Genomic DNA, 56,635 nt, shown 5'->3' on the forward strand with positions numbered 1-56,635 from the left:
ATTCCGGTTCTTAAAACTAGGCCACTGGCCTGGTCCGCGTTCGCTCGCCACTACTAACGGAATCTCGGTTGATGTCTTTTCCTCCGGCTACTTAGATGTTTCAGTTCGCCGGGTTTGCCTCGTTACCCTATGTATTCAGGTAACGATAACCCTAAAGGGTTGGGTCTCCCCATTCAGAAATCCACGGATCAAAGGTTGCTCTCACCTCCCCGTAGCTTATCGCAGAGTGCTACGTCTTTCATCGCCTCTATACGCCAAGGCATCCACCAGATGCTCTTAAAGCGCTTGATCGAAATCACCCTAACACACGCAGAGATAAATCAATGATTTACCGCTACACGCGCTAAAGATCAGATCGTATTCAAGACCAAATTCATACATATCAACAATGTCAAACAACAACCTGCTAGGCAGGTATTCTCTAAAAGAGAATTCTTGATCTTTCCAGATAATATAAGTCGCTAAACGAACCGTCACTTAAGGTGAGTGGTGGAGGCAGAGGGGATCGAACCCACGACCTGAAGCTTGCAAAGCTACCGCTCTCCCAACTGAGCTATGCCCCCGTTATCACGCTGCGCGTTTGTTATGCTTCGTACTCCGTACTCGCTACCTCGCATAAGCTCGGACGGCCACTTGGCCTTGCCTCACTGCGTTCGGTGCGCGCTGTACTAACTAAAGCTACTTACCGCTGGTAAGTGGTGGGCCTGGGAAGACTTGAACTTCCGACCTCACGCTTATCAAGCGCGCGCTCTAACCAACTGAGCTACAAGCCCGAAAAACTACCGCTCTCTTTACCAATTTTCTGCGCTCAAAAAAGAACGCAGCCAACTGGCTGCTTGCGACATTATCTGGAAAGGATGCGAGAACGGCAGTTCGCCGTAATAGCTTGGTATTTTTTAAGTAATTTCAAAAAGTTGCCTCTTCGAAATCCTTAGAAAGGAGGTGATCCAGCCGCAGGTTCCCCTACGGCTACCTTGTTACGACTTCACCCCAGTCGCTGACCCTACCGTGGTCGGCTGCCTCCTTGCGGTTAGCGCACCGGCTTCGGGTAGAACCAACTCCCATGGTGTGACGGGCGGTGTGTACAAGGCCCGGGAACGTATTCACCGTAGCATGCTGATCTACGATTACTAGCGATTCCACCTTCATGCTCTCGAGTTGCAGAGAACAATCCGAACTGAGATAACTTTTGGAGATTAGCTTCGCCTCGCGACGTCGCTGCCCACTGTAGTTACCATTGTAGTACGTGTGTAGCCCAGCCCATAAGGGCCATGAGGACTTGACGTCATCCCCGCCTTCCTCCGGCTTATCACCGGCAGTCCCTCTAGAGTGCCCAACTAAATGCTGGCAACTAAAGGCAGGGGTTGCGCTCGTTGCGGGACTTAACCCAACATCTCACGACACGAGCTGACGACAGCCATGCAGCACCTGTATCCAATCCAGCCGAGCTGAAGGAAACCGTCTCCGGTAACCGCGATTGGTATGTCAAGGGCTGGTAAGGTTCTGCGCGTTGCTTCGAATTAAACCACATACTCCACCGCTTGTGCGGGCCCCCGTCAATTCCTTTGAGTTTTAATCTTGCGACCGTACTCCCCAGGCGGTGAACTTAATACGTTAGCTCCGTCACCAAGATGCAAGCATCCTGACGACTAGTTCACATCGTTTACGGCGTGGACTACCAGGGTATCTAATCCTGTTTGCTCCCCACGCTTTCGCGCCTCAGCGTCAGTATCGAGCCAGATAGCCGCCTTCGCCACTGGTGTTCTTCCTAATATCTACGAATTTCACCTCTACACTAGGAATTCCGCTATCCTCTCTCGATCTCTAGACTGCAAGTTATAAAGGCAGTTCCCAGGTTGAGCCCAGGCCTTTCACCTCTATCTTTGCAATCCGCCTACACGCCCTTTACGCCCAGTAATTCCGAACAACGCTCGCACCCTTCGTATTACCGCGGCTGCTGGCACGAAGTTAGCCGGTGCTTCTTCTACTGCTACTGTCATCATCCTCACAGTTGAAAGAGTTTTACAACCCTAAGGCCTTCTTCACTCACGCGGCATGGCTGGATCAGGCTTGCGCCCATTGTCCAATATTCCCCACTGCTGCCTCCCGTAGGAGTCTGGGCCGTGTCTCAGTCCCAGTGTGGCTGATCATCCTCTCAGACCAGCTATAGATCGTAGACTTGGTGAGCCATTACCTCACCAACTATCTAATCTAACGCGGGCTCATCATAGAGCAATAAATCTTTCCCCCGTAGGGCGTATGCGGTATTAGCATTCGTTTCCAAATGTTATCCCCCACTCCATGGTAGATTCCCACGCGTTACTCACCCGTGCGCCACTGTCCAGTTCCCGAAAGAACCTTCTCGTTCGACTTGCATGTGTTAAGCCTGCCGCCAGCGTTCGTTCTGAGCCAGGATCAAACTCTCAAGTTGACCTGACTTCTGTCTTAAAACAGAACTCAAATTTATTACTGACTAGGTATAGTGTAACTTATTTCGAATAAGATACATAAACTAGCTAGCTCGTTGCTAAAACCAACAAACCGCCGTTCACGCATCCTTTCCATCTGATCTACAATGTCAAACAACAAACCCGTAAGGGCCAAATAATAATTAACAAATTAGAACCAAGCGAACCCGGCCCCGAAAAGCTAGACGATATATATAGTCTTTTTCCCTATCGTCAAGGAACATCTCAAAACTTTTTGTAAAAACTTTTCATAAGACCGAAGCCTTAAATCAACAATCAACAAATAATCGCTAACTGCCTGTTTTTACTCTGTCTTTCCGATGCCCCGAAGAAGCGTGCGCCCCGTCGGTGAGCGGTGTTATAGGCCTCACACCCACACCTGTCAAAGGCCTTTATGAAAAAAATACACATTTTTGCAATATTTCTAAAACACACCACCAAACTTACCGATTATTACTCAAATTCACCCCGTTTGAGGTCGAATCAGATCCTAAAGGATTCCCCAAACAAACAAATCCAACGCTTTCACAGCGAATCACGCAAAATCAATCAAGAATCGATCAACAAAATGGCCAAGATTCGCGAAATAATCGTCAAAAAATTTCGAACTACAGATTATTCAATCGAAACCGCTTCATTCATATAGGCGACCATCATCTACGGCTCGAAGGTGCTCAGTAAATGCTGGTGACGACATCAGCCTCTTACAACGATCAAAACGCCCTATGCTATAAGCCCAGAAATCTTCGGCAGGATTCTGATTGCCATACTGGATCAATCCCCACAGGGTCCAGAGCAGATCACACATCGCCTTATAGATAACCATTCTACCCAAGATTTCTGCTGGAGGCTCTCCACCCCAATAAGCCGAGAGCAATTCTAGATCCTGTTCTTCGGTAAACTCGGCTTCGACAGAAAGATCGCCGAGATCCCAGAGCGGATCATTCATCCCGGAATATTCCCAGTCCACAATCCACATCTTTTCCCCATCATCTAGGAAGTTTTCCGACAAGGGATCACAATGACAGGGGACAAGGGGCAAGCTCTTCTTCGAGGCCAAAATCTCTCGAATGTTTTGCGCCTCTTTAACGACCTCATGATAACCATCAGGTAAAACCACACCCAGATCACCCAGAACCCTTAGGTATTCATCAATCATGGCAAAGAGCTCGAAACGGAAGCCGAATTCTTTTCCCGAGTTATGCAACAAAGCCAATGCTTGTCCTGCTCGGCCCGGTGATCCCGTTCTGGACTTAAAGGCAGCGGGGCTCATGGTTTCTGTGCCGCCAAGGAAGCGAGACACCATCACGCCCTCAGCCGGATCACTATAGAGCACCTCTGCAGAGACCTTTATGTCTGCAGCAACCCGTGCATTATGAGATTCAACCGAGCGATCAATATACCATTCGGTTCCCTCTCCTGGAATTCGAACGATATAACTGTCCCCTCCCCGCGACACCTTAAAGACAAGGTTGGTCAAGCCACCGAGGCGCTCAATTGAATAACTCTCGGGCTCCCACCCCTTTAACTCAGGCACCTGCGCCAAAGCTGTTGCGATTTGCTGATGCTCCATATTCATAGCCCCTTCTTTGTCCATCATACCTTTAATCGTTCATTCATGGGATCATACAGCGCCCCATCAACCCGCGTTGCCGGATAGCGCTTCCCGAAAGCTTCTATTTCGAACCCCTGCAAATCTGCAATCGACTTGGGGAGATACCCCAACGCAATCTGCTTATCTATGGTATGGCCGTGATTAGCAGAGGTGGTTAGGCCGACAACATCCTCACCAAGGAATATCGTCTCCGCGCCGTAGAGAGAAACGTCGGCCTCTATAGTAAAGGTCGACAGCTTTTGGCTCGGCCCCTTTTCCTTAGTACCCTGGAGTGCGTCACGACCGATAAAGTCGGCTTTTGATTTCAAGGCCACCTTAAATCCCAAGCCGGCATCATAAGGAGTGTAATCAGGCGTCACTTCTGAGCTCCAGTAAACATAGCCCTTTTCCAGTCTCAGGCTATCAATAGCGCGATAACCGACATTGGCAATATCATAATCCTGTCCGGCCGCCCAAAGCAGCTCATAAACGTGTGCGGCAAACTCTGTTGGGATGTGCAGCTCCCAGCCTAGCTCCCCCACATACCCAATACGCAGAGCCCAGAGGGTCGCTGCGCCAATTTCGATTTGCTGACAGGAGGAAAAAGGGAAAGCTTTATTCGTGAGATCATTATTCGTAACCGCCTGTAAAACCGATCTCGAATTCGGGCCACAGATATTGATCACTGCTTTGGCAGAGGTCACTTCAAAAGCATGAACAGAGCCATCGTTTGGCAAATGCGCCTTGATCCAGTGAAAGTCATGGGTCGCAAAACCACTGCCGGTAACGACATAAAAATGCTGCGGACCGAGACGGCAGATGGTTAAATCGGCCTCAATCCCGCCCTTCTCATTACAAAGTTGGGTATAGATCACCGACCCTTCAGGCTTATCAATGTTAGAGATCGCGAGCCTCTGCAAAGCACCCAACGCCCCCGGGCCGACAATCTCCATTTTGGCAAACGACGACTGATCTATCAGGGCCACATTTTCCCGCACAGCCTTACATTCCTGTGTAACAGGCGAGAACCAGTTTGTCTTGGTGCGGTCAAAATCCAGCTGATCCCGGGGCTCCATACCAGCTGGGACAAACCAGTTCGGGCGCTCCCACCCCGCTTTACTGCCATAACAGGCACCCTTTTCCTTTAATATCGTATAAAGCGGACTACGCCTTATGCCTCGGGCAGCTTCTGCCTCTTCGCCAGGCTTATGTAATAGGTAGTGCCCACCGTAGTGTTCCACCGCCCGATTATACATGAAGTAGTTGGTATTATGATGTTCGCTAAAGCGGCGAATATCCAAGGGCCAGAGATCTAGACTTGGCGCCTCATCAACAATCCATTCCGCCATCATCTGGCCCGCACCACCGCCTGCCGCAATCCCGTAGAGGAAACCACTGGCGACAAAGTAGTTATCAAGCTCAGCCGCCTTCCCCATAACAAAGTCACCATCGGCTGAATAAGGAATGGGACCATTGATAAGTTCGCGGATGCCGACGGTGTTAATAACCGGAGTGATTTCGGCGGCCAGGCAGGCAAGTTGTTCAAAGCGATCAAAATTACCGCCTAACAGTTCACGCCCGAAACCTTGTGGAATACCCTTGTCGCCAAAGGGAAGCGTTCCCTTTTCATATCCGCCGACAACCATGCCCCGGACTTCTGGTTTGTAATATATCAGCCGGTCAGGATCACGCATGGTTGGCATATCCTTGGGCACATCAGGTATAGGGTCCGTGATCATATATTGATGCTCCAAAGCACAGGCGGGAACTCTGACATTACTGAGCGCCCCGAGTTCTCGAGACCACATACCGCCCGCATTCACCAATATATCAAAGGTCCAGGTTCCCTCAGACGTAACAATTTCTGTGGCGCGACGACCATCCCGGCGCACTTCAAGAACTTCGACGCCTTGATGAATTTTTGCGCCCTTGTCTCGTGCCCCTTTGGCCAGTGCCTGACAAACAGAGCTTGGATCAATATAACCATCGCTGGGAATATAGGCTGCCCCCTCGACACCCTCAGTGGTCATGATCGGGAAGAGTTCTTGTGCTTCCCGAGCACTTAGAATTTGCATCTCGAGACCAAAGCTCTTGGAGGTCGTTGCCAAGCGCTTTACCTCAAGCATGCGATCTTTGGAACTTGCCAACCGGAGACTTCCGACTTTCTTCCAATCCAGCGCCTGCCCGGTTTCTGCCCCTAATCTGTCGTATAATTCAACGGATTTCTGCAACATACGGGTCGTATTTCGCGATGACCTTAACTGACCGACCAAGCCTGCAGCATGCCATGTTGCTCCGTGGGTCAACTGGTTCTTTTCCAGAACAGCCACATCCTGCTTTCCCATACGGGTTAGATGATAGGCTATCGAACACCCAATAATCCCTCCCCCAATGACAAGGACTTCCACGTGATGTCGTTCAGACATTTAACCCTCCCAGAAACAACCCATAACCATATAATTCCACAATAACCACAGAAAATCACTTAATTTGGAGTCGAGTCAATGACATATTTTGCATTCTTGAGGGTATTACGAGTTTATTTCGTGGATTTAATGATGTACTAGTAGAAACAACAACACCAAACCCACGAAATGAAAGCCAATGAACCCTTCAAAACGCCAACTCGATATCCTCAAAAACGTTCGATTTAATGGCTTCTGCACGACCGCAGCGCTCGCAGAAACGCTGCAGGTTTCGATGGAAACTATCCGTCGCAATGTGAATAGCCTTGTCACCGAAGGCCTGTTGGAAAAAGTACATGGCGGCGTTTCACTCCCGGAAAGCCTTCCTGAACCCTCATTCTCCCGACGCCTGATGGAAGGGAAAGAAAGCAAACAACAAATTGCCGCTCTGGTGGCCGCACAAATTCGCAACGGAGAATCTCTCTTTCTCGACAACAGCTCGACCACAGCTTACGTCGCCATGGCCCTGAGCGATCACAGCAACCTGTTCATCGTCACCAACTCGGCCTCAATCGCCAACATTCTGGTGAGCCGAAACGGCAACAGAGTATTTTTGGCCGGGGGAGAGCTTAGAGAACACGATGCCGGCGCATTTGGTCCTGAGGCCCTGGAATTCGTCGGCCGGTTTGAGTTGGATCACGCCATATTATCCGCTTCAGCCGTTCACAGCGAAAAAGGCTTTATGGTCAATCACCTTTGCGAAGCGGTATTTTCTCAAACCCTTATCAGCCATTCACAGCAATCGATTATGGTTCTCGACCATAGTAAGTTCGACAAAATGGCCCCTGTAAAGCAGTGCGAATTCTCTCAAATAATTCAATTTGTCTCTGACAAGACACCCTCAAAATCCCTACTCGAGGCTATCAAGCTTGCGGGTTGCGACATACTGACGGCGGAAGAACAGACGTTTTCACAGTAAAGATCAGTAAAGACCCGTAGATATAGCAATCGCTGATCATCAGATCTTGCCTAATGTTAATTCCTCTGTGATCTTAGCTGCTTACTATATTAGGGGAACAATCAAGAATGAATGCGGGTGGAGTTCCAGAAAACGGCCAAGTCGTTATCGGACTGAATGCTGTTATTGTGGCAATCATAGAAGAACAGCCAAAGGTATTGATCGTTCAACATACGCCGGAAACGCTAACCGCCCAGCACGAAACCCTGACCGACCGTGCACTTCCTCATGACGATCGTCACGAAGCACTGCCTTTTGGCCCGTTTTACCCCCTAAAGCACCGCACCCTGGAAAGCGGCCTTCGGTCCTGGGTGGAGGAGCAAACCAATCATGAAATTGGTTATGTTGAGCAACTCTATACCTTTGGCAACCAGGGACGCGACCCCAGAGAAGAAGCTGGTGGACCGAGACTGGTATCCGTCAGCTATCTGGCGTTGGTACAAGACACAGCCCCAACAGCTATTGAAACCGCAATTTGGCACGACTGGTACCGCTACTTCCCCTGGGAAGACTGGAGAGAGGATACACCCGCCCTCCTCGAAAGTGACATCATACCAGCGTTACGCCAATGGATCGAAACATCCAGTGATGCAGCAGAGCGACAAGATCGTTATGAACGCGCCTGCATTACCTTTGGATTAGATGATACACCCTGGAACGATGAATTGGTTCTCGAGCGGTACGAACTACTTTATGAAGCCAACCTCGTTGCCGAAGCCCAAGATCATCTTTCTGACCCTATACAAATTGGCTTTAGAGGCACAGCAATGGCGCTTGATCACAGGCGTATTCTTGCAACGGCCATTGGACGACTTCGGGGAAAAATCAAATACCGCCCAGTAGTATTTGAGCTCATGCCTCCGACTTTTACACTGTTGCAGCTCCAAAAAGTCGTCGAAGCTCTTTCGGGCTCACGACTCCATAAGCAGAATTTCCGCCGCCTCATCGAGAAAAAAGGGCTGGTAGAAGCAACAGGAAAAATCGAAAGCCAAACCGGTGGCCGACCAGCGAGTCAATTCCGTTTTCGTCGAGAAGTTCTTATGGAAAAACAGGCGCTTGGCGTTCGTCAAAACTAACCATCCCATAACAAACTTTAGCAACAACAAGCTAATAATAGCTGTACAAAATACATTTATGCTCACTTGAAGCATAAATAAGCTTGACCAGAGTAATACTCATTTGTAGCATAAGTGAAATAGGGGCTTCCCGTCTTTTTTTATAGCCCCCTTATACTCAAATAGAGCACAAGAGGTAACCATGCCTGCCAACACTGCAGTCATTGCGACAGAAGAACTCACCTACACCCCTGAAGTAGCGGAACGCACAGCGGAAATCTTTCAGCGCGTTGCTCCGGCAATTAGCGCAGAAGAGTGGCCAGACTTTGCTCCATATGTGGATGAGATCGTACGCCTTAAAAAAGAACGCAATGCTGTCATCCTCGCGCACAACTACCAAACCCGGGATATCTACCACTGCGTATCAGATATTGTAGGGGACTCTCTTGCGCTCGCACAAAAAGCCGTTGAGGTCGAAGCTGATGTAATCGTCATGGCTGGCGTACATTTCATGGCAGAAACCACCAAGCTTATGAACCCTTCCAAAACGGTTCTCATCCCCGACCCCAAAGCAGGTTGTTCTCTTGCGGATTCAATCACAGGTGAAGACGTCAGGAATCTACGCAAAAAATACCCTGGTGTGCCAATTGTCACCTATGTGAACACATCTGTAGAGGTCAAAGCAGAATCAGATATCTGTTGCACATCCGGCAATGCCGTGAAGATTGTAGAATCACTTGGCGTTGATCGTGTTCTGCTTATCCCCGATCGCTTCCTTGCCGCCAACGTTGCCGCAGAGACCAATGTCGAAATCCTGACCTGGGCTGGCGAATGTGAAGTCCATGAACGCTTTACCGCACAACAGGTAACCAAGCTTCGTGAAGCCCACCCTGACGTTACCGTGCTTGCTCACCCTGAGTGCCCACCAGAAGTCGTAGAAGCAGCAGATTATTCCGGGTCAACAGCGGGTATGATCAGCTTTGTCTCAGAGCAAAAACCCAAAGAAGTTGCTTTGATTACCGAATGCTCTATGGGGGATAACATTGCTTCAGAAAATCCGGATACGACCTTCATCCGATCCTGCAACCTTTGCCCCCATATGCAACGTATTAACCTGATGAACATCTGTGATTCGTTAAAGACCATGACCCACGAAGTCACAATTGATCCTGAACATGCCGACAGAGCACGTTTGGCAGTACAGCGGATGCTTGACGCAAGCTAAGGAGTTCAGAGCCTGATGGATATCTTTGCACATCGTGTTCAAAAAACAGACGTATTGGTGATTGGGGCCGGTCTTGCAGGCCTTATGACTGCGCTCACCCTTGCACCAAAGTCTGTTACCCTTCTTTCCAAAGGTCCTCTTGGCGAAGAAGCCTCGAGCACTTGGGCGCAAGGGGGAATATCCGCAGCTCTGTCACCCGAAGACAGCCCAACCAACCACCTCCGCGATACCATTGCTGTGGCCGGCGGCATCGCAGATGAAGATATTGCCGCCCTGGTAACACAGCTGGGGCCGGAAAGAATCCAAGATCTGATCGATCTCGGTGTTATTTTTGACAGGGACGAAAACGGTCTCAGTTTGAGTAGAGAGGCGGCCCACAGCCACCGACGCGTTGTTCATGCCAATGGCGACTCAACCGGGCGAGAAGTCATGCGCGCGTTGCGCCTTCGCACCCTTGAAGCCAATCACATTTCCGTCTTGGAAAATGCCGAAGCTCTTAACCTAATCACTGAAGAAAAAACAGTGTACGGCGCAACTGTTGTTCAAGACCAACAACACATTGCCGTTCAAGCCAATGCCGTTGTGTTGGCAACTGGCGGCATTGGTCAACTTTACAGCGCAACCACAAACCCCTTTGCCGCTTGTGGTGATGGCCTTGCCATGGCAGCACGGGCGGGCGCCACTTTGAAAGATCTGGAGTTCGTTCAATTCCACCCCACGGCCATTGATGTCGATGCCACACCGCGACCTCTAGCCACAGAAGCTCTTCGTGGGGATGGTGCCTGGTTGGTCAATGATCACGGCGAACGCTTTATGCAGGCGGAACATCCTCTTGGCGAGCTTGCCCCGCGCGACATTGTTGCCAGAGGAATTTGGCGGCAGAGAGAAGCTGGACAACAATGCTATCTTGATACCAGAGCCAGCGTGGGCCAGGCTTTTCCAGAGCACTTCCCCACGGTATTTAAGCATTGCCAAGATCACGGCATTAACCCTAGAAAAGATTTGATCCCTGTTATCCCCGCTGCGCACTACCACATGGGTGGCATAGAAACAGATAGCCGTGGCCGCACCGATATCTCGGGACTTTGGGCTTGCGGAGAAGTGGCCTGCACCGGATTACATGGCGCCAATCGACTTGCGAGTAACTCGTTGCTTGAAGCCCTGGTTTTTGCTCCACTTGTGAGCAAGGACATCAAAGAAAGCACGTTGGATCAGACTTCATCTAAGAGTCTCTTTGAGTACAATGAAAAACAAGTACCACTCATCGATGACCACAGCGGTGCAATCTCTGAGCTGCAAACCTTGAACTACCGCTACATTGGTCTTTGCCGTAACAAACAAGGACTGGAAACTCTTCTCTGTCATCTCGATGATTTAGAGAAAAAATATCCCGAGCCTTCAGCAAGACTGCGGAACTTAATGACAGTTAGCAGATTAGTCGCGGTATCAGCATTAGCACGTCAAGAAAGCCGCGGTGGTCATTACCGAAGTGATTATCCTGAGGCACAAGATGAATATAAGAGCCACACGCGCTTAACCCTTGAAGATACTCTCAAACCAGGATTTGGGTTTAAAGAAAATTCATCCCTGAAGATGGCCTCCTAAGTTTTAAAAAGACCGATATCATGACATCCAACATTACCCCGCTTCCCCGCCCTCTTATCGTAAAAGCTGTTAAAGATGCCCTTCTCGAAGATTTGGGATCTACTGGTGATCTGACCAGCGACAGTACCATCCCAGAAGATGCTATGCTTTTGGCCTCTGTCGTCAGTCGACAAAACGGCACCATTGCAGGAACAGACTTTCTGGTCGTCGCAATGGCAGAGTTATCAGAGGATGTCAGTGTTGAAATTCTGGTAAAAGACGGCTCCAAAGTTACGCCCGGAACGGTTATTGCCAATATATCAGGGCCTGCGCGGGCGATCCTCAGTGGAGAACGGGTTGGGTTGAATTATATGGGCCACCTTTCGGGAATCGCCACAGCAACACGCAACATCGTTGATCTCGTCGAAGGCTTGCCTGTACGTGTCACCTGTACGCGTAAAACCACCCCGGGTTTGCGCGCCTTTGAAAAGTATGCGGTTCGTTCCGGTGGCGGTCATAACCATCGCTTCGGTCTTTATGATGGCGTAATGCTCAAAGATAATCATATCGCTGCCGTGGGTGGCAAAATAGGCAAGGCAATTGATCAGGCCCGCGCCAACATCGGCCACATGGTCAAAATCGAAGTTGAAGTCGATACTCTTGAGCAATTAAGAGAAGCGTTACCTCACAAACCGGATATCATCCTTCTCGACAACATGAGCCTCGAAGAACTCAAAGAAGCCGTCTCCATGATTGACGGTAAAGCCATCGCAGAGGCCTCCGGCGGCATTACCTACGAAACCGCCCGCACCATTGCCGAAACCGGGGTGGATGTGATCTCGCTTGGTTGGCTGACACACAGTGCGCCTTGTTTGGATCTAGGGCTGGATATTCTCTGAGGTATCAACAAAAGAAGGCCCGGAGCATATCTCCGGGCCTTCTTATAAACTATAGCCTAACAAAGGAATAACCTTCTTACCCAGCTTCAACAGCCGAGTAGTCATTCCAGCTCGACACCGGTACGATCTCTTCCCGTGGCGAAACATTCGGTCGGGTAACGGGGCGATAACCATCCGCCGCTTTTTTGCGAAGAGCCCGGTCTATTTTAGCAGTTTCCTCTGATGACTTCCCACCGTGGATCAGGATTTTCTGACCGTCTTGATGCACCGGGAAACCTTCCTCAATGGTTTGGCTGCTTTCAACATAACAAACACCGTCAACGAGGTCGGAGACCGTATCATCAGTAAAATCATGCTCTTCAGAGTACTCTAAGAGTAGCGGAACCGAAGATCCCAATTCGATCAAAGCATGTCGGGCTGACGCCAGTTGAGCACGCGCATGCTCTAGGCCGGAAACAGGATTGAAACACAGGGCATCAACACCACCAGAAACAAGCCCTTGAACTTGAATATAGGCATCATTGCGCAGCTCATTATCGCCACCTTGCGGTGAAGACTGATCAACCACACCGATCACAAAGCGTCTGCGATCTCCGCCTGCGAGAGAGTCAACGGCCTGGCAGGCTGCTTCTGCAGCAAGGTGATTGATAACAAAAGCCTCATCCTTCATGCCATGCTTATCCAGAACATCAGGAGAAGCCCCTGTTGTATTGGTTCGAATGACATCAGCACCCGCCTCGAGGTAGGCTTTATGAATTTCAGTAATAGCATCAGGACGAGATATATTTAGGGCTGCAAGGCAATCCGCATGACCAAAAGTTGCTCGCTCTATATCCACATTCAACTTGGATAGCAGTGGCGCAACGTCACCATCAGTCAGTAAAACCCGAGAATTCAAAGCATCGATAAAATTACGCATTATGCAGCTTCCTTCTGTTCCGTCTGCAACGCCAACAAACGGCATACAGCTTCAGTTAGTGGTGAGCGATTGAGTGTATAAAAATGGAAAGCATCCACACCGCCCTCAATTAGGACTCGACAAAGATCTAGGCAAAGCGATACCGCTACAGCGGCTGACGTTTCAGGATTATCTTCCAAACCTTCAAAAGCCTTGATCACCCACTCTGGGATTGTCGCTCCGCAACGATCCGCAAAGCGTTTGAGTTGAGAGATATTATTGATCGGCAATATCCCGGGAACGATCGGAATGGTGATCCCTGCCTTACGTGCCGCCTCAACAAAGTTAAAATAACTTTCCGCTTCGAAAAAGAACTGGGTAATTGCTGTTGTGGCACCCGCGTCCTGTTTACGCTTTAGAAATTCAAGGTCAGCGGCCAGTGACTGACTATCCGGATGGGGATCCGGGTAAGCCGCAACTGCGATATCAAAATCGCCGAGTTCCCTTAAAGCTGCGATGAGCTCCACCGAATCCTGAAAACCATCGGTATGGGGAACAAAAGCTTCCCCGGGTACAGCACCATCACCGCGTAAGGCTACCAGGCGCTTAATGCCAAGAGATTTCCAGGATTTTACTGTATCAGTAATTTCCTGGCGAGATGCACCGGCGAGGGTAATGTGAGCCGCCAGTGTCAAATCACTGTCTTCAGCCAACTTGGCGATAAGCTCATTTGACTTCTGCTGGCCAGAGCCTCCAGCGCCATAGGTTATTGAGTAATATTGGGGATCAAATCCCTTCAGGCGTTCAACCGCCTGTCCTAAATTATCCAAGCCATTCGCCGATGCCGGCGGAAATAGCTCAAAACTGATGTCAGGTCTTTTCATCTTTTCCTTGCTCCGTTTCGGGATCGCGACGCGCTGTCCATATGCAGACCGTCAGCGGATCTCCGGGAAGATGTTCTGGCTTCGACAGACTTAAACCTGCATCGGCACAAAACTCTTCAATTTGTAAATCGTCAAAACCTAACCAATGATGCGCGTGATCATCACGAAGGCTATCCATACGGTGGGGCGCGAAATCCACCAAAATCAAACGACCGCCGGGCTTAATAACGCGGGCAGCCTCGCGCAGACACATTCGTGGATCTAAAGCGTAATGGAGAACCATGTTGAGACAGACCGCATCAAAGCGGGCATTGCCAAAGGGGATCTGGTACATATCTCCCTGTCGAACCTGACAGTTATTCAAACCCGCACGATCGATATTGTTTCGGGCAATCGCCAACATTTCACGAGAGATATCAAGACCTACTACCGAGCCAACCTCGCTTGATACCAGTTCAAGAACACGTCCTGTTCCAGTACCAACATCAAGCAGTTCCTCAACAGGCTCCTCAAGGAGTTTTTGTTGAAAGGCCGTTTCGATCTGAGCCGTATCTATGTGCAAGGATCTAATTTCATGCCAATCGGATGCATTTTTGCGGAAGTATTCCTGCGCTTTACGTGCACGCTCCGCCTTAATGTCTTCCAAACGCTGAAAATCGAGGGCCAACTTGGGATCATCAATTGGAATCAAGTCGATAATCAATCGCCCCAGTTCAGAACAAGGCTGATTGTCAGACAATCTGAAATACGCCCAGTTGCCTTCCTGATGGCGCTCAAGGAGACCTGCTTCCATGAGAAGTTTTAAGTGACGAGATACACGTGGCTGACTTTGTCCAAGAATCTGCACGAGCTCGCTAACTGTTAATTCAGCGTGTGCACATAGCCCCAACACCCTTAGGCGTGTTGGTTCGGCAATTGATTGTAAACCCTTCAACAATACTTCCACGTGACTTCTCCTTTTGACAACCATCTGGCCGTCCGAATTGACATAACAATATCTTTATATCGTAATTTAGCAAGATAAAAAATGACCTAATTACGTACATTTTTTATCTAATCACGACCATACTAACGTTAACTTGTTGATATTATTTAGATTTACATATCACTCTCACTACTGCTTTTTCATCTCTAAAACTTCATGGAGAATCTAGGGTTGTTATAGGGGAATAACTTGCTGGCAAAGATGAGGATCAATCCACCTCATCAAAAAGAAGAAAACCTATTGGAAAGAACTACGTTTTTCCAATTTCATTTCCTGCATTATCCACTCTTGAAATATGCCCAAGGCCGGACAGACATCCCTATTCTTTGGCGTTACAAGATAATATCCCCCCGCAAGCTTCTGACGTGGCAGAGATGTCGGCGCAATCAACGACCCGTTCTCGATCAAGTCATCCACCAGGGGCGAACTGAGCAAAGCAATACCCTGTCCATTCTGAGCGGCTTGAACCATTGAAGTGTACGCGTCGATGGAGATATCGGAAGGATCCTTATCCACATCGACACCAAAATGCTGAAACCAGCTCGACCAACGAGAATCAACGACATAATCAAAGTCGATCAAAAATTCATCCAACAACCCTCTGGGATCATCTATCTGCGGGCGCTCCTTCCAATAAGAACGACTACAAAGGGGTAAGACCTCACTGTCACAAAGGTAAGTAGATTTCACTTCCGCCCAATCGCCGTTGCCATAGCGTATTGAGACATGAATACCTGATGATTTTAAATCGACACATTTATCATCAACCGCAAACCGAAGATCGATCTCTGGAAATTTCGCACGAAATTTGGCCAGACGCGGCATCAACCAGTAGGCTGAAAAAGCTGTAGTGGTGCCGACCACCAAATAGTTACTACCCCGACCACTTTGAAACTCGACAACGGAGTCCGCAATCTGCGTCAGCCCCCCAGTAACAACCCGCTGGAATTCTTTTCCCTCTGGTGTCAATCGAACGGCGCGGTTTAAGCGCTCAAATAATCGTACGTTCACAAATTCTTCCAGAGCTTTTATCTGACGACTTATCGCGACCTGGGTGACTCCGAGTTCGTTGGCCCCACGGGTAAAACTCATATGACGCGCCGCGGCCTCAAAAGCCACAAGAGAGCCAAGAGGTGGGATTTTGTTACGCAAATTTTTCATAACCGTGAGGTTATGCATTATGTCCTCATTATGCAAATTGACGCCCCACACTATCCAGCCTTACCGTCCATTCAGATATTTACAAGGGATAAGGTTAAAATTATGGATGACATCAATCGTACTGACGTAACGCAGGACTTTGGGAACTATGCTCCGTTCAAAACAACAACACAAAATGAAACCAAGGCGCTCTCCACTCCAGGATTGAGAATGAGCCTTGGCCTGCTTCTTGAGCGTCAGGCAGCACGATTTCCAAATAACCCATTTGTTATCCAGGCTGAAACTGGAGACACTTTGAATTATCAGCAGTTCAATGAGCGCGTAAACCGTCTGTCTCACGGGTTAAGGGATCTTGGTATACGTCCGGGAGACTATGTCGGCATCATGCTGTCAAACTCGATCGACTTTCTGGTCAGCTCTTATGCTCTTAAAAAAATTGGCGCGATTGAAGTTTCTATCAACAGTACATTTCGCGGTGTATCCCTCACGCGCATGATCAACCTCACGGGGCTCTCCACCCTGATCACTTCCGTTGACTACTTGGATGTTATTGAAGAGATCATAACTGAGTTGCCAAACCTGGAACGCTTAATTCTGACCAACGATCAAGCTGAAACGATCCACGCAACTGGACGTTTTCCAGCCCTAGAAATCCTCCCTTTTGGTGACGCCTTAACCGATAACATATCAAATTGCGCCATTGACACCCCTGACGATGAAACGGCTGGAATCCTCTTTACCTCAGGCACAACCGGTGTCTCCAAGGGATGCGCCATACCCCACCGATCCTCGGTACGTGCCGCAGAATCCATGCTGGAAGCCTTTGATATCTGTGAAACCGATTGCGTTTACAGCCCCTACCCCCTCTTTCATTGTGGAGCGGCACAATACGATGTACTCCCCGCAATGATGGTCGGGGCACGTGCCGTCATCAGAGAGCGTTTTAGCGTTCGCAATTTCTGGCCCGAGGTCTGTAATTATGGTGCAACCTGGTTCATGGCACTAGGATCTGTACAGCAATTGCTCTGGGCAGCACCAGTATGCCCGGAAGAGACACAACACCGTTTGCGTTTTATCTGGGGAACACCTCTGCCCGTCGATCACGATGCTTTTGAGGCTCGCTTCAAGGTCAAGCTCGCCCGAGGAGGAGGATATGGCTCAACCGATGCTGGGGCTGTCGCCCTACCACTATTCAATAAGAAAGGCGCAGGCAAAGTCCTAGATCGCTATGAAGTTGCCATTGTCGACGAACAAGACAATCCTCTCCCCACAGGCGCTATTGGAGAATTGATCATTCGCCCAAGAGAGCCTGCCATCATGGCATCTAGTTACCTTGGCATGCCGGAAGAGACTTTAAAGTCCTGGCGTAATCTTTGGTTCCACACTGGAGATCTTGCCCGCCTTGACGACGAAGGTGATGTTTATTGGATTGCCCGTATTTCTGAGAGAATCCGTGTTAAGGGTGAAATGGTTTCCGCCTACGAGATCGAAGAAGTGATTCTTTCCCACCCCGCCGTAGAGGACTGTGCTGTACTCGGCGCTCCAGACGGAACAGGGGAAGAAACTGTTCACCCCTTTATTACCTTGCGCACAAATTCATATCTCACACTTGAAGAACTAAGCCATTTTTGTAAGACGCGTATGAGCCGTTTTATGGTTCCGACCAGCATGTCGCTGCTTAATGAAATGCCCCGCACCCCAAGTGGAAAACCAGCCAAAGCTGAACTTAGCAAAATATTGTCAACGTCTCTCCTTACTTAAGAGGTTAGCGTGATTAGGTGTTTAAAAGTTATCAGGAGCATTAAAATAAGAAATGATCAGAAATCACCATTTTGCCACATTTACGACCAAGTCCCTTCGCAATTGGGTCCTATCTTCAAAACCGTAGAGAGCTTCCCCTCTCTACGTGAGATCCTGAAGATCTCCACATTACCCCAAAGCTGGACTCTCGCGGCTGCTGGATACCCGACTGGCAGCCGCATCCTTTTTTGAACTCCTAAATTTTCCCCTGCGTCATAAGGAAACATCCCATTGGCGACAGGGGTATTTTTTTGTTATACGCTGCCCCAGTAATTCTTCGTGACAGGTCTCCAAACCGACCTGCAAAATTGAGATAAAGGGTGAGAATTTGGGCAAGAGCCTTTTCGACGGTGAGAATCTGACCTGTGTCAGAGGGGGACGCAACGTCTTCATCGGATTGAATTTTCATCTGTCCGAGAGCAGCGCCCTTATACTTGAAGGCCCAAATGGTAGTGGCAAATCAAGCCTGATACGTATTTTATCCGGCCTGCTTCGCCCGCGCCTTGGAACTTTAAAGTGGCAGGGAAAAGACGCGACGGACGAGCCCGAAATATTTCAAGAACACATTCACTACATTGGTCATCGCAATGCCATTAAGCCGGTTCTAACGGTCCAAGAGAATCTCTCCTATTGGTCTGGGCTGGAAAGAGATGATACTCATCTCGATAAGGCACTTGATCAGTTCAATATGCTGCCTTTGAAAAACACACCTGCGAATCTCCTCTCCTCAGGACAAAGCAGGCGCTTAGCCCTCTCACGATTACTCGCCACAAAAAGAAAGCTATGGCTTCTCGACGAACCGTCAGTTGGCCTAGATGTCGCGTCGATAACTTTGTTAGAACAAGCCATTGAAGAACATCGATCAACAGGTGGATCAGTAATTTTTGCGACCCACAGCCCGATAGAGGTCGAGGCCCCAGAGAAATTGAACCTGAGAGATTACAGCCCGCTTTATAATAGCGCTTTGATCAATTTAGATGATGAAGAGGAATGTTGGGTATGAACGCTTTCCTCAATATTGTGTCCAAAGACCTTCGTCTTGCTCTGCGGCAAAGATCAGATCTTGCAATGGCCGTATTGTTTTTCATCCTGACCGCCATGCTTTTTCCTTTTGGCTTGGGACCGGAACCCAACCTTCTCGCCAGAATCGCCCCGGGCATTATCTGGGTTACCGCACTGCTTTCAGTTCTTTTGTCACTTGAGCGTATTTTTCTTGCCGATTATGAAGATGGTAGCCTTGAACAGTTGGTGCTCTCGCGTGCCTCGCTCGAGATCGCTATTTTGGCAAAGGTTCTCGCGCATTGGCTGACAACGGGCCTACCTTTAATCTTGGCTGCGCCGTTGATTGCATTGCTCTTCAATATGGATACCGAAGCCATGACGATCCTGTTGTTCGCCATGTTGCTCGGGACTCCAAGTCTTAGCTTAATCGGTGCAATAGCAGCGACCCTAACGCTTGGCGCCAGACGCGGGGGTGTCCTTATACCTCTTTTGGTATTGCCTCTTTATATTCCGACTTTGATATTTGGTGTGGGGGCAATTGATGCGGCCATGAACAGCCTCGAGGCCGGAGCGGTAATTGCGAATGCCCGTCCTCACCTTTTGTTGCTTGGCGCAATCTTACTTGTTTCTTTACTAATAACACCACTGGCGGGAGCAGCCGCCCTTAAACAGGCCCTGGAATAGAGCAAAGAGCCAGCTTAAGTGTATAATTAGACAAAGAAGCCGAGTAAGAGGAAAATACTAAAAACGATAGCCGATCTCGTTTTACTGATCGACATCAAAGAACAAGCAGGCCTATTAACATATGGTCTAGCCCATAATCACAATATGTGTGCTCGACACACAAAAAGACGTCAATGGAAGGGATCAAGGACAATGTCGGTCTTTCACCGATTTGCCAATCCAAACCGCTTTTTAAAGCTAACAAACACAGTTCTTCCCTGGATTTCAGGGATTACGGCGCTGTCAATTGTTATCGGCCTATACATGGCATTCTTCACATCACCGCCTGACTACCAACAGGGTGAAAGTGTGCGGATCATGTATATCCACGTGCCTTCAGCCTGGATGGCGATGTTTATATATACTTCCATTGCGATTGCATCTGTGTGCTCTTTGATATGGCGACACCCTCTCGCTGACCTGGCTGCCAAGGCATCCGCGCCTATTGGTGCTGGCTTTACCTTTCTCGCTCTTGCAACAGGCTCCTTATGGGGAAAGCCCATGTGGGGCGCCTGGTGGGTTTGGGATGCACGTCTAACTTCAGTGCTGATCCTGTTCTTTCTCTATCTCGGCCATATGGCTCTAATGAACGCCTTTGAGGAACAAGAGCGTGGCAATCGGGCCGCCGCCGTTCTGGCAATTGTTGGCTTCGTCAACATTCCGATTATCAAGTTTTCTGTCGATTGGTGGAATACCCTCCACCAGCCAGCTTCAGTTATGCGCGCCGATGGTCCTGCCATTGACCCCTCAATGCTTTGGCCTCTATTGATCATGGGACTGGCTTTCAAGTTCTTCTATCTCGTTGTTATGTTGATCAGAATCAAAAGCGAGCTTATCGAAGCGAAATTGAGAAAATACCGCCGGGCCGTCGTCGACAACGCCTAAACGATATACTTTGATCAAGAAAATTTGATCGTGATGTGAATCAAAGACCTAGGGTATTAGTGTGACATAATGCGCTAGTGTTTACGGGATAGAACTTAGATATCCTCTATTAACGAGATCAAGCCGAGAACATGATATCATTAATCTCGGCACAACTCAGGTTACGCAGGACAGTATGGATCAAGTTATGAATTTTCTCTCCATGGGAAATTATGGAGCTTACATTTGGACGGCGTATAGTCTTACCGCCATTGTTATGCTGTCGCTGCTTGTCACCACCTTACATCGTCTCCGCAAAAATCAAGCCGAGCTTGAGGAACTCCAACACTTAAGGGAGTCTGCGGGACAAGGTAACAACAAGAAAGAGACAGCCCGCCCATGACGCGGAAAAGCCGTAGAATGTATATAATCGTGGTCGCCTTTGCTTTATTGGCCTCTGCGACTGCTCTTGTGCTAACAGCTTTTGAAGACAATCTGGTATATTTTTATAGCCCGACTGACCTTAAAACCAAGCAAGTCACGGTTGGTCGCTCACTTAGGCTTGGTGGCCTTGTTGAAGAAGGTACTTTCGTCAAACTGGGTGATGGGTTGAGTATCCGCTTTTCCATTACCGACGGTGCAGAAAGTGTCCCTGTTTCCTACAAAGGCATACTCCCCGATCTCTTTCGTGAAGGACAGGGCGTAATTACCGAGGGAAGTTTGAATGAAAAAGGTGATTTCATCGCCCATGAAGTCCTGGCCAAACACGACGAAAACTATATGCCCGCAGAAGTCATAGAAGCCCTTAAGGAATCTGGCGAATGGCGTGGTGACGAGGAAGGTCAGGCAATAGAATGATTGCTGAACTTGGACAATACGCGCTTATCATGGCCCTTTTGGCAGCCATCTCTCAATCCATCCTACCCTTGATTGGGGCAGAGCGGCTCGACAGTCGCTTGATGGCTTTTGGAAGTCACGCTTCCTTGGTACAGCTTTTGTTTGTCAGTATGGCTTTCGGTTGCCTAACCCAGGCCTATATTGTCTCTGACTTTACCCTGTTAAACGTTGCCGAAAACTCTCACTCCACCAAGCCGCTGCTTTATAAAATCAGTGGTGTATGGGGAAATCATGAAGGCTCCATGCTTTTGTGGGTTCTCATTCTGGCGATCTTTGGCGCCGCTGTGGCTGCTTTTGGCCGGAATCTCCCCATAACACTCAAAGCACGCGTACTGGCCATTCAGGCTATGATCGGGGTTGGGTTTCTGACTTTCCTGATTTTTACCTCTAATCCCTTTACCCGCCTTTTGGTTCCGCCAGAGAACGGGCAGGATTTGAATCCACTTTTGCAAGATCCTGGGCTCGCCTTTCACCCACCGATGCTCTACGTCGGCTATGTCGGATTCTCGGTTGCCTTCTCCTTTGCTATTGCAGCCTTGATCGAAGGAAAAGTTGATGCAGCCTGGGCCCGCTGGGTTCGTCCTTGGACCCTTACCGCCTGGGTATTTCTGACAGGTGGAATCGCCCTGGGAAGCTGGTGGGCTTATTATGAGCTTGGTTGGGGCGGCTGGTGGTTCTGGGATCCGGTTGAAAACGTATCATTTATGCCCTGGCTTATGGGTACGGCACTTCTTCATTCCGCCATTGTTGTGGAAAAAAGGAACTCCCTTAAGGTTTGGACCATCCTGTTGGCGATCCTTACCTTCTCTCTATCCCTTATCGGCACCTTTATCGTTCGCTCAGGACTTTTAACTTCCGTACACGCTTTTGCTGTCAATCCAGAGCGTGGGATCTTTATTCTTATTCTGTTAGCAATCGCGATTGGAGGCTCACTCACCCTCTTTGCGATGCGTGCCCCTGCCCTAAAGGCCGGTGGCATCTTCTCTCCAATCAGTAGAGAAGGCGGTTTACTTCTGAACAACCTTCTTCTCAGCACTGCTTGTGCCACCGTTTTCCTTGGTACCTTGTATCCACTGTTTATGGAAGCATTGGGCGGTGGCCGAGTATCCATTGGCCCGCCATTTTATAACAAGACCTTTGTCCCGGTGATGGTACCTCTGTTCTTCCTGGTTTGCATTGGCGCATATTTACCGTGGAAACGTGCGGATCTCGTCGGCGTTCTAAAACGCCTGAAATACGCCGGATTGGCCGCCCTACTCGCCTTGCTATTCGCTTGGTATATTTCTAACGGCGGCCCTCTACTCGCCATTCTCGGTCTGGGAATGGCCGCATGGATGCTCCTTGGCACTCTCAGCGAGTGGGCCGACCGTATTAAGCTCTTCCGCGCCCCCCTGTCCAAAAGCTGGCAACGGGCACGAAACCTTCCTGGTTCATCGTGGGGTATGACCCTTGCACACGGTGGTTTAGCCATCGCAATTATGGGCATGATTTCAACCACAGCCTGGAAAGTTGAGGACGTCGCGGTTCTTAAACCCGGGGAAACCATATCGGTTGCAGGCACGGATTATCGTTTTGATGGTGTCCGGGAAATAACCGGGCCAAACTACAGTGCTGTAGAAGGTACCTTTAATGTAAGCCAAGACGGCGTCTATATGGCGACCCTCAAACCTGAAAAGCGTCTCTACACAGTTAAGAGCATGCCAACAACCGAAGCAGCCATATACTCGACCTTTGTTGGTGATTATTACGCCGTAATCGGCGATTCAGATGGTGCAGGCGGATGGACGGTTCGCATCTACCGCGAACCACTGGTTACCTGGATCTGGTTTGGGTGTACCCTCATGGTTTTCGCAGGACTGTTATCTCTTGCGGATCGACGCCTTCGTGTTGGTGCGCCCGCTAAAAAAAGAACAAAGAAACAAGCCCGAGAAGCAGAAGCATGAGTATAAAACGGAAAGCCATTTTTGCCCTGCCGCTACTGATCACGGTAATTATCTTTGGCTATTTTTTTTGGGCACTAACCAAGCCTGGGCGAGATCCAAAAATCTTACCATCTGTGCTGATTGACAAGCCTGCACCTGAATTCGACCTCAAAGCTCTGGATGCTCTGGGCGTTCCCGGTTTTGCCCGTAAAGATTTAACCAACAATGGTAAAATTTCAGTGGTCAATATTTTTGCATCCTGGTGTATCCCCTGCCTTGTAGAACACCCCGACATGATGAAATTGGGCCAAAGAGACGATATCAATCTCTATGGCATTAACTATCGGGACAAACCTGACGACGCTTTGGGATGGCTCAACAAGAATGGCAACCCGTATCACAGGGTTGGCCGTGACCCCAAAAGTCGCGCAGGAATAGATTGGGGCGTTTACGGAGTTCCCGAGACATTTATCGTCGATGCCTCCGGCACCATTCGTTACAAACATGTTGGCCCTCTAAACACGGGTGATTTAGAAGACACCATACTGCCAATCATTGATAGCCTTCAGGCCCAGCAATAGTCGTAATAGAGGAAGTACCTTAAAAGCATGCGTGGCTTTATTCTATCAACAACCCTTCTCTTTGCCTTGGTCGCCAGTATCGGGATCTTAAGCATCAACCTTGTTCAAGCTGTTGAACCGGACGAAGTATTGGATGACCCCGTATTAGAAGCAAGGGCACGTGAAATCTCTAAAGAGGTGCGTTGCCTTGTTTGCCAAAACGAGCCCATTGATTCTTCCAATGCAGACCTTGCAAAAGAACTTCGTATTGTCGTGCGCGAAAGGCTGGTTGCAGGAGATAGCGACGATGATGTGAAAGACTATTTGTCTTCTCGATATGGTGACTTCGTCCTTTTCCGCCCCCCTTTTAAAGCCTCAACTTTCTTACTCTGGTTTGGCCCACTGCTCGTTTTTGCAATCGGCGTAGCTGGAATTTTCTTCTTCTTCCGAGGAAACCGCGCCCGTAAAGCCGCCACTCCTTTGAGTGATGAAGAGCAAGCTAAACTGCGGCAACTCCTCAGCAATAGTGCAGATACTCCCAATCCAAAAAAAACAAACCCAACAAGCAGTAACAGTAAGGGAGAAGCATCATGATTTTTTGGGTAATCATTGGCCTATTAACCGCGCTCTCTCTTTTGGTGTTATTACGCCCCTTGATGGCGTCAGCTCAAAAAGCCCCTGCCAACACAGCGGAATCCGATCTTGCGGTCTACAAAGACCAACTTAAAGAGATCGATCGCGACCTCAAAGCAGGTAATCTCGGGGAATCTCAGGCTGAAACAGCCCGAATTGAAATTCAACGTCGCATTCTTAACACCAGCCAAGAACAGTCCTCTTCGACAAAGGGGACGCCCTTAACCGCACCAGCGATGAAAATGGTCGTTGGACTTTTGACGATCATTTTCCCTCTGGCAGGCATAATTCTTTATCTTGAACTCGGCCAACCTGGGGTACCCAGCATGCCATTGGCTGAAAGAAACATTGCAGCTGAGCGTACTGCACTCGCCCAAGAACAGAATGCCTCGAGAAATGAAGAGATGCTGGGTCTGGCTCAAAAGCTTGAAACCAGATTAAACAACGATCCAACCAATTTAGAAGGCTGGATGTTGCTCGGCAGTACATATGCCGAAATCGGTGCCTATGCGAAGGCCGAAGGTGCTTTCCGACAGGCGATGAAAAACACCCCTGCTTCGGCAATCGTCTATGGCGCCGTCGCTGAAATGATTGTTGCACAAGCTGAAGGCCTAGTCTCTTCAGAGGCTCTTTCTTTGTTTCAAAAAACTCTTGAGCTTGACCCCAATGATCCCAGAGGTCTGTTTTATAGTGGCCTGGCCCTGAGTCAGGCAGGAGAAAATGAAAATGCGCTTAAACTTTGGTTAAAGTTGAGGCAATTGACCTTTGCCAATGACCCCTGGCTCCAGGTTCTCGATGCTCAGATTGCAGACCTCGCGATTGCCTTGGAAATGAACCCTTCCGAGATGCTTGCATCTTATCCTGCCAAAGCGCCGCTCGAAAACCCAACACAAGCAACACCAGATCAAACAGGACCAACGTCTGAAGAAATGGCAAGTGTGGCTGAGCTAAGCGTTGAAGAACGAAACGAGATGATCAATGGAATGGTGGACCGTTTGGCGGAAAGACTTAAAGAAACCCCAAATGATCTAAATGGCTGGATCCAACTCATTCGCTCATACCATACTTTAGGGCGCGTTGAAGAAATCGAGTTGGCTCTCGCAAACGCAGAAAACGCCGCCTTGAAACAGCCTGATGTATCCTTTGCTCAAGAACAAATCAGTAAGCTGAAACAAGAGCTTGGATTTTAAAAAGGGATCTCGGCTTATAGGTACTCCTACAGAAAGACGTAGTTCTTTGCAGCATCAACACGTAGTTCTGTGTTATTTTTACTTTTCATAATGAAAAAATCACACTAACTTCATTAGGAAGAAAAATACATATAACTTAGCAATGGGGACATAACCTATGGCGTCAGACGCCGCGGCTATGGTGGATAGTACACCTGCTCTTGTCTGTGATGATATTCATAAATCATTTGGCAACATTGAAGTCCTTAAGGGTGTTTCCCTGACCGCTCACCAAGGTGACGTAATTTCCATGCTGGGCTCCAGTGGGTCCGGGAAGAGCACCTTTTTACGTTGCATCAACCTATTAGAAACCCCGAATTCGGGTAAGGTTACTGTTGGTGGCGAACTCATCAACATGAAAACCACCAAGTCTGGTGAATATGTACCGGCAGACCACAAGCAGATCGAGCGTATCAGATCAAAACTATCAATGGTTTTTCAAGGATTCAATCTCTGGTCTCATATGACGACGCTTGAAAATATCATCGAAGCCCCGATTCATGTTCTTGGCCTTAGTAAGGCCGAAGCAACTGAGCGTGCTAAGGCAATGATGGAAAAAGTCGGAATTTACGAACGCAAAGACTACTACCCGGCGCACATGTCTGGGGGGCAGCAACAACGCGTAGCTATCGCCCGAGCCCTTGCGATGGATCCCGAAGTGATGCTTTTTGATGAACCAACGTCCGCTCTTGACCCAGAGCTTGTCGGCGAAGTTCTCAAGGTTATTCGCGATTTGGCCGAAGAGGGCCGCACCATGATTGTCGTGACCCATGAAATGGGATTTGCCCGCGAAGTATCCAACCAAACGATCTTCCTTCATCAAGGACGTATTGAGGAACAAGGAAATCCAAAAGAGATTTTTGCAAATCCCCAATCAGAACGATTTAAACAGTTTATCGCTGGAAGCTTGAAATAATAAAAATAACCAAACCATAAAAAACACAATTAGGGAGCATTAAGAATGAAAAAATTCCTCATTACGGCTGTTGCAGCCGCTATGACTTTTACAGCGGGTTCAGTCTCTGCTGAAGATCTACGCATTGGTGTTGAGGGTGCATACCCTCCATTCAGCAGCATTGATCCAAATGGTAACGTTGTTGGTTTTGACATTGATATCGCAAACGCTCTTTGCGAAGAAATGAAAGCAAACTGCACCATGGTTGTTCAGGATTGGGACGGCATTATTCCTGCGCTGAATGCCAAAAAATACCACGCGATCATCGCGTCGATGTCCATTACAGAAGAGCGTAAGAAGAAAGTAGATTTCTCTGAGAAATACTACAACTCACCAGCTCGCTTCCTTCGTAAAAAAGGTTCTGGCATTGAAATCACTGCTGAAGGCATGAAGGGTAAATCTGTTGGCGTACAACGTGGAACCATCCATGACGTTTTCCTTACAGCAGAGTTCCCGGACACTGAAATCAAACGCTACGGCACACAGGATGAAGCGTATCTTGATGTCGCAGCTGGTCGTGTAGATCTTCTGATTGCAGATTCCATTGCTATGGATGACGGCTTCGTCAAAACACCTGCTGGTAAAGACTTCGAACTTTTTGGTCCATCTTATAACGACCCAAAATACTTCGGTGTTGGTGCAGGTATTGCTGTTCGTAAAACCGATACAGAACTTCGTGATCGTTTCTCCGCTGCAATTAAAGCCATTCGTGCCAACGGTGTCTACAAAGCGATCAACGACAAGTACTTCGATACAGACATCTACTAGGATTTACGATGGAATTATCCATCTTTAGATCAAAGTAAAAACTCTAAGAGCACCGCTAGAGGTCAAACTCTGGTGGTGCTTTTACATAGAGGCCTGCTTTAATCAGGCAAAACCCGGAATGAGAATATGATTGATCTTGGCGGCTACGGCTTCAGTATCCTGGTATCAGGTGCCAGTATTACAGTTTCGATTGCAATTGCCTCACTTGTAATCGCCTGTCTACTCGGAATGATATCCGCATTAGCTAAACTATCAGATAACCGTGTAGCGCGTGCTGTATCGACTATTTACACGACGCTTATTCGAGGCGTTCCTGACTTGGTCTTGATGCTGTTGATATTCTTTGGCGGTCAGATTTTCGTAAATAACCTACCGGAAAACCTTTTAAATCTTACAGCTTGGTTCGGTGACCTTCCTGGAATTAAAGGAACAATTGTCGATAACGGAGAAGCTCTTAAGGCATCAGCTCAACCCTATCTTGATTGGGGATATATCGACATCAACCCCTTTATTGCAGGGGTAATCACTGTAGGCTTCATTTTTGGTGCCTATATGGGAGAAACATTTCGAGGGGCAATTTTGGCTGTAGATCGCGGCATGCTCGAGGCCGGAACGGCTTATGGCATGACCAAGTTCCAGATCACACGTCGTATCCTCTTCCCCCAAATGGTTCGTCACGCGCTTCCCGGGTTTGGCAATAACTGGCTTGTCCTCATGAAAGCCACTGCAATTGTCTCTATTATCGGCCTGGATGACATGGTTAGAAAAGCTGGCTTGGCCGCTGGGGCAACACGCCAACCCTTTAAATTTTATCTCACAGCTGCCGTTGCGTTTCTCATCTTTACCACGGTCTCCATTTGGTTACAAAAAATGGCTGAGAAAAAATATTCTGTTGGTGTAAGGAGTGCTCTCTAATGGATTTTGAAATTATTTTTGATGAGCTTCCACTCTATTTCGATGGCCTTCTTTTAACGATACAGCTTGTCCCACTTGCACTCGCCATTGGATTTGTATTTTCAATTCCATTGGCGGTAATGCGACTTTCGAAAAACCCTCTGATCAACTATCCAGTATTTGCTTTTACATATGCCTTTAGAGGTACACCTTTGATTGTTCAGTTATTTCTCCTCTACTATGGGGTCGGACAATTTGAGGGATACAGTGAACTGACAAAGGAATTTTCCTTTCTTAAAGGAGCATACTTTTTCGCACTTCTCGGCTTCACACTGAACACTGCAGCCTATACCACTGAAATATTCAGAGGCGCCATGGCACAAACATCCTTTGGAGAGGTTGAAGCTGCAAAAGCTTGTGGTATGAGCAAAAGCCTGATTTTCAGACGCATCATTATTCCGAGTGCTCTGCGTAGAGCCTTACCTGCCTATTCAAACGAAGTTATCTTCATGCTTCACGGTAGCGCTCTGGCCAGTACAATCACTCTTGTTGATCTCACAGGTGCGGCCAGAATCGTTATGTCGCGATACTACGCACCTTATGAAGCTTTTATTACCGCGGGGGTGTTTTATTTCTTTTTAACCTTCGCCTTCATTTGGATATTCCGCCAGGTAGAAAACCATTACAACCGGCACCTCAAACGTAGAGAAGAAACTATTCAGGTTGTTACCTGATTATAATGAATACTTTGCTTAGGTAAAAAAGGTTGGCTCTGCCAACCTTTTTTGTTTTCAATACGATAAGAAACCCAAGCCATATATAAATCTCTCTTGCTATCAAATTAATACTAATTTTATTCCCTTTGAATGGAGCACAAATGACCACAACCACGATAATACATCATACGCTTAACTAACAACCAAGCCCAACTGGTGGGTGACTGGCCAATTTGAAAATTGCGTTTTAGGTTAAGGTATTGTTTACTTTAAACTGTGTTATCATCAACTTATCAGATCATTGATAACCTTATTTATATAAGATTAATGGTTAATTCGTATACTCAACTACAAAATAGAAAACGGTACGATTACAAATGATGGTTAATGGGGAATTAGCGATAGATATGAGTATCAATAATGCGGACCTTGAAAGTATAAGAGCCCAGCTCCCTGGTTCCAATATTGATGAGAAATCTCTACTTGCAACGGACTACCTTAATCATCTCAATGAAGCCGTCATGATGATAGAAATGGTGCCCGATATGCCAGACCTTTTTGAAGAGGTTCAGGCATGGCAACCAAAGACCTATCAACAGCATTTTCTCGATAGTAGCTTCCAGGCAAAAGACCTTGCCGTTTCAGCCTACGACGCGGCCCCAGCAATATTCCGCCAACCTTTTGACAAAGCCATAGAGCTCGCTGACAAGGGAATAACGGATACTCGGGATGCAATAGAACAAGCTCTCGCTGCGGGGGATCAAGTATCAATTGCCGCTCTTGTACCAGATGCTTCTACCCATATCCGCCATATGATTGATATTGCAAGTGCTGTCATTCACGGCAATCCAAATGTATTGTCCGCTGATAAAATCATGGAAATCGAAATGGACTGGCAGGCCACTCTCTCTGGTAACATGATGGCTGGTGGTATGGCTGCAGAAGAAGAAGAGGCCATCGATGCAGCAGCAATGGGCCAAGATGATATCGATGCTCTATTCGATTAGTACCGACAATCCTCACAACTTCTTAAAGTACTAGCTTCAATTTTTGTTACAAAAAGTCAGATATGTAACAAAAATACCCCAGAACACAGCCTTGACGTCAGGCCTTTCCCTTAGCACACTCCCCGCGCGTGTTAAGAGGAGAAATCATGCAAGATTTATCTACGTTCTGGGACATCACCGTCGAAGTATGGACCAAAGGTGTTTTCGGTATTGATATCGGACATATTTTAACTGCTGTAGGCATCTTTTTAGGTTTTATAGTCATACGCGGAATTTTTTCCCGACTGGTTATTAACCGCCTCAAAGCTATAGCGAGCCGAACAAAGAATTCAGTTGATGATCATGCCCTCGAAGCTCTCGAAGGTCCTATCCGCATGGTCCCTATAGCTTTAGGGGTATTTTTATCTCTCGACTATCTGGGGCTGACAGGCGAAGCAGCAAATCTTGGCAGTAATCTTGTCCGATCTCTCATCGCTTACACGCTCTTCTACGCCGTCTATAAACTCATCGATCCTCTCGATTTCCTCTTACACCGCTTTACGACGGTCCTCACCAGCATCATGGTTGATTGGATCATCAAGGCCCTAAAGATCTGTGTGGTTCTCCTTGGTATTGCCAGTATCCTTGAGCTCTGGGGCATCAACGTCGGTGCCATTATTGCAGGTCTTGGCCTCTTTGGTGTCGCGGTTGCTCTGGGGGCACAAGATCTCTTTAAGAACCTCATCGCCGGAATACTTATTATTGCAGAAAAAAGGTTTAGCCGCGGGGATTGGGTTAGTATTGAAGGTGTCGTTGAAGGTACTGTAGAAGATATTGGTTTTCGTTCCACCCGCATCAGACGCTTTGACAAGGCACCGGTATATGTTCCGAACGCAAAGCTCGCTGATAATGCAGTCATCAACTTCTCTAAGATGACCAATCGCAGGATCTATTGGAATATCGGCCTAGAGTACGACACCACCAGCGCCCAGCTCAGACAGATCGTTAAAGAGATCAAAGAGCACCTATACAGTAATCCTGAATTTGAAACCGACGATGCCAGAGCAACAACACTGGTCAACATCGATAGCTTCAACAGCTCATCCATTGATATCATGATCTATTGCTTCACCAAGACCACCAACTGGGGAACATGGATGAATATAAAAGAAAACTTTGCCCTAACATTGAAAGAGATAGTCGAGAACAATGGAACAGGGTTTGCTTTCCCCACGTCGACTCTCCACGTTGCTTCGCTCCCCGAAGCTCCTGCACAGATTGGTAATATTCCCGGCCTTACCCCTGAAACGCCGTTGAATAAGGGATAAGCAGAACTCGATATAACATCGATAGATATAGGCCCTCATTAATTGAGGGCCTTACTTTTTTAGCCTTTAGCCCACGGCATGATAGGAACCGAAGTAATCGAGTTCTTTGGGCTGCCTTCAATCAGTTTGTCGCTATAGACAAGATAGACCAGTACATTACGTTTCTTGTCAAAGAAACGAACCACTTGCATGGATTTAAACACAAGAGAAGTACGCTGAGTAAAAACTTCTTCCCCATCCTTTAACTCTTCTCGGAACTTAATAGGCCCCACTTGGCGACAAGCAATAGATGCATCAGCCGTATCTTCCGCCAGGCCAACCGCCCCGGAAATACCGCCTGTTTTTGCCCGGCTCAAATGGCAAGAGACTCCTTCAACTTTGGGATCATCAAAAGCTTCGATCACAATTTTATGGTTGGGTCCGACCCACTTGAACACCGTATCAACGGAACCAATTACCTCAGCGGAAAGTGGGGTGATGAAAGTCGTCATCAGACCTGCAATCAGGGTTATTTTCTTTAAAAAAGAACTTAGGGAAAGTGGGTTCATAATAACCTCATAAAATAGATAATACTGGCACTGATAAACTAGCTACGGGGTTTAACTTCACCGTGGCGAAAACAGTCTGTTACATGGTCATTTACCATTCCACACGCTTGCATATATGCATAACAAATGGTGGGGCCAACAAATTTAAAGCCATGTTTCTTAAATAGTTTTGACAATTGCTCTGATTCGACCGTTGAAGCCGGTACGCTCCCCAAATCCTGCCAGGTATTGTTAATGCTCTTGTCACCAACAACAGACCAGACAAAAGCAGAAAACGCTCCTTCGCCCCCTTTCATGATTTCAATCCAAGCTTTTGCATTTGAAATCACGGATTTTACCTTCAGGCGGTTACGTATGATTCCAGCGTCCGTCATCAACCTTTCTACATCCTGATCGGTAAAGGCTGCAATTTTTTGGGGGTCAAAATCAGCAAAGGCTGCCCTATAATTTTCGCGTTTTCGTAAAATAGTAATCCAGGACAAACCAGCTTGTGCGCCTTCAAGGATCAGCATTTCAAAAAGCTTTTGATCATTTGTTACGGGAACACCCCACTCCTGATCGTGATAATCCAAATAGAGAGGATCATCACTCACCCAGCCACAACGTACTGGTTCTTCAGACTTATTCCCCAACGTCGCCCCCATAGTAATTCATTCCATTTCTCTGGTTTAAACACTGACATTGTCACAGTGCAATAACTCACATTGCTTTGTACAATTGGCAGTAGGTTTACAAGAGATTGATAACCAGATAATCAATCACTATCTAAGCCCCAAGACTAAACGATTAAACATATAGGATGGGAAATGAGCGAAATCAATTCACTGATTAAAGGGTATCACGCATACCGTACTGTAGACTACCGTCGCGATGAGGCACTGTTGCGCTCTCTCGCCGAAAAGGGACAATCCCCTAAAGCTATGGTTATCAGTTGTTGTGATTCTCGTGTTGAGCCATCGGCGGTTCTCGGAACAATTCCCGGTGATTTGTTTATGGTTCGAAATGTCGCCAACCTTGTCCCACCATTTGCCGCTGACAGTAAGCATCACGGTACATCTGCGGCTTTGGAATTTGCAATCACACAGCTCGAGATACCTAACCTCATCATTATGGGACACGCCATGTGTGGTGGTATCAAAGCGTTAATCGACGGCTCTGTTGATACAGAAGATGACAGCACGTTTATTTCCAATTGGATGTCGATTGCAAAAGACGCCAAAAATAATACCGACTGCTGTAAGCAGAACAAGGAAGAGTTTCAACGCAGTGTAGAGCAAGCCTCCATATTAAATTCTCTTAAGAATCTTATGAGCTTTCCTTTTGTGAAAGAGCGCGTGGAGGATGGGCGCCTTGAGCTTCATGGTTGGTATTTCGATTTCTCTTCAGGTGAGCTTTTTGGCTACGACGAAAAACAAGATACGTTCATCAATCTATAATTCTGCTCGTTGATTCTAAACGTTAACGTTTAATCAAATGAATCGAGTCATGCTATCCCTATAAAAATAACTTTGGGGATAGTACGCTCGCGCGCGCTAACAGGGATATGGCTCTTGCAGAATTGGATAACGGAAATGGCGGCCCAGCTCAGGAAGCCTTTGAAAGTGACGAGAAAAATAGTACTGATCTGTTTATAAAGCACTATTTCGAACGAATTTCACCCGACGTCGCCGCGACTTTCACAGAAGAACAAAAGCACGCCATCAAACAGATGTTTGGAGCCCGAGGGTATGCCAAACACCCCGTAGAGGTAAGGCGTTCGATTCCCTTCGGGCGAAATCGTTTTTACCTGATTTTCTTACTTGGGCGCGAGCGGCGCGCCTACGATCGCCTAAAAAATGAAGGACAGGCATCTGGATATATTGCCTATGCCCTTGCCAGTGCGTTCTGGCTCGCACCAGCAGTTATGATTGCGGCTCTCTTACACTTTCTAAATTGAGGCTAGTGTCACGTCATTAGTAAACAAGTAATCAAGGCTTGCCGTTATTAATCCGGGCAACAGTATTAGTCGTTGAAAAGCCATCTTCAATATTTGCCAAAATAACTTTACCACCATTGTTGATCACGACATCGCCGCCAACGACTTGATCGACGGTGTAATCAGCACCTTTAACAAGCACATCAGGCAATATAGCTTCGATTAACGATAGTGGCGTGTCGTCGTCAAACAAAACAACCTGATCAACTATTTCAAGTGCCGCAAGAACAGTTGCACGTGCGGTTTCGTTTTGAATAGGGCGACTTTCCCCCTTGTATCTCTTGACCGAAGCATCGGTATTCAAACCAACAATCAACCGATCACAAGCAGACTTTGACTGTTGCAGAGATGAAATATGCCCCGGGTGAAGAAGGTCGAAGCTCCCATTAGTAAAGCCGATTTTATAACCAGCTCTCCGCCATTGCCCGACACGATGAACAACCGTTTCCAGTTCTGCAATTTTACCTTGGGAAGATAATCCATTCCGCGCGAGAAGCGCTTGTCTTATTTCACTGCCATAGGCCACAGCTGTACCAGTTTTGCCAACCACAATACCTGCGGCCACGTTTGCAAGCCAAGCTGCCTGGGTTAGGTCCATTCCAGCGGCAAGTGCGGCTCCAAGTACGGCAACAACTGTATCTCCCGCTCCTGATACATCGAAGACTTCTCTTGCTTCTGCATCCAGATGCTCAACAAGTCCGTCTTCAGTTACAAGGGTCATCCCCTCTTCACTTCGCGTTGCCAGAACTCCCTTAAGTCCGCACGTCTTAATTAAGTGCTGACAAGCAGCAACAACCGCGTCATCACCATCCACAGACATGCCTGTGGCTTCATGTAGTTCACGACGGTTAGGAGTTACAATAGAAACCCCCCTGTAAATACTATAATCACGTCCCTTTGGATCAGCGATAATATGGCAACCCGCGTCTAAACCAGCCTGAATTATTTTTTCTAACGTAGCAGGAGTAAGCACGCCCTTACCGTAGTCTGACAAAATCAAAACCGGAGCTTGAGGAGCACTTCTTTCAATCTTTGCAACAATCGCGTTACATGTCTCAGCTTTCAGTGAAGCGCTCATTTCTCTATCTGCGCGAAGAAGCTGTTGATTACTCGCAACAAACCGCTCTTTTACCGTCGTCTGTCGTCCCGGTTCAATGACGAGGTCATGGGAGGCTTCGCCCGTTTCAACTTCGACAAGTTTACATACTTCCTGACCGATGGAATCATCACCAACCACTGCAACAAATTGGGTAGAAGCGCCAACGGCGGCAAGATTTCGAAGCACGTTACCCGAACCACCTAACATTGAGACCTGTCGATCAATCTTTAAGACCGGGATAGGCCCTTCCGGAGAAATTCTCTCTACATGGCCATAGATAAATCGATCTAACATCAAATCGCCAACCGTCTGGACATTGGCACCAGCCAAGTCATCCACACGAGCAACAAGATCAAGAAGGTCAATAGCGGCGGAAGTTTGTAAAGTCATTAAAGCGATAACCAGTTTTAAAAAGAATTGGTACCTTTTGTGCTATCAAATGACTTCTTGAGCAAGGTTTTTGCTAACAGCCAATTAAAAATTGGTCTGTTCTGACAAAAAATCGAGAAACAATCGAATATGCGTTACCACTGTACGCTCGGAATAATACACCGCGGAAATCGGGATCGGGAGTTGTTCAACTTTATCCTGAAGAACGGGAATAAGTTGCCCTCGTTTCAATTCCTGCCGTACCGTAAAATCAGAGACACAGATAATACCGTTATGGAAAACAGATAACTGTTTCAGTGCCTCCCCGCTATCTGTACGCATATAAGGTATGATGGTAAGCCACTCTCCTGTTTTCGTTTTTAAAGGCCATACATTAAGCGATTTCGGGTTGGAAAATCCCAGACATTTATGATCGGCTAAATCATCAACACACTTCGGTTCCCCATGTTGTTTTATATAATTGGACGAAGCGTAGAGTGATCTGTGAGTATATCCAATCTTTTTGGCTTTCAGGGTGGAATCCTTAAGCTCTCCCACTCTTATAGCCACGTCGACCTTATCTTGAATCAAATCAGAAACAGACTCATTACTCCTAAGGTTAATGTCAATTTTTGGGTAAAGTTCAATAAATCGAGAAATTATCGGGGCGATCGCATGTAAAACAAAAGGCGTTGCGGCATCGATGGTTAATTGCCCCTCAGGCTCTGCCTTGTTATCTCGAAAATGAGTATGAATTTCCTCTAAACCATCAACTGTGGTTATAGCATGTTTTAACAGCCATTGACCTTCGTTCGTGATGAGAATATTTCGCGTTGTTCGATTAAAGAGCGTTGTTTTTAATCTACTTTCAAGATTCTTAATACTCCGGCTCACAACAGGCGGTGTAATATTCATCCGGTTCGCAGCACCAACAAAGCTTCCTGCCTCTGCTACCGCTATGAAAATGCGTAACTCATCCAGCTTAATCATAACGATCCTTATTAATGCATTTATGGCAACAATTAGATAACAAATAATGCATTTTTGATAACGATTAAAGAAGCTAATTAATCTCTTTCATATCATCCCCAATTTAGAGATTAAGGCTATGAACAGAGTTAATATTTACACGACCCAACCAGCTGCTTACGAAGCGATGTTTGGACTTGAGAAATATCTCAAGACAGTTGATTTACCTGAATTACTTGTCGAATTAATAAAGACACGTGCTTCTCAAATGAACGGGTGCGCCTATTGCATTCAATTGCACTCCAAAGCAGCTCAAAATCAGAACGAAACTGTCGACCGCCTGCTTGCTCTTCCCGCTTGGAGAGAATCCCCGATGTTTACAGAAAAAGAACGTTCAGCCTTAGCCCTAACCGAAGAAGTTACCCTGATTTCCCGTCGAGGTGTAAGCGATGAAGTTTATCGTAATCTACAAACGCACTTTAATGACGAACAGATCGCACAACTGATTATGACATTAACCGTAATTAATGCCTGGAATCGGATCGCGGTGACAACACACGCACAGTAAATTTAAGTAAATGCAACTCTCCTTTAAAAAGAATATCTCTTATGCGATCCATCCTTTTATTTTTACTGACACCCCTCATGCTTGTAAGTGAAATAGCGACGGGTACAGCAGCAGCACACGAAACAGATAAAGAGGTCATTCGGCAGCTCATAATTAAAGAATCACTTACAAATATTCCGGGCCACAACTTGACGGCCCTTACCGTACAACTCCCCCCCGGTAACGTTTCCCCCGCGCACAAACACGATGCGTTTGTCTTTGTTCATGTTCTGGCTGGTAACGTCAGAAGTCAGCTAGATAACGCCGAAGCAATTGACTATTCCGCTGGCGACAGCTGGGTGGAGCCCCCGGGCTCTGTACACACTCTGACACAAAATCTCAGCAATAAAGAAATTGCCAAATTACTTGTAATTTTCGTGAGAAAAGATGGAGATAAACTAACGACGTCAGGCCCAACTAACCAATAAACTGATCTCTACCTTCTATCCCACCTCAAAGGGCAATCTTTGGGGTGGGAGAAGTCACTCACTCCTAGCGCTATCTTGACCATGATTTGATACAAACCTTAATAAAATATATCTGTAAAATTTAAGGTTAACGATCTTTGAAGACTCTTCTCTGTATTAATGATACACGCAATAGCTCTTATTAGGACGTTAAGTAGTCTGGTTTCATGAATAACTCTTTCTCAAGCAAAGGCCCTGAGGGCCCGTTTAACCAAGAAAAGGTCTTCCTAGACTTTGTTAAACGCATTGGAAAACAAACGGATACCCGCAGAGCCGTGCACGTGCATCTTTCGCGGTTGCGTCCGTACCACCAGCGCCAGCATCATCTTCGGATTGCACAAAATGCTTGTGAAGATCTCATTGCAAAGTTTTCAGGAACATTATTTCGTTTGCACAATAACGACCTGGTGATGATTACAACTGGGGCAACAATTTCACAAATTGATGAAACAATTTTGCGACTTCGTTATCTTTTCAGTGACGACCCATTACTCGCAGGGGATTATAATCTTGATGCTGACCAGTTTTGTACCTGGTTTGATTTAGAGCGAGAATACTCCGATTTTATTGCTCTTGCGATCCACAAAAATGAAGAACTTGAAGCCAGTAAACTAAAAGAAAAAGCTGAAGTCATTGCATCTTTAAAAGGTAAACCCACTGAAAAGCCGACCACGCCTTTGATGCCTTCTCATTTAGCTATTCTGGCAAAAGCTATTGATCAGGCAGATCTTTCAAGTTTGATGAAAAGGCAGGCAATATATTTGCTCAACGGGGATCAAAAGCCAGAAGGACTATTCAAGGAACTATTTTTCTCCATTGATCAGCTTCAAAAAACTATTTTGCCGACACATGATTTACTTTCTAATCGATGGCTTTTTCAGGATCTGACCCGATATCTCGATAAAAGAATGCTCGTAATATTACGACAAAATGATGATTCATCTCTTTCTCGATCTTATAGTTTGAACCTGAATGTCGCGACAGCCTTATCAGAAGAATTTCTAAAGCTCGACCAGTCCCTAGGAGAAGCTGCAAGAAAATCAATTGTTATTGAGTTCCAGCTGCTAGATGTGTTCGCTGATGTCGGGAGCTTTACCTTTGCCAGAGATTTCCTGAAAGAACGTGGTTACAAAATATGTCTTGATGGCATTACCCACTTGTCAATGCCAATGATTGATCGACGTACAATGGGTTTTGATCTTTTAAAGCTGCAGTGGAATCAAGATTTAACCAAGTTCCTTAAAACCCCACGAGGGGATAGCATCCGCGCTGCAATTACCAAGGTTGATCCAAATAGGATGATTCTCTGCCACTGTGGTGCGGCAGATGCGATCACCACAGGTAAAGATCTCGGTATAAAACTGATGCAAGGTTTCTTCATCGATAAATATGCCAGGAATTGGAAGCGCACAGCATCAGAAGAATCGCATGAATTAGCCGATGCTATGGCGCGCCACAGAGCGGAAGAGAATCAAACCCAAGAAAGTTAAATCACGAAGACACCAGTTTATCTCCGTGGTTTATTACTTAGGCATGTGGCGCATATTTTGCCAGAATTCGTTGTAACGTGCGACGATGCATCCGTAAACGACGTGCAGTTTCAGATACATTTCTATCACACTGTTCATATACCCGCTGGATATGTTCCCAGCGAACACGGTCAGCCGTCATTGGCAACTCAGGCGGCGGCGGCATATCACCGTCTTCACTTGATTCAAGCAATGTTGCTGCGACTTGATCCGGATCAGCAGGTTTAGGTAGATAATCTAATGCCCCGACCTTCACGGCCGCGACAGCAGTTGCGATATTTCCATAACCAGTGAGAACAACGACACGTGCTCCCTTAGAAGTCTCATGAATAGCCTTTACGACATCCAGACCACTTCCGTCTTGTAACCGTAGATCAACAACAGCGTATTCCTGATTTTGAGTGTTAGCTATTTTAATGCCATCTGCTACGGAGTTCGCAATCGTCGTTTCAAATCCTCGACGCTCCATGGCTCTAGACAAACGTTCAGCAAAACGTTCATCATCATCAACAATAAGCAGTTTTTTCATTTCAGCTTCTTGTGAATCCGGCATTACTTGTTCACCCCTAGATATAATTCGTTTTTATAATTATTTACGTTAGTTTAGGCGCAGTGCACCGGTTGGTCAAAGTGGCAATTGTCTATGCAGATGTGCAAAAAAATCATGCATTATTTACGGTGACTTCCAGCCTTTGCCGAGGCCACACCACTTCTACGACTGCGCCACCCTGCTCGTGATTTGAATAGGTAACTTTACCACTGGTACGCGCAAGTAAGGTGGTGGCAATAAAGACCCCTAGTCCCATGTGTTCACCATCTTCTTCTTTTCGAGATTCGATTTCTTTTGGGGCACTCTCCCTACTCGATAGCATTGGATCCCCCAACCTCCCCAACACTTGCGGATCAAATCCTGGCCCATCATCATGAATTATTAAGGTTATGGTTCGGTCATCCCAAGCGATGGATATATCAACTTTTTCCCGGGCAAACTGGATAGCATTTTGAGCAAAGAGCCCCAGGCTATGTAAAATTTCAGGACTACGTAACACCAACGGATGTTCGCCACCCTTTTTCTCACTAGCCTCTCTTTGATCAAAATCCGAAGTGATCCGAGTCTTGATCTCTGGCTTATCGTGCGGTTCTACTGCTGCCTCAATCAAGCTCACAATCGGTATAATATTGTAAGGATCTCCCCCATCCTCTTCAGGCCAAGCCGCTAAGTTTTGCAATATCTCGCGACACCTCAAAATCTCACTAATGAGAAGTTCAACATCCGGCAAATAAATATCGTCGGGGGGGAGCTCCTCTTTCATTTCCTTTGCCACAACAAGCATTGTTCCCAAGGGACTCCCAAGCTCATGCGCCGCCGCCGCCGCAAGTCCCCCCAGGGCCGAGAGTTTTTGTTCCCTGGCCAATGCCATTTGCGAAGCAACTAATGCAACCCCCATCGACCGCGCTTCATGGGTTAAAGACGATACGTATACGGCCAGAAATATTGCGGTAAAAACCAGGGCGGCCCAAAGACCATAGAGATATAGCGAATGTAAAAAGAAACTTCCCTCTGGCCAAGGCAAAGGCGAATACCAAAACACGTTTATCGTAACCGCAACAATCGCGAGAAAGCTAAGAAAAATAGTACTTCGGCGTGATAAAATCGATGCTGAAACAGTTACGGGACCTAGGATTAATATTGAAAATGGGTTTGTCAGCCCCCCGGTTAAAGACAGCAAGACAGCAACCTGGACCAGATCAAATGCCAAAGCCATCGTCGCTTCCTTGTTTCTCAACCAGGAAGAAGCGGGCCTCGTCGCAATCTGCGCGATATTAAGAACACCGGATGTAAAAACAATAAACAGGGCTGGTACCAAAGGAAGGTCCAGGCCCAAACCAAAATGAGCTGTTAAGAGTGCAACAGTTTGGCCACAAAGAGCCATCCACCGAATAAACACCAGCGTACGTAAACGCACACGCCCTTGTTCTGGCTGCAAACCTAATTCTGGTTCGAGCTTGAAATAAGCACTCAACTTTCCCACCCTATTTGAAATTAACATTATCCTTAATGAGTAAGGAATATCATGCCAGAGGAAAAACAGAACAAGAAATGTTTCAGAAACCTGCTATATTGCTTGGATGCCACAACTTTCCATAGATGTTCAAAAGCTTTGTAAAAATTATGACGAGGTACGCGCAGTAAAATCGATCACTTTCTCAGTAAAAGCAGGCGAAACCGTCGCTTTACTCGGCGGAAATGGCGCGGGAAAGACGACAACGATATCGATGCTCCTGGGCATTTTATTACCCACCGCAGGCAGCATACGATTGCTGGGCGAGGATATTGTTGAAAATCGTTTTCGCATCATGCATCGGATTAATTTTTCATCGCCCTATGTTGATCTCCCCAGACGCCTTACCGTCCGGCAGAATTTAAATTTTTTCTGTAAATTATACGGTATCGTCAATGCCAAAGATCGTGTTGCCGTTCTTTGTGACGAATTGGATTTATATGAGTTTATTGATCGACCGACAGGCAGTTTATCCTCGGGGCAAAAAACCCGTGTATCCGTGGCAAAAGCTCTTGTTAATGAACCTGAAATCTTACTCTTGGATGAACCCACAGCCTCTTTAGATCCTGATACAGCTGACTGGGTTAGGAGCTATCTCAAGGATTATCAATCGCGTACTCATGCCGCTATCTTACTCGCTTCTCACAACATGTCAGAAGTGGAGCGGATCTGTGATAGTGTGCTTATGATGAAGTTGGGTAAAATCGTAGATCGAGGCACTCCATCTGATCTCTTGCATCGCTATAGCAGAACAAATTTAGAAGAAGTCTTTTTGGACATTGCCCGGGATCGAATCAGCCCGGATATTCAAGAAAAGGATCCACCGCGGGATAATCTTGAGCTTGGAGATCTTTGAAGATGACAAGAGCTCCTTTCGAAGGAACAAATTCTTTGCCCTCTCTTCATCCTGAAATGGCTTTGATAAGAAGTTCGTCAGGGCTAATGCGTATTCAAGCCGTTTTACTCCGGCACCTATACCTGATGAAGGCATCCTGGCCCCGCATCCTTGAAATGATGTATTGGCCTTCTATACAAATGGTTCTTTGGGGCTTTATTACCCAATTCCTCATGACCAATAGTAGCTATGTCGCGCAAGCCACCGGCGTGTTGATTTCTGCTGTTTTGCTCTGGGATATTCTTTTTCGCGGACAACTTGGCTTTAGCTTGTCATTCCTCGAAGAACTTTGGTCTCGAAACATTGGCAATCTTGCCGTCAGCCCTCTTCGGCCGGTTGAGTTTCTGATCAGTCTAATGATGATGAGTATGATCAGAACCATAATAGGGATAGTCCCGGCGACCTTTCTTGCCGTTCTTTTTTACAAGGTATCCATTTACGACCTCGGCTTACCGCTGGTGCTCTTTTTTTCGAATCTGTTGATAATGGGGTGGTCGATTGGTCTTCTTGTTTGCGCTTTGATACTCAGGGTTGGATTAGGTGCAGAATCGATGGCTTGGCTCACCATATTCTTAATCGCCCCTATTTCTGCGATATACTATCCAGTTGAAATTCTCCCCGACTGGCTGCAAACCCTTGCATGGTGCCTGCCCACCGCCCCTGTATTTGAGGGCATGCGTGCCATTTTATTTGGTGAGGGATTTCAACTTAATCTCTATTTGCATTCACTTGGATTGAACCTGCTCTACTTCTTAATAGGTATGGGCGTCTTTCTCTGGTCTTATCATGTGGCGAGAAAACGTGGCCTTCTATTGCAAATAGGAGAGTAGAGCAGGCTTTTTATAAGGTAGTCCGTTTATCGGAACGCGCCGTAAAACCTCGTCCTTCAGGGCGGGGATATAAGGCGCAACCGCGCTAGCGCGGTTTTTTGTTGGCTCGCTGCGTTTCGACATATTTGCGGATAATATCGAGCGGCGCACCACCACATGAAGCGGCAAAATAAGACGGCGACCAAAGGACACCTTTGCGATACCTACCCGTAATTTCAGGGCGAAAGCTTCGCAAACGGCGACTGGATACACCCTTGAGACTGTTGACCAGCTTAGAGAGGGATATTTTGGGCGGATAATTGATAAGCAGATGCACATGGTCGTCTTCCCCGTCACACTCGACGAGTTGCGCCTCAAAGTCGTTGCAGACCTTGGCAAAGATGTGCCGCAAGTCCTGTATAGCCAGTTCTGACAGCACATCTCTGCGGTATTTGGTAATAAATACCAAGTGTACGTGTAGCGCAAAAACACAATGTCTTCCTGTGCGATATTCATTTGAGTTGTCCATAGACCAATGGTAGAGTCGAGATATGCTAAAGGCAACCAAAGTCCGATTGTATCCCACTGTTGACCAGAGGAAGGCGTTTGCCTTTCAATTTGGCGCGATGCGGTGGGCGTATAATTTTACTTTGGGCTGGCGTAGCTCCGCTTGGAAAGAGCGCGGCGAAAGCATCAGCAAGCGCCAGACCTTGGACAAGCTCGTTGAACTGAAAGCCACGGAAGAAACAGGCTGGCTAAAGGAAGCCGATAGCCAAGCCTTGCAACAATCGGTGATGCATTTGGATGATGCCTTTAAGCGATTTTTTAGAAAACAGGGCCGCTATCCCCGCTTTAAGAGCAAACACGGCAAACAAGCCATGTCCTACCCGCAACGGGTCAAAATTGTAAATGGTGTCAGTCTGTACTTGCCCAAAGTCGGCACGGTCAAAGCAGTTCTGCACCGTGAGATTGTAGGTAAGATTAAGACCGTCACCATCTCGCGCACTCAAACAGGTAAGTACTATGCGTCAATCTTGTGTGATGATGGGCTGGAGGTTCCAGCCCTCTTAAAAACGATTGAAGCGGACGCGGTGACGGGTATTGATTTGGGCATAACGCATTTAGCGATTGCCAGCACGGGTGAAAAACAAAAGAACCCCCGTATTTTGAAACGTGCGGCGGCCAATTTGCGCCGCAAGCAAAAAACACTGTCACGAAAGAAGAAAGGGTCGGCAAACCGCAACAAGGCGCGTGTACTTGTTGCCAAGGCTCACGAAAGAACTGCCAACACGCGCAATGACTTTCAACATAAATTGTCAAAACGACTGGTTGACGAAAATCAAGCAATCTGCGTGGAGACGTTGAAAGTCAAAAACATGCTCAAGAATAGGAAGCTTGCCAAACATATCGCTGACGCGGCATGGGGCGAATTGCTCCGAAAGCTGACCTACAAAACAGCTTGGTCAGGTAAGCACCTCGTGCAAATTGACCAGTGGTTTGCATCCAGTAAGACCTGTTCTGATTGCGGCACTAAGGTTGATGCTATGCCGCTGTCGGTGCGGCAATGGACGTGCCAGACCTGCGACCAAGAGCATGACCGCGATATTAACGCTGCCATCAATATTCGGCAGCAAGGTATCCTGAAACTAAAGGCGGAAGGGCTATCCGTCTCTGCTTGTGGAGGCTCGCGTAATTCTGGCACACTGCCAGTTGCAGCCTGAGAAACAAGAAGCCTCGTCCTTTAGGGCGAGGAGTAGTCACTAATCAGCAGGGCCGCTCACCCCAGCTTCGGCAAAGGTCGCCATTCCATTATGACAAGCACAAGCGGCTTTCAAGATCTGGATCGCCAAGACAGCACCGGACCCCTCACCCAGACGCATATTGAAATTCACCAAAGCTTCTTTACCAATATTTTCCATCAGAGCAACATGACCCGGCTCTACGGATTGGTGCCCAACAACACAGTGATCTAGCAGACGATCATCAATGGCATGGAGTACAGCCGCAGCTGCTGTACAGGTATAGCCATCAAGGACTACAGGGGTTCTTGCCAAACGAGCTGCAATAACGGCACCCACGATCGCGGCGAGTTCAAGACCGCCAACACAACGGAGGATCTGGAAAGGATCGTTTTCAAACGTTGGTTTGTGTAGGGCAATAGCCTGATTAATGAGATTTGTTTTCAAGGTCAGTGTCTCGTCATCAACACCTGTGCCACGACCAACCCAGTCAGCGGCATCACCACCGTACAACGCTGTACATATTGCAGCTGCAGAGGTGGTATTTCCGATGCCCATTTCACCAAGGGCAAGCACTTCAATACCTTCTTCAACGGCCATCATTCCATAGGCAATGGCACGAACGAAATCTTCCTCTGACATTGCTGGCGCTTCGCTAAAATCAGCCGTTGGTTCATCCAATGCGAGTTCGTAAACCCTCAGATCCGAATCAGCCATACTACAGAGTTGATTTACCGCGGCTCCGCCATGAATGAAATTTGCCACCATCTGCTTGGTTACTTCTGCAGGGTAAGCCGAGACCCCTTTCGCAGCAATTCCATGATTCCCGGCAAAAACAGCGGTAAAAGGACGTTCGACCTCTGGCTTAGCCTTCCCCTGCCAAGATGCCAACCAAATGGCCAGTTCTTCCAAACGTCCAAGCGCACCAAGCGGTTTGGTCAATTGGCTTTGACGCTCCTCAGCGGCTTTAGCAGCTCCGCGATCTGGCCCGGGGAGTTCCTTTAATAGAACCCGAATTTCATCAAGTGTTGAAACAGAAGCTACGTCGGCCATTATTATTCTCTCCCTTGCCCCTGAATTTACACAGGAGTTCGTTACCTTTTGATCATCAAAGCACTTTACAGAACCGTCATTCAACGGCAATTGTTGCTTGGGACTTTGAATTGCCATTTCAATTCTTGGGCAAAGCCATAGCATAGCGTCAAAGCTTTGTCTTTACCCCAAAACAACACTATTTGTCGCTTTTGGCCTTGGAAGGCACTCATGACCAACTCAACCTCTGCCCAACTGTCTTTTTTTAGTAGAATGGAACAAGATATCAGGATTGCTTTCGCTTTCATGACGCGAATTCCTGTACCTTATCCTGCGGACAATCAAGGCAACCCAACAAGCCGTCCCCTTGCAGAGGCATCTTGGGCTTTCCCTTTGGTTGGCTTGGTTGTCGGGGCTTCGGCATCGTTTATTTTGATTATCGCTGAATTTTTTCACTTACCCGTCTACGCCAGTGCCTTATTGGCAATAACAACGACCATATTGATCACAGGGGCCCTGCACGAAGACGGGCTTGCCGATGTCGCCGATGGTTTTGGCGGGGCTCACAAACGTGAACGTAAGCTTGAGATAATGAAGGATAGCATGATCGGGAGCTACGGTGCTCTCGCTCTTTGCATTTCAGTTCTACTACGAACCGTGCTTATTGGTAGCCTTCTGGAATGGGGGACCCAAGATCAAATAATCGGGGATCAAGCAGGAGGGGTACCGGCTTATCTAAATGGTGCCATTTCGGTTATTATTGCCGCGCACATTATTGGCCGGGGTTATGCGCCGCTTATCATGAGCCACCTCCCTCTGGCCCGTTCAGAAGGCCTTGCAGCCATGGCAAGTAAGCCCAAGCTTCGCAGCAGCTATGGTGGCTTTCTTTTAACCCTGCTTATTGTATTTACTCTCTTACCAACGTTATCCGCAGCTATCGTACTCAGTCTTGCTTTACTGGTTATCATACTTCTCTCATGGTTGAGCATGAAGCAGATTGGTGGCTACACAGGTGACGTATTAGGAGCAGGCGTACAGCTTTGTGAAATCACCGTGTACCTCACGGTGATAAGTTACATCACTTAGGAAAATTTCATGACACAAACTAGATGGTGGTGGATCAGGCATGCACCTGTCACCGAGAACAACGGTACAATATACGGCAATCAAGACTTAAACTGTGATTGCAGCAATAAAGCGGCCTTTAAGGCTTTGGCTTCTGTTGTTCCGCAAGACGCTGTTTGGGTAACAAGTAATTTGAAACGGACTCACCAAACCGCAGAGGCCGTTCGTGCAGAGATGAGCACATCAGAGTTCCCTCCTTTTACTGAAATTCATGAACTACAAGAGCAATCATTTGGTAATTGGCAGGGGATGACACATACGGAATTGGGCGAAATTCGGGGTGATGCCTGGCATCGTTTCTGGCTGGCCCCTGCGGCCGAAGCGCCTCCCGGTGGTGAAAGTTTTGAAGCCTTGATGTACAGAACCTCAGGTGCCATCGATAAACTCAACAACACCTTCAAAGGACGAGATATCATTGCTGTGACCCACGGCGGTACTATCAGAGCAGCAGTGGCCAAAGCCCTAGGTCTTTCCTCTGAAAAAGCATTGGGTCTAACAGTTGGCAACCTGTCTCTAACAAAACTAGATCACTACGGCGCCGAAGACGATCCAATCCAGGCACATTCTTCCTGGGGCATTGGTTGTGTCAACGCAGAACCGCTCCAGTTTCAAACACCTTAAACGTTCTTTAGAATAGAAATTCTGTGCAGACCAGTTCTACATAAGGGCAGTGAAAGAAATCAACCTTTTTCAATGTTTATCGTCAGGGGATTATCTGATGGTGGAAGCAGGAGAGATTTGCGCTTTTTCAATGAAAGAGCTGTTTGAATAAAGGCCCGTGTGGCTGGTGTTGCCTGTTCGTTACTGTGCAAAGCCAGGCCAACTGAGCGTTTCTTTAAGGGCGCAAGCGGTTTCACTTTAAAACCTGCAAAACCAGTGGTTAAAGGTAAGGCGAGTTCTGCGACGACCGCAACGCCTTCACCTTGGCTGACCAAAGCCATTGTGCTGAGGACTTGGGATGTTTTGGACCGGGTCGTTGGGCGTAGTCCGGCATTTGAAAAAAGCTGTGCAATCCCCCCTTCGGATCCGGCCTCTGTCATGATGAAAGGATGATCGCAGATTTCTTTTAATTTAACGGCGGGTTGGTCCGCCAGAACGTGATCCCTTGGGATCAGGGCGACAAACTGATCTTCTATTAAAGGATATGTTTCAAAACGGTCATCTGGCAAAACAACAAAACCAAGATCAACCTTGCGTTCCTCGATCCATCGCACAACTTCTTCATCCGGGCCTTCTTCGACATAAACATCAATTTCCGGATAGGCCTTACGAAACTCGGCAAGAATGTTTGGCAGTAGATGAAGCGAAGATGACGGTCCAAAGGAAGCAACCCTTACACTCCCCATCTTCAACCCCCGAAAACTTGCCGCTTCCTGACGCATTGTTTCGGAGAGGCCCAGGATTTCACGCGCCCGCGACAACAACCTTATCCCAATTTCAGTGAAATCCACTTGTACGTGGCGGCGTACCACTAACTCGGTCCCAAACTCTGTTTCGAGACTTTTTATGGCGTGTGATACGGCAGATTGGGTAATGCCCAACCGCTGAGCTGCCAGGGTAAACCCGCGCGCATCAGCCAAGGCGACTAGAATTTCGAGCTGTCCAAACGTCATGAGTATTTCCTAATTTGACTATGAGTTTAGATGAATGAAACATTATGTCAATTAAACCAAAACGATGCCCCGGAATGGCGACCGAAAAGACGGCCAGAAATGATAATAAGGAACAATCCATTGCCTGATAAAAACAACAGCAAACAATCAATTGTAACTCGCGTAACGCAAGCGCTACATTTTGTTGAAGCTGAAACCGGTGCCGTGGTGCCTTCTATTCAACCGGCGGCAACTTATGCACGGGATGAAAATTACGAAGTCCGCAAGCCCTACTGGTATCGCCGAGATGGCAGTCAAACGACGGCCCATGCCGAAGCCATTATCAAAGAACTAGAGAATGCAGAGGAATCTTTCCTGTTTTCGTCTGGCATGTCCGCCTGTACCGCAGTATTGGAAAACCTGCCAACGGGGGCGCATGTTGTGGTGCCGAAAGTCATGTATCACGGCGTCTTACAACAAATTCAAAGTTAAATGACCCCCGGCAAAGCCGGGGGCTTAAGCGGGTGAGCCCCTTAAAGGGGCAAATTGGGAACCGCTAAAGCGGTTATGGATTGAATATATCCATTTGGTCAAAGTACTTATCACGCTCTTCTTGCGTTCTGATATACTCCCTCACCATCTGTTCATCGAGCCCTACAGTTGAGACGAAATATCCACGGGCCCAAAAATTTTCACCCTTGAAATTCCGTGCTTTATTTTTGAATTTTCGAGCTATGGCAATCGCGCTTTTTCCTTTTAGGTATCCAACGACTTTTGAAACAGCATGTTTGGGCGGTATGCTGATACACATGTGAATGTGATCCGGCATCAAATGGCCCTCCTCAATCTTACTTTCGCGATGCCCGGCCAGTTCATGGAAAATTTCACCAAGATACTGACGTAGGTTGCCATAGATAACTTTTTTCCTGCGTTTAGGGATGAAAACCACGTGGTATTTACAATCCCATCTCGTATGTGCAAGGCTTTTGTAATCTCTCATCGGCTAATTCCTTTGTTATTTTGGTCAATAAACAAAGAAATGTAAGACCGTGGGAACGGTCAAACCATTGAGAGTCCCCCGGCATAGCCGGGGGTTTACCGGATTAAATTATGAAGCCAACAAACGCATTCACGTGAGCTCTTACACGGCTGGTAACCTGGACGAAATGGCCGCCGCTGTGAGACCGGGCGAAACCCAACTGGTCTGGGTCGAAACACCCAACAACCCTAACTGGGAAGTAACAGATATTACCGCCGCGGCAGAGATCGCCCATAACGCCGGGGCCAAACTACTTGCGGATTGCACCGGAACACCACCCTGCATGACCCGCGCATTAGATCTTGGGGCAGACTTCGCCTTTCACTCGGCGACCAAGTATCTAAATGGCCACTCTGATATCACCGCAGGTGTATTGTCTGTCAAAGAAATCGGCCAGTATTGGGAAGACATTTTCTGGATCCGTAAGTTACAGGGCACAGTCCTGCATTCCTTTGATGCCTGGCTATTGATACGTGGAATGCGGACTTTGTTCTTACGGGTTGAGAAATCGTGCAAGAACGCCATGGCAATTGCCAAGCACTTTGAGGGACATCAGCATATAGAAGCCGTTCTTTATACGGGTTTACCTTCTGACCCTGGCCATGAGGTTTCCAAAAGGCAAACCGATGGCCAGTTTGGTGTCATGATGTCTGTCATTATCCGGGGAACAGAGCAAAATGCCATTGATGTGACCCGGTTTTGTCAGCTGTTCTACCCGGCCACTTCTCTTGGCGGCGTGGAAAGCCTCGTGGAACATCGCAAAACCGTATCTGGTGAAGGCTTCCCTGTGCATCCGCGTTTGCTCCGATTATCTATCGGTATCGAAGACCCCGATGATCTTATCTATGATTTAGAGCAAGCACTTACACGCGCATTCAGCTAACGGATAAAGCCTACGGCGGATCAATATGGTTTTGATCCGCCAATGCAATGTTCCTCACAAAATATAAATGCACAATATCGCCCCAAACACCCAAGCGGAACTTACTCAAAATGGGTCTCCAGATTAAGCTTTTCCTCCTCACCAGTCTGACCATGGTGGCCTTTGCCGCCAACTCTATCTTTAATCGCTTGTCCCTGGCGGAAGGAGAGATTGGTCCCTCTGGATTTGCTCTCATTCGTGTTCTCTCTGGTGCCGCAATTCTACTTTTTTTGGTGTCTTTCAAAGGACCCGAGAAAGTGCCCGTGAAATCGACACCGGCACACAAAAAGCCCAAAATAAACCTCACGTCTATTCTATCCCTGAGCGTATATATCTTAGGCTTTTCATTTGCCTATGTATCACTCGACGCAGGAATAGGCGCTCTGATTTTGTTTGGCGGCGTACAGATTACCATGTTTGTTGGCGCGCTTTACACGGGCGAAAAAATTACCCGGCAACGATGGTTTGGCAGTATTCTCGCAATCGCTGGTTTGGTTTGGCTTTTGGCACCGACGGGTGTCACCCCTCTGCTCTTCGAGACTCTTTTAATGGCTGGTGCTGCCATTGGCTGGGGCGTTTATTCCTTGATTGGCCGGAAGGTTGAAAATCCCTTAGTTGCGACACAGAAAAGCTTTCTCTTTGCGATCCCTCTTGTTGCCTTGATATGGTTTGCCTTTCCAGACCAGATTGAACTCACCCAACGCGGCGTGTTTTTTGCGATTGCTTCTGGGGCCATAACATCCGGCCTCGGCTACGCGCTTTGGTATTCTGTTCTGCCCCGTCTTGATACAATAACGGCTTCTGTTGCTCAGTTAACCGTCCCTGCTCTTGCCATGATGGGCGGCGCTATTTTTCTTTCTGAGCCCATAACATTAAGATTTTTAATATCAGCCGCACTTATCATGGCGGGTGTCATTATTGCGGTTAAGAAGAGATGAGATTTCCATAACATACAATAATTCCAAACAACAAAGGCCCCAAAACAGGGGCCTTTGTTTCGTCTTATCTAATATTTGTCTTACATAACAAATGTTATGACAAAGAAGATCGATGCGGATAGTAGCGCTGCTGCAGGGACGGTAATAACCCAAGCCGCGATGATCGTGGTGAAATGAGAACGGCGTACCAACTTTCTACGTCCAACTTCTTCTCGATTGGAAGAGGAACCCTGATGTTTGGTTTCAGGATGACTTTGGTGCTGGCTCACGTATTGACGACGACGCTTGCTATTCTTTGTGTAGTATTCACGGAAGAAACCAACACCAAAAACCGCACCAACAGCAATATGGGTCGAGCTCACAGGAAGTCCGAGAGCTGACGCCATGATCACTGTAATCGCCGCAGAAAGTGCAACACAATAGGCCCGCATCGGGTTCATCTTGGTGATTTGTTCACCAACCATACGGATAAGTTTTGGCCCATAAAGGAACAAGCCCAGACTGATACCACCTGCACCAATAACCATCACCCAAATCGGAATTGTAACCTTAGACGCGATATCACCTGATTGTGCTGCGTGCATCACAGCAGCAAGGGGTCCCACTGCATTGGCGACGTCGTTGGCACCATGGGCAAAGGACAAGAGCGCCGCAGAGAAAATAAGCGGAAGCTGAAATAACTTACGAAGCGACTGATTACGATTTTCCAGACCTTCGGATTGCTTGCGAATGATCGGTTTCAAAATGGCATAGGATGCGACGAACACGGCTGCGCCAATCATGGCTACCGTTGCATAGTCAGGTTTCCAGATTTTCTTGAGACCCTTCATCATCAGGTAACAGGAAAAGGCTGTGGCCATAATCGCCAACAACATCGGTACCCAGCGTCTCGCAGCAGCAATTTTATCATCACGGTAGATGATATTGCTTTTAATAAAGGCGAGGAACAGCGCAGCAATGACACCGCCAAGGACCGGGGAGATAACCCAACTGGCCGCAATCTTACTCATGGTAAACCAGTTAACGGCATTAAAGCCAACCGCAGCAATACCAGCGCCCATAACACCACCGACAACGGCGTGGGTCGTCGATACGGGAGCTCCTATAAAAGTGGCGAGATTAACCCAAAGAGCTGATGCAAATAGAGCCGCCATCATTGCCCAGATAAAGGTCTGGCTATCGGGAACAAGAGATGGATCAATAATACCTTTTGAAATGGTGGACACAACATCGCCACCCGCGAGCAATGCCCCTGCACTTTCAAAGATTGCAGCAATGATAAGGGCACCAGTCATGGTCAAGGCACGGGACCCAACCGCAGGACCCACATTATTGGCGACATCGTTCGCGCCAATATTCAGCGCCATATAACCACCGAGTGTAGCGGCGACGACGATGTAAACAGCGTTTGGCTGTGCCCCGATCAGGATAGAGGCAAAACCCCCTGCAACAGCGAGAAATAGGATTGCCATACCGGGAGCAAACACTTGTTGAGAAATAGACCGTGAGGCCTCTTCCATAGTAACAATCTTGCTGAGATCTTTATCTAACGAGGGTTTTGCTAGCTTTGTATCTTCTGAAGAAGACTGGTTAGCACTTCCTGAATTGTCAGACGCCGTCATTTTTCAAACCTTCACACATCCAAATCGGAATAATTTTCAAATGTGATAGTTTCGTTGCAGTTAAATGACAAATTATCGTTTCGTGACTCTAATGTTACAGCTATGTGACACCAGCAGTCAGTGATTTGATAAATATATCTAAAGTGTTTTCTCTTCAGATCATAATTTGCACATTATTTAATACCATAATTCCTGCAAAATTTTACATTATAACCTTCCAGGATTTCATATTTCCCTCATGGTAACGCGGCGCAGCTTTTTAAAATGGCTATTAGGAGGAGGAAGCTTGATCGCCGGAACCATGTCCTATGCTTTTGCCCTGGAGCCAGGCTTTCGCATGATGACATGTGAGCACAAAATAAAACCCACCTCCTGGCCTTCTGATTTCCAATTACGGATTGTCGCCCTTGCCGACCCACACATAGGTGAACCCTATATGTCATTGGATCGGCTGGAGCGGATTGTCGAAAAAGCCAATGCTCTTAAGCCTGATCTCATCGTTCTTCTTGGCGACTATGTTGCTGGCCACCGTTTTATTTCCAAAACCATATCGGTTCGGGACGCGGCCAAGGTTTTTGCCCAATTAAAGTCTCCTCTCGGGACTTATGCGATATTAGGAAATCACGACTGGTGGGACGATCCCCGTGCACAACAGTCACGACAAGGTCCTGTTCAAGCACAAAGAGACCTTGAAGCCGAGGGCATACCCGTTTTAGAGAACGATGCATTGAAACTACACCATAAAGGCAGCTCTTTCTGGCTGCTTGGTCTTGGTGACCAATATGCCTTTCCAGATCAACGTCAGGGGTATATCGGCCGAGACAATCTTCCAGGATTAATGAACCGGATCACCGATGATGACCCCGCTATTCTTCTGGCACACGAACCCGATATATTCCCGGAGGTGAGTTCCCGTATTGCCCTTACAATGAGCGGCCATACTCACGGTGGGCAAGTCCGTTTATTTGGCTATTCTCCCATCGTTCCTTCAAAATACGGCAATCGTTATGCACACGGTCATATTGTCGAAAAAAACTGCAACCTTGTTGTTTCGGGCGGATTAGGGTGTTCGATCCTGCCAATACGTTTTGGAATTCCACCAGAAATCACAGTTGTCAATCTCGGGTAAGATAGGTTTTGGAAAACAGTGAATGAGCACTATTTTTTCAATTAAACGAATAAGCCACAAAATGTCTCTGCCTATTCCGGTAATTTCCTGCAATACTATCTTGCCGAATTAACCATACTGTTCCTATTCAACAACGACCCACCAGGAGAACGAAATGATCAAGAGCCTCTCACAGGCTTTGCCCCTAGCCAAAATTATGAGTCTTGCGTTCATCATCAGCCTACTTAGTCCTCTTACTCTTCTCACATCTGCTCAAGCTGCAAGTGACGCCGAGGAACTGGTTGGAGAATCTCGATATACGCTGGAGAAAATGCTGAATAATCCGGACTATGCGAAACTCAAGGAGTTTACTGAACAATCCAAAGGCGTTTTGATTATTCCCCAGCTGGTTAAGGGTGGATTTATTGTTGGCGGTGAGGGTGGCTCTGGTGTGCTTCTCGTTAAAGGTTCCGATGGTACATGGAGTAATCCAGCTTTTTATACTTTGGCAGCAGGAAGTATTGGATTGCAAATTGGTGGCGAAGTATCCGAAGTTGTCTTCACTCTCATGAACCAAGGCGCTGTGGAAGCCATTCTGGATAGTGAGATTAAATTTGGTGCAGACCTTTCTCTCGCTGTAGGGCCTTTTGGTGCAGGTGTTGAAGCATCAACAACCGCCAACCTTGACGTAGATATCTATGCCTTTTCCAGCTCAGTCGGTCTATTTGGTGGGGGCGCCTTTGAAGGCGCAAAGCTCTTTACGCGTGAAAGTTATAACTCCAGCTATTATGGCGCGGGTGCTACTCCCAAAGCGATTACCCTTGAGAGGGTTTATACAAATCCCCATTCTGAAAAACTCAGAGCGGCACTACCATAATTAGTAAAGTCGAAGACACTCCCAGAAACCAGCCGGACCTTCTGGCTGGTTTCTCAAATTGTAAACCGCAATAAAACAGCACCAGCAATCAACCCAATACCAATAAAACCCGCAATGAGTACGACTAAATTTCCACGCTCCAACTCTTTGCGCCAGTTGGTTTCACTCGGCATGTTGGGATCAAGTTTTAGTGCACCGCCAAGTGCAGCGTCAGCCATATGTCTTCCACGCCAACACCGGGCGAAGGCCTGACCCAATGACGTCCCGGGGACAAAGAGCGATGCACAAATAAAGGTAAGTGCAGAGATCGCGTCCGGTAAAACAAGAAATACTCGATCAAACCCGAGGAAAACTTTGCTAAATCCTTTTTCTTGAGGGGCCTGAAGATGCCTTTGCCGATAGAACCTAGCCCCCTGGTGAACCGCTTGCTGTACAAATAATCCCGGTAATCCTAACAATCCATACCAGAGCGACGGCGCAGCAAATCCCGTGACAAAACCCCTGGCCATGCCCCCGACAGAAGCGGCAGCCAATTGGCTCTCGTCTAGTCGGTTTAGATCCGTTATCCGAAATAGCGCAGAGACCAGTGGGTATAGCTCTCCCCTTGCTGTCACCAAGCTTTTTAACGCAAGAGCCTTGCGTACCCGCCGCAATCGAACTTGATGAGCGCGATAATCAAGGCAAAAAGCAATGACGATCACTTCTATCAGCCAAAGAAACGGGGCATTTCGCGTTATGAATGAAAAAGCATACCCGAGCGCCGCGAACATACCCGTAAGCAACAGGACCGATACCATACCGTTAAATACGCTTACTGCAGTTGATGTGCTTGAGCGATTTAAAGCACCATCAAATTTACTGACAAAAATGGCCATTAATCGACGCGGCCTTGGTAGCCACCGTTCAATAGTAGACGCCCCCCCGTAGAGCGCTTCAACCCCAAGGGCCAACAACAAAAGAATAAGTGGCTCAGCCGAACCATATACACCTGGCAAAGAGAAACCTTATTTTCATCTGGTTTATAATTTCAGAGCATCATTGACTTATTCCACCCCAATGTGAAGTCCTGAAATCAAAATAGACATGCATTCAACCTCACATTCACCTGGAGCGCAGAGTGCTCAACACTTGTCTCAGCTCTATCGCAAGCTCGCCCCTTTCTTCAGGTGCGAGGCAATCGCCAATAGATAAAGATTGTCCATGGGAGGAAATGATAAGTGAGTTACCTCCGTCAGGTCTCTCGTCAAGAACAACCTGTAACCAATAAGGCTGAAAGGTGGTGGACTGTTTTTGTCCTAAATAACTCACTTTGGTTACCGTCAATTCATCCGCAGTAACCCTTACGACTTCATACTCTCCTCCACTCTGATAACTCTGATGGAAGGCGAAATACACAAGGGCAAGATCTAATCCAAGGAAGCCAGTTAAATGACCCCCGGCAAAGCCGGGGGCTTAAGCGGGTGAGCCCCTTAAAGGGGCAAATTGGGAACCGCTAAAGCGGTTATGGATTGAATATATCCATTTGGTCAAAGTACTTATCACGCTCTTCTTGCGTTCTGATATACTCCCTCACCATCTGTTCATCGAGCCCTACAGTTGAGACGAAATATCCACGGGCCCAAAAATTTTCACCCTTGAAATTCCGTGCTTTATTTTTGAATTTTCGAGCTATGGCAATCGCGCTTTTTCCTTTTAGGTATCCAACGACTTTTGAAACAGCATGTTTGGGCGGTATGCTGATACACATGTGAATGTGATCCGGCATCAAATGGCCCTCCTCAATCTTACTTTCGCGATGCCCGGCCAGTTCATGGAAAATTTCACCAAGATACTGACGTAGGTTGCCATAGATAACTTT

The 56,635-nt window shown here is 47.4% G+C and carries 56 protein-coding genes, 2 tRNA genes, 2 rRNA genes and 1 pseudogene (2 of these 61 cut by a window edge); 36 read left to right on the forward strand and 25 right to left on the reverse strand.

All coding sequences use genetic code 11. The annotated features are described in order from the left end of the window. From ACOGW3_RS09020 to ACOGW3_RS09045, 6 genes are all read right to left on the reverse strand, one after another. Nucleotides 1-291: ribosomal RNA gene (locus ACOGW3_RS09020) — 23S ribosomal RNA — on the reverse strand; it reaches 2,455 nt to the left of the window's first position. A 196-nt stretch (nt 292-487) separates the two neighbouring features. Next, a tRNA-Ala gene (locus tag ACOGW3_RS09025) sits at nt 488-563 on the reverse strand. Nucleotides 564-696: 133 nt separating this feature from the next. Then, nucleotides 697-773, reverse strand: a tRNA-Ile gene (locus ACOGW3_RS09030). 162 nt (nt 774-935) lie between these two features. Then, a 16S ribosomal RNA gene (locus ACOGW3_RS09035) occupies nt 936-2,431 on the reverse strand. The 16S and 23S rRNA genes sit together here with 2 tRNA genes alongside, the layout of an rRNA operon. A gap of 671 nt (nt 2,432-3,102) precedes the next feature. Continuing rightward, on the reverse strand, nt 3,103-4,041 hold the full coding sequence (locus tag ACOGW3_RS09040; protein WP_419902662.1) for a phosphotransferase: 939 nt from the start codon (nt 4,039-4,041) through the stop codon (nt 3,103-3,105). Between the two features lie 23 nt (nt 4,042-4,064). Continuing rightward, nucleotides 4,065-6,488, reverse strand: coding sequence for a GcvT family protein (locus ACOGW3_RS09045; protein ID WP_419902663.1), 2,424 nt, complete (start codon nt 6,486-6,488; stop codon nt 4,065-4,067). Between the two features lie 178 nt (nt 6,489-6,666). On the opposite strand from ACOGW3_RS09045, the gene ACOGW3_RS09050 reads away from it, so the two are divergent. From ACOGW3_RS09050 to nadC, 5 genes are all read left to right on the forward strand, one after another. Then, a complete protein-coding gene (locus ACOGW3_RS09050; RefSeq protein ID WP_419902664.1) occupies nt 6,667-7,446 on the forward strand; it encodes a DeoR/GlpR family DNA-binding transcription regulator in 780 nt (259 codons plus the stop codon). A gap of 107 nt (nt 7,447-7,553) precedes the next feature. Continuing rightward, nucleotides 7,554-8,561, forward strand: a complete 1,008-nt coding sequence (locus ACOGW3_RS09055) for an NUDIX hydrolase (RefSeq protein WP_419902665.1) — start codon at nt 7,554-7,556, stop codon at nt 8,559-8,561. 181 nt (nt 8,562-8,742) lie between these two features. Continuing rightward, nucleotides 8,743-9,765 (forward strand): quinolinate synthase NadA, encoded by a 1,023-nt coding sequence (gene nadA / locus ACOGW3_RS09060; protein ID WP_419902666.1) that lies wholly within the window; start codon nt 8,743-8,745, stop codon nt 9,763-9,765. A gap of 15 nt (nt 9,766-9,780) precedes the next feature. Further along, nucleotides 9,781-11,370: an L-aspartate oxidase gene (locus tag ACOGW3_RS09065; protein WP_419902667.1), complete on the forward strand. Its 1,590-nt coding sequence runs from the start codon at nt 9,781-9,783 to the stop codon at nt 11,368-11,370. Between the two features lie 20 nt (nt 11,371-11,390). Further along, entirely contained in the window at nt 11,391-12,248 is an 858-nt protein-coding gene (gene nadC / locus ACOGW3_RS09070; RefSeq protein ID WP_419902668.1) for a carboxylating nicotinate-nucleotide diphosphorylase, read from the forward strand. A 76-nt stretch (nt 12,249-12,324) separates the two neighbouring features. Here the strand turns inward: nadC and ACOGW3_RS09075 are convergent, their stop codons facing one another. The 4 genes from ACOGW3_RS09075 to ACOGW3_RS09090 all read right to left on the reverse strand — a co-directional run bounded on the left by ACOGW3_RS09075 (nt 12,325) and on the right by ACOGW3_RS09090 (nt 16,194). Further along, nucleotides 12,325-13,167 carry a homocysteine S-methyltransferase family protein gene (locus ACOGW3_RS09075; protein ID WP_419902669.1) on the reverse strand — a complete coding sequence of 281 codons (843 nt, stop codon included), beginning with the start codon at nt 13,165-13,167 and terminating at the stop codon, nt 12,325-12,327. Beyond that, the gene (gene metF, locus ACOGW3_RS09080; protein WP_419902670.1) at nt 13,167-14,030 is read right to left on the reverse strand and encodes a methylenetetrahydrofolate reductase [NAD(P)H]; all 864 of its coding nucleotides are present in this window, start codon (nt 14,028-14,030) and stop codon (nt 13,167-13,169) included. The genes ACOGW3_RS09075 and metF overlap by 1 nt, the downstream gene beginning before the upstream one ends. Beyond that, nucleotides 14,017-14,976, reverse strand: coding sequence for an ArsR/SmtB family transcription factor (locus tag ACOGW3_RS09085; RefSeq protein ID WP_419902671.1), 960 nt, complete (start codon nt 14,974-14,976; stop codon nt 14,017-14,019). Before ACOGW3_RS09085 ends, metF begins: the two co-directional genes overlap by 14 nt. A 276-nt stretch (nt 14,977-15,252) precedes the next feature. Beyond that, a complete protein-coding gene (locus ACOGW3_RS09090) occupies nt 15,253-16,194 on the reverse strand; it encodes a LysR substrate-binding domain-containing protein (protein ID WP_419902672.1) in 942 nt (313 codons plus the stop codon). Nucleotides 16,195-16,278: 84 nt separating this feature from the next. Between ACOGW3_RS09090 and ACOGW3_RS09095 the strand changes: the two genes are divergently transcribed. The 16 genes from ACOGW3_RS09095 to ACOGW3_RS09170 all read left to right on the forward strand — a co-directional run bounded on the left by ACOGW3_RS09095 (nt 16,279) and on the right by ACOGW3_RS09170 (nt 31,453). After that, complete coding sequence (locus ACOGW3_RS09095) at nt 16,279-17,937, forward strand: AMP-binding protein (RefSeq protein ID WP_419902673.1); 1,659 nt, start codon at nt 16,279-16,281, stop codon at nt 17,935-17,937. 367 nt (nt 17,938-18,304) lie between these two features. After that, nucleotides 18,305-18,979 carry a heme ABC exporter ATP-binding protein CcmA gene (ccmA, locus tag ACOGW3_RS09100; RefSeq protein WP_419902674.1) on the forward strand — a complete coding sequence of 225 codons (675 nt, stop codon included), beginning with the start codon at nt 18,305-18,307 and terminating at the stop codon, nt 18,977-18,979. Continuing rightward, nucleotides 18,976-19,662: a heme exporter protein CcmB gene (gene ccmB, locus ACOGW3_RS09105; protein WP_419902675.1), complete on the forward strand. Its 687-nt coding sequence runs from the start codon at nt 18,976-18,978 to the stop codon at nt 19,660-19,662. The genes ccmA and ccmB overlap by 4 nt, the downstream gene beginning before the upstream one ends. A 192-nt stretch (nt 19,663-19,854) precedes the next feature. Continuing rightward, nucleotides 19,855-20,586, forward strand: a complete 732-nt coding sequence (locus ACOGW3_RS09110; RefSeq protein ID WP_419902676.1) for a heme ABC transporter permease — start codon at nt 19,855-19,857, stop codon at nt 20,584-20,586. 202 nt (nt 20,587-20,788) lie between these two features. Further along, nucleotides 20,789-20,968 (forward strand): heme exporter protein CcmD, encoded by a 180-nt coding sequence (ccmD, locus tag ACOGW3_RS09115; protein ID WP_419902777.1) that lies wholly within the window; start codon nt 20,789-20,791, stop codon nt 20,966-20,968. Continuing rightward, nucleotides 20,965-21,423 carry a cytochrome c maturation protein CcmE gene (gene ccmE, locus ACOGW3_RS09120; RefSeq protein WP_419902677.1) on the forward strand — a complete coding sequence of 153 codons (459 nt, stop codon included), beginning with the start codon at nt 20,965-20,967 and terminating at the stop codon, nt 21,421-21,423. Before ccmD ends, ccmE begins: the two co-directional genes overlap by 4 nt. Further along, entirely contained in the window at nt 21,420-23,405 is a 1,986-nt protein-coding gene (locus ACOGW3_RS09125) for a heme lyase CcmF/NrfE family subunit (protein ID WP_419902678.1), read from the forward strand. The genes ccmE and ACOGW3_RS09125 overlap by 4 nt, the downstream gene beginning before the upstream one ends. Continuing rightward, a complete protein-coding gene (locus tag ACOGW3_RS09130; RefSeq protein ID WP_419902679.1) occupies nt 23,402-23,965 on the forward strand; it encodes a DsbE family thiol:disulfide interchange protein in 564 nt (187 codons plus the stop codon). The genes ACOGW3_RS09125 and ACOGW3_RS09130 overlap by 4 nt, the downstream gene beginning before the upstream one ends. Before the next feature lie 27 nt (nt 23,966-23,992). Beyond that, nucleotides 23,993-24,538 (forward strand): cytochrome c-type biogenesis protein, encoded by a 546-nt coding sequence (locus ACOGW3_RS09135; protein ID WP_419902680.1) that lies wholly within the window; start codon nt 23,993-23,995, stop codon nt 24,536-24,538. Continuing rightward, nucleotides 24,535-25,767, forward strand: a complete 1,233-nt coding sequence (gene ccmI / locus ACOGW3_RS09140) for a c-type cytochrome biogenesis protein CcmI (RefSeq protein ID WP_419902681.1) — start codon at nt 24,535-24,537, stop codon at nt 25,765-25,767. The genes ACOGW3_RS09135 and ccmI overlap by 4 nt, the downstream gene beginning before the upstream one ends. 178 nt (nt 25,768-25,945) lie before the next feature. Next, the gene (locus ACOGW3_RS09145; protein WP_419902778.1) at nt 25,946-26,722 is read left to right on the forward strand and encodes an ABC transporter ATP-binding protein; all 777 of its coding nucleotides are present in this window, start codon (nt 25,946-25,948) and stop codon (nt 26,720-26,722) included. A gap of 45 nt (nt 26,723-26,767) precedes the next feature. Beyond that, nucleotides 26,768-27,529, forward strand: coding sequence for an ABC transporter substrate-binding protein (locus tag ACOGW3_RS09150; protein WP_419902682.1), 762 nt, complete (start codon nt 26,768-26,770; stop codon nt 27,527-27,529). A gap of 126 nt (nt 27,530-27,655) precedes the next feature. Further along, nucleotides 27,656-28,444 carry an ABC transporter permease gene (locus tag ACOGW3_RS09155; protein ID WP_419902683.1) on the forward strand — a complete coding sequence of 263 codons (789 nt, stop codon included), beginning with the start codon at nt 27,656-27,658 and terminating at the stop codon, nt 28,442-28,444. Next, nucleotides 28,444-29,157 (forward strand): ABC transporter permease, encoded by a 714-nt coding sequence (locus tag ACOGW3_RS09160; RefSeq protein WP_419902684.1) that lies wholly within the window; start codon nt 28,444-28,446, stop codon nt 29,155-29,157. Before ACOGW3_RS09155 ends, ACOGW3_RS09160 begins: the two co-directional genes overlap by 1 nt. Before the next feature lie 389 nt (nt 29,158-29,546). After that, on the forward strand, nt 29,547-30,146 hold the full coding sequence (locus ACOGW3_RS09165) for a hypothetical protein (protein WP_419902685.1): 600 nt from the start codon (nt 29,547-29,549) through the stop codon (nt 30,144-30,146). A gap of 146 nt (nt 30,147-30,292) precedes the next feature. Further along, complete coding sequence (locus tag ACOGW3_RS09170) at nt 30,293-31,453, forward strand: mechanosensitive ion channel family protein (protein ID WP_419902686.1); 1,161 nt, start codon at nt 30,293-30,295, stop codon at nt 31,451-31,453. 59 nt (nt 31,454-31,512) lie between these two features. On the opposite strand, the gene ACOGW3_RS09175 is transcribed toward ACOGW3_RS09170, so the two are convergent. Together ACOGW3_RS09175 and ACOGW3_RS09180 are read right to left on the reverse strand one after the other, a co-directional pair. Then, nucleotides 31,513-31,944 (reverse strand): CreA family protein, encoded by a 432-nt coding sequence (locus ACOGW3_RS09175; protein WP_419902779.1) that lies wholly within the window; start codon nt 31,942-31,944, stop codon nt 31,513-31,515. A 95-nt stretch (nt 31,945-32,039) separates the two neighbouring features. Continuing rightward, nucleotides 32,040-32,645: a DNA-3-methyladenine glycosylase I gene (locus ACOGW3_RS09180; RefSeq protein WP_419902687.1), complete on the reverse strand. Its 606-nt coding sequence runs from the start codon at nt 32,643-32,645 to the stop codon at nt 32,040-32,042. 162 nt (nt 32,646-32,807) lie between these two features. Here ACOGW3_RS09180 and ACOGW3_RS09185 point away from each other — a divergent pair, with 162 nt between their 5' ends. Beyond that, entirely contained in the window at nt 32,808-33,437 is a 630-nt protein-coding gene (locus tag ACOGW3_RS09185; RefSeq protein ID WP_419902688.1) for a carbonic anhydrase, read from the forward strand. A 107-nt stretch (nt 33,438-33,544) separates the two neighbouring features. Further along, a complete protein-coding gene (locus ACOGW3_RS09190; protein WP_419902689.1) occupies nt 33,545-33,937 on the forward strand; it encodes a hypothetical protein in 393 nt (130 codons plus the stop codon). Between the two features lie 31 nt (nt 33,938-33,968). On the opposite strand, the gene rfaE1 is transcribed toward ACOGW3_RS09190, so the two are convergent. Next, nucleotides 33,969-35,465 carry a D-glycero-beta-D-manno-heptose-7-phosphate kinase gene (gene rfaE1 / locus ACOGW3_RS09195; RefSeq protein WP_419902690.1) on the reverse strand — a complete coding sequence of 499 codons (1,497 nt, stop codon included), beginning with the start codon at nt 35,463-35,465 and terminating at the stop codon, nt 33,969-33,971. 84 nt (nt 35,466-35,549) lie between these two features. Then, nucleotides 35,550-36,434: a LysR family transcriptional regulator gene (locus tag ACOGW3_RS09200; RefSeq protein ID WP_419902691.1), complete on the reverse strand. Its 885-nt coding sequence runs from the start codon at nt 36,432-36,434 to the stop codon at nt 35,550-35,552. Between the two features lie 118 nt (nt 36,435-36,552). On the opposite strand from ACOGW3_RS09200, the gene ACOGW3_RS09205 reads away from it, so the two are divergent. From ACOGW3_RS09205 to ACOGW3_RS09215, 3 genes are all read left to right on the forward strand, one after another. After that, the gene (locus tag ACOGW3_RS09205) at nt 36,553-36,981 is read left to right on the forward strand and encodes a carboxymuconolactone decarboxylase family protein (RefSeq protein ID WP_419902692.1); all 429 of its coding nucleotides are present in this window, start codon (nt 36,553-36,555) and stop codon (nt 36,979-36,981) included. A 41-nt stretch (nt 36,982-37,022) separates the two neighbouring features. Further along, nucleotides 37,023-37,448, forward strand: a complete 426-nt coding sequence (locus ACOGW3_RS09210; RefSeq protein WP_419902693.1) for a cupin domain-containing protein — start codon at nt 37,023-37,025, stop codon at nt 37,446-37,448. Between the two features lie 206 nt (nt 37,449-37,654). Beyond that, nucleotides 37,655-38,977 (forward strand): hypothetical protein, encoded by a 1,323-nt coding sequence (locus tag ACOGW3_RS09215; protein ID WP_419902694.1) that lies wholly within the window; start codon nt 37,655-37,657, stop codon nt 38,975-38,977. 37 nt (nt 38,978-39,014) lie between these two features. On the opposite strand, the gene ACOGW3_RS09220 is transcribed toward ACOGW3_RS09215, so the two are convergent. Both ACOGW3_RS09220 and ACOGW3_RS09225 read right to left on the reverse strand, forming a co-directional pair. Beyond that, a complete protein-coding gene (locus ACOGW3_RS09220; protein WP_419902695.1) occupies nt 39,015-39,569 on the reverse strand; it encodes an ActR/PrrA/RegA family redox response regulator transcription factor in 555 nt (184 codons plus the stop codon). 109 nt (nt 39,570-39,678) lie between these two features. Then, nucleotides 39,679-41,040, reverse strand: coding sequence for an ActS/PrrB/RegB family redox-sensitive histidine kinase (locus tag ACOGW3_RS09225; protein ID WP_419902696.1), 1,362 nt, complete (start codon nt 41,038-41,040; stop codon nt 39,679-39,681). Nucleotides 41,041-41,146: 106 nt separating this feature from the next. Here ACOGW3_RS09225 and ACOGW3_RS09230 point away from each other — a divergent pair, with 106 nt between their 5' ends. Next, nucleotides 41,147-41,935 carry an ABC transporter ATP-binding protein gene (locus tag ACOGW3_RS09230; protein WP_419902697.1) on the forward strand — a complete coding sequence of 263 codons (789 nt, stop codon included), beginning with the start codon at nt 41,147-41,149 and terminating at the stop codon, nt 41,933-41,935. 2 nt (nt 41,936-41,937) lie between these two features. Continuing rightward, the gene (locus ACOGW3_RS09235) at nt 41,938-42,804 is read left to right on the forward strand and encodes an ABC transporter permease (RefSeq protein ID WP_419902698.1); all 867 of its coding nucleotides are present in this window, start codon (nt 41,938-41,940) and stop codon (nt 42,802-42,804) included. 85 nt (nt 42,805-42,889) lie between these two features. On the opposite strand, the gene tnpA (ACOGW3_RS09240) is transcribed toward ACOGW3_RS09235, so the two are convergent. Next, nucleotides 42,890-43,312 carry an IS200/IS605 family transposase gene (tnpA, locus tag ACOGW3_RS09240; RefSeq protein WP_419901409.1) on the reverse strand — a complete coding sequence of 141 codons (423 nt, stop codon included), beginning with the start codon at nt 43,310-43,312 and terminating at the stop codon, nt 42,890-42,892. A gap of 22 nt (nt 43,313-43,334) precedes the next feature. Here tnpA (ACOGW3_RS09240) and ACOGW3_RS09245 point away from each other — a divergent pair, with 22 nt between their 5' ends. Continuing rightward, complete coding sequence (locus tag ACOGW3_RS09245; RefSeq protein ID WP_419901410.1) at nt 43,335-44,504, forward strand: RNA-guided endonuclease TnpB family protein; 1,170 nt, start codon at nt 43,335-43,337, stop codon at nt 44,502-44,504. A 39-nt stretch (nt 44,505-44,543) separates the two neighbouring features. Here ACOGW3_RS09245 and cobT read toward each other — a convergent pair whose 3' ends face one another. Both cobT and ACOGW3_RS09255 read right to left on the reverse strand, forming a co-directional pair. Continuing rightward, complete coding sequence (cobT, locus tag ACOGW3_RS09250) at nt 44,544-45,575, reverse strand: nicotinate-nucleotide--dimethylbenzimidazole phosphoribosyltransferase (RefSeq protein WP_419902699.1); 1,032 nt, start codon at nt 45,573-45,575, stop codon at nt 44,544-44,546. A gap of 80 nt (nt 45,576-45,655) precedes the next feature. After that, nucleotides 45,656-45,862 (reverse strand): hypothetical protein, encoded by a 207-nt coding sequence (locus ACOGW3_RS09255; RefSeq protein ID WP_419902700.1) that lies wholly within the window; start codon nt 45,860-45,862, stop codon nt 45,656-45,658. On the opposite strand from ACOGW3_RS09255, the gene ACOGW3_RS09260 reads away from it, so the two are divergent. Both ACOGW3_RS09260 and ACOGW3_RS09265 read left to right on the forward strand, forming a co-directional pair. Beyond that, complete coding sequence (locus ACOGW3_RS09260; RefSeq protein WP_419902701.1) at nt 45,861-46,640, forward strand: adenosylcobinamide-GDP ribazoletransferase; 780 nt, start codon at nt 45,861-45,863, stop codon at nt 46,638-46,640. The genes ACOGW3_RS09255 and ACOGW3_RS09260 overlap by 2 nt on opposite strands. A 9-nt stretch (nt 46,641-46,649) precedes the next feature. Next, nucleotides 46,650-47,300 carry a histidine phosphatase family protein gene (locus ACOGW3_RS09265; RefSeq protein ID WP_419902702.1) on the forward strand — a complete coding sequence of 217 codons (651 nt, stop codon included), beginning with the start codon at nt 46,650-46,652 and terminating at the stop codon, nt 47,298-47,300. Between the two features lie 59 nt (nt 47,301-47,359). Here the strand turns inward: ACOGW3_RS09265 and ACOGW3_RS09270 are convergent, their stop codons facing one another. After that, a complete protein-coding gene (locus ACOGW3_RS09270; protein WP_419902703.1) occupies nt 47,360-48,292 on the reverse strand; it encodes a LysR family transcriptional regulator in 933 nt (310 codons plus the stop codon). 120 nt (nt 48,293-48,412) lie between these two features. Here ACOGW3_RS09270 and ACOGW3_RS09275 point away from each other — a divergent pair, with 120 nt between their 5' ends. Continuing rightward, the gene (locus tag ACOGW3_RS09275; RefSeq protein ID WP_419902704.1) at nt 48,413-48,763 is read left to right on the forward strand and encodes a PLP-dependent transferase; all 351 of its coding nucleotides are present in this window, start codon (nt 48,413-48,415) and stop codon (nt 48,761-48,763) included. 73 nt (nt 48,764-48,836) lie between these two features. On the opposite strand, the gene tnpA (ACOGW3_RS09280) is transcribed toward ACOGW3_RS09275, so the two are convergent. After that, a complete protein-coding gene (gene tnpA / locus ACOGW3_RS09280; protein ID WP_419901075.1) occupies nt 48,837-49,271 on the reverse strand; it encodes an IS200/IS605 family transposase in 435 nt (144 codons plus the stop codon). A gap of 49 nt (nt 49,272-49,320) precedes the next feature. Between tnpA (ACOGW3_RS09280) and ACOGW3_RS09285 the strand changes: the two genes are divergently transcribed. Together ACOGW3_RS09285 and ACOGW3_RS09290 are read left to right on the forward strand one after the other, a co-directional pair. Then, nucleotides 49,321-50,193 carry a trans-sulfuration enzyme family protein gene (locus tag ACOGW3_RS09285; protein ID WP_419902705.1) on the forward strand — a complete coding sequence of 291 codons (873 nt, stop codon included), beginning with the start codon at nt 49,321-49,323 and terminating at the stop codon, nt 50,191-50,193. 110 nt (nt 50,194-50,303) lie between these two features. After that, nucleotides 50,304-51,170 (forward strand): DMT family transporter, encoded by an 867-nt coding sequence (locus ACOGW3_RS09290; RefSeq protein WP_419902706.1) that lies wholly within the window; start codon nt 50,304-50,306, stop codon nt 51,168-51,170. An 80-nt stretch (nt 51,171-51,250) separates the two neighbouring features. Here the strand turns inward: ACOGW3_RS09290 and ACOGW3_RS09295 are convergent, their stop codons facing one another. Beyond that, nucleotides 51,251-52,792: an inorganic phosphate transporter gene (locus ACOGW3_RS09295; RefSeq protein WP_419902707.1), complete on the reverse strand. Its 1,542-nt coding sequence runs from the start codon at nt 52,790-52,792 to the stop codon at nt 51,251-51,253. Nucleotides 52,793-53,078: 286 nt separating this feature from the next. On the opposite strand from ACOGW3_RS09295, the gene ACOGW3_RS09300 reads away from it, so the two are divergent. Further along, a complete protein-coding gene (locus tag ACOGW3_RS09300) occupies nt 53,079-53,921 on the forward strand; it encodes a metallophosphoesterase (RefSeq protein WP_419902708.1) in 843 nt (280 codons plus the stop codon). Between the two features lie 154 nt (nt 53,922-54,075). Continuing rightward, nucleotides 54,076-54,777 (forward strand): lipid-binding SYLF domain-containing protein, encoded by a 702-nt coding sequence (locus ACOGW3_RS09305; protein WP_419902709.1) that lies wholly within the window; start codon nt 54,076-54,078, stop codon nt 54,775-54,777. A gap of 53 nt (nt 54,778-54,830) precedes the next feature. Here the strand turns inward: ACOGW3_RS09305 and ACOGW3_RS09310 are convergent, their stop codons facing one another. From ACOGW3_RS09310 to tnpA (ACOGW3_RS09320), 3 genes and pseudogenes are all read right to left on the reverse strand, one after another. After that, complete coding sequence (locus tag ACOGW3_RS09310) at nt 54,831-55,772, reverse strand: cobalamin biosynthesis protein (protein WP_419902710.1); 942 nt, start codon at nt 55,770-55,772, stop codon at nt 54,831-54,833. 106 nt (nt 55,773-55,878) lie between these two features. Next, nucleotides 55,879-56,190: pseudogene (locus tag ACOGW3_RS09315) on the reverse strand (DUF2244 domain-containing protein); the annotation flags it as partial. An 88-nt stretch (nt 56,191-56,278) separates the two neighbouring features. After that, nucleotides 56,279-56,635: the 3' portion of an IS200/IS605 family transposase gene (tnpA, locus tag ACOGW3_RS09320; protein ID WP_419901154.1), read on the reverse strand. The gene runs 78 nt beyond the window's last position; 357 of the gene's 435 nt are visible here — the last part of the coding sequence; its start codon lies off the right edge, out of view — the gene reads right to left on this strand; the stop codon is at nt 56,279-56,281.

This window comes from Kiloniella sp. (genome assembly GCF_965205715.1).
Taxonomy (GTDB): Bacteria; Pseudomonadota; Alphaproteobacteria; order Kiloniellales; family Kiloniellaceae; genus Kiloniella.

Coding starts and splice junctions, on each gene's coding strand:
- ACOGW3_RS09110 (WP_419902676.1), top strand. CDS start 19,855: ATGTCGGTCTTTCACCGATTTGCCAATCCAAACCGCTTTTTAAAGCTA.
- ACOGW3_RS09260 (WP_419902701.1), top strand. CDS start 45,861: ATGACGCGAATTCCTGTACCTTATCCTGCGGACAATCAAGGCAACCCA.
- metF (WP_419902670.1), bottom strand. CDS start 14,030: ATGAAAAGACCTGACATCAGTTTTGAGCTATTTCCGCCGGCATCGGCG.
- ACOGW3_RS09165 (WP_419902685.1), top strand. CDS start 29,547: ATGAGTATCAATAATGCGGACCTTGAAAGTATAAGAGCCCAGCTCCCT.
- ACOGW3_RS09270 (WP_419902703.1), bottom strand. CDS start 48,292: ATGACGTTTGGACAGCTCGAAATTCTAGTCGCCTTGGCTGATGCGCGC.
- tnpA (WP_419901409.1), bottom strand. CDS start 43,312: ATGGACAACTCAAATGAATATCGCACAGGAAGACATTGTGTTTTTGCG.
- ACOGW3_RS09075 (WP_419902669.1), bottom strand. CDS start 13,167: ATGCGTAATTTTATCGATGCTTTGAATTCTCGGGTTTTACTGACTGAT.
- ACOGW3_RS09185 (WP_419902688.1), top strand. CDS start 32,808: ATGAGCGAAATCAATTCACTGATTAAAGGGTATCACGCATACCGTACT.
- ACOGW3_RS09160 (WP_419902684.1), top strand. CDS start 28,444: ATGGATTTTGAAATTATTTTTGATGAGCTTCCACTCTATTTCGATGGC.
- ACOGW3_RS09065 (WP_419902667.1), top strand. CDS start 9,781: ATGGATATCTTTGCACATCGTGTTCAAAAAACAGACGTATTGGTGATT.
- ACOGW3_RS09155 (WP_419902683.1), top strand. CDS start 27,656: ATGATTGATCTTGGCGGCTACGGCTTCAGTATCCTGGTATCAGGTGCC.
- ACOGW3_RS09255 (WP_419902700.1), bottom strand. CDS start 45,862: ATGAAAGCGAAAGCAATCCTGATATCTTGTTCCATTCTACTAAAAAAA.
- ACOGW3_RS09125 (WP_419902678.1), top strand. CDS start 21,420: ATGATTGCTGAACTTGGACAATACGCGCTTATCATGGCCCTTTTGGCA.
- ACOGW3_RS09040 (WP_419902662.1), bottom strand. CDS start 4,041: ATGGAGCATCAGCAAATCGCAACAGCTTTGGCGCAGGTGCCTGAGTTA.
- ACOGW3_RS09215 (WP_419902694.1), top strand. CDS start 37,655: ATGAATAACTCTTTCTCAAGCAAAGGCCCTGAGGGCCCGTTTAACCAA.
- ACOGW3_RS09190 (WP_419902689.1), top strand. CDS start 33,545: ATGGCTCTTGCAGAATTGGATAACGGAAATGGCGGCCCAGCTCAGGAA.
- ACOGW3_RS09205 (WP_419902692.1), top strand. CDS start 36,553: ATGAACAGAGTTAATATTTACACGACCCAACCAGCTGCTTACGAAGCG.
- ACOGW3_RS09265 (WP_419902702.1), top strand. CDS start 46,650: ATGACACAAACTAGATGGTGGTGGATCAGGCATGCACCTGTCACCGAG.
- ACOGW3_RS09045 (WP_419902663.1), bottom strand. CDS start 6,488: ATGTCTGAACGACATCACGTGGAAGTCCTTGTCATTGGGGGAGGGATT.
- ACOGW3_RS09220 (WP_419902695.1), bottom strand. CDS start 39,569: ATGCCGGATTCACAAGAAGCTGAAATGAAAAAACTGCTTATTGTTGAT.
- ACOGW3_RS09150 (WP_419902682.1), top strand. CDS start 26,768: ATGAAAAAATTCCTCATTACGGCTGTTGCAGCCGCTATGACTTTTACA.
- ACOGW3_RS09200 (WP_419902691.1), bottom strand. CDS start 36,434: ATGATTAAGCTGGATGAGTTACGCATTTTCATAGCGGTAGCAGAGGCA.
- ACOGW3_RS09235 (WP_419902698.1), top strand. CDS start 41,938: ATGACAAGAGCTCCTTTCGAAGGAACAAATTCTTTGCCCTCTCTTCAT.
- ccmE (WP_419902677.1), top strand. CDS start 20,965: ATGACGCGGAAAAGCCGTAGAATGTATATAATCGTGGTCGCCTTTGCT.
- ACOGW3_RS09090 (WP_419902672.1), bottom strand. CDS start 16,194: ATGCATAACCTCACGGTTATGAAAAATTTGCGTAACAAAATCCCACCT.
- ACOGW3_RS09245 (WP_419901410.1), top strand. CDS start 43,335: ATGCTAAAGGCAACCAAAGTCCGATTGTATCCCACTGTTGACCAGAGG.
- nadC (WP_419902668.1), top strand. CDS start 11,391: ATGACATCCAACATTACCCCGCTTCCCCGCCCTCTTATCGTAAAAGCT.
- ACOGW3_RS09135 (WP_419902680.1), top strand. CDS start 23,993: ATGCGTGGCTTTATTCTATCAACAACCCTTCTCTTTGCCTTGGTCGCC.
- ACOGW3_RS09130 (WP_419902679.1), top strand. CDS start 23,402: ATGAGTATAAAACGGAAAGCCATTTTTGCCCTGCCGCTACTGATCACG.
- ACOGW3_RS09145 (WP_419902778.1), top strand. CDS start 25,946: ATGGTGGATAGTACACCTGCTCTTGTCTGTGATGATATTCATAAATCA.
- ACOGW3_RS09050 (WP_419902664.1), top strand. CDS start 6,667: ATGAACCCTTCAAAACGCCAACTCGATATCCTCAAAAACGTTCGATTT.
- tnpA (WP_419901075.1), bottom strand. CDS start 49,271: ATGAGAGATTACAAAAGCCTTGCACATACGAGATGGGATTGTAAATAC.
- ACOGW3_RS09175 (WP_419902779.1), bottom strand. CDS start 31,944: ATGACGACTTTCATCACCCCACTTTCCGCTGAGGTAATTGGTTCCGTT.
- ACOGW3_RS09230 (WP_419902697.1), top strand. CDS start 41,147: ATGCCACAACTTTCCATAGATGTTCAAAAGCTTTGTAAAAATTATGAC.
- ACOGW3_RS09290 (WP_419902706.1), top strand. CDS start 50,304: ATGGGTCTCCAGATTAAGCTTTTCCTCCTCACCAGTCTGACCATGGTG.
- ACOGW3_RS09305 (WP_419902709.1), top strand. CDS start 54,076: ATGATCAAGAGCCTCTCACAGGCTTTGCCCCTAGCCAAAATTATGAGT.
- cobT (WP_419902699.1), bottom strand. CDS start 45,575: ATGGCCGACGTAGCTTCTGTTTCAACACTTGATGAAATTCGGGTTCTA.
- ACOGW3_RS09095 (WP_419902673.1), top strand. CDS start 16,279: ATGGATGACATCAATCGTACTGACGTAACGCAGGACTTTGGGAACTAT.
- nadA (WP_419902666.1), top strand. CDS start 8,743: ATGCCTGCCAACACTGCAGTCATTGCGACAGAAGAACTCACCTACACC.
- ccmD (WP_419902777.1), top strand. CDS start 20,789: ATGGGAAATTATGGAGCTTACATTTGGACGGCGTATAGTCTTACCGCC.
- ACOGW3_RS09055 (WP_419902665.1), top strand. CDS start 7,554: ATGAATGCGGGTGGAGTTCCAGAAAACGGCCAAGTCGTTATCGGACTG.
- ACOGW3_RS09295 (WP_419902707.1), bottom strand. CDS start 52,792: ATGACGGCGTCTGACAATTCAGGAAGTGCTAACCAGTCTTCTTCAGAA.
- rfaE1 (WP_419902690.1), bottom strand. CDS start 35,465: ATGACTTTACAAACTTCCGCCGCTATTGACCTTCTTGATCTTGTTGCT.
- ACOGW3_RS09210 (WP_419902693.1), top strand. CDS start 37,023: ATGCGATCCATCCTTTTATTTTTACTGACACCCCTCATGCTTGTAAGT.
- ccmB (WP_419902675.1), top strand. CDS start 18,976: ATGAACGCTTTCCTCAATATTGTGTCCAAAGACCTTCGTCTTGCTCTG.
- ACOGW3_RS09170 (WP_419902686.1), top strand. CDS start 30,293: ATGCAAGATTTATCTACGTTCTGGGACATCACCGTCGAAGTATGGACC.
- ACOGW3_RS09180 (WP_419902687.1), bottom strand. CDS start 32,645: ATGGGGGCGACGTTGGGGAATAAGTCTGAAGAACCAGTACGTTGTGGC.
- ccmI (WP_419902681.1), top strand. CDS start 24,535: ATGATTTTTTGGGTAATCATTGGCCTATTAACCGCGCTCTCTCTTTTG.